Annotated in this window: 50 protein-coding genes (1 of these 50 running past the window's edge); 34 read left to right on the top strand and 16 right to left on the bottom strand. The window is 43.1% G+C overall.

Annotation, left to right across the window (positions count from 1 at the left end):
* Window positions 1-191, bottom strand: the 5' portion of a protein-coding gene (locus tag PQR79_RS11145) for a GrxA family glutaredoxin (protein ID WP_238104192.1). The gene continues 70 nt to the left of window position 1, outside the view; the window shows 191 of its 261 coding nt (coding positions 1-191); the start codon lies at window positions 189-191; its stop codon lies beyond the left edge, outside the window.
* Between the two features lie 79 nt (window positions 192-270).
* Window positions 271-1,998 (bottom strand): DNA repair helicase RadD, encoded by a 1,728-nt coding sequence (gene radD / locus PQR79_RS11140; protein ID WP_238104193.1) that lies wholly within the window; start codon window positions 1,996-1,998, stop codon window positions 271-273.
* A gap of 268 nt (window positions 1,999-2,266) precedes the next feature.
* Between radD and PQR79_RS11135 the strand changes: the two genes are divergently transcribed.
* Window positions 2,267-2,662, top strand: coding sequence for a hypothetical protein (locus tag PQR79_RS11135; protein ID WP_238104194.1), 396 nt, complete (start codon window positions 2,267-2,269; stop codon window positions 2,660-2,662).
* Between the two features lie 360 nt (window positions 2,663-3,022).
* Here PQR79_RS11135 and acs read toward each other — a convergent pair whose 3' ends face one another.
* Window positions 3,023-4,975 (bottom strand): acetate--CoA ligase, encoded by a 1,953-nt coding sequence (gene acs, locus PQR79_RS11130; protein WP_238104195.1) that lies wholly within the window; start codon window positions 4,973-4,975, stop codon window positions 3,023-3,025.
* Window positions 4,976-5,231: 256 nt separating this feature from the next.
* Here acs and PQR79_RS11125 point away from each other — a divergent pair, with 256 nt between their 5' ends.
* Both PQR79_RS11125 and PQR79_RS11120 read left to right on the top strand, forming a co-directional pair.
* Window positions 5,232-8,651, top strand: coding sequence for a hybrid sensor histidine kinase/response regulator (locus tag PQR79_RS11125; protein WP_238104196.1), 3,420 nt, complete (start codon window positions 5,232-5,234; stop codon window positions 8,649-8,651).
* A gap of 28 nt (window positions 8,652-8,679) precedes the next feature.
* On the top strand, window positions 8,680-9,279 hold the full coding sequence (locus PQR79_RS11120) for a glutathione S-transferase family protein (RefSeq protein ID WP_238104428.1): 600 nt from the start codon (window positions 8,680-8,682) through the stop codon (window positions 9,277-9,279).
* Window positions 9,280-9,292: 13 nt separating this feature from the next.
* Here the strand turns inward: PQR79_RS11120 and PQR79_RS11115 are convergent, their stop codons facing one another.
* From PQR79_RS11115 to PQR79_RS11105, 3 genes are all read right to left on the bottom strand, one after another.
* Window positions 9,293-10,417, bottom strand: a complete 1,125-nt coding sequence (locus tag PQR79_RS11115; protein ID WP_274408493.1) for an S-methyl thiohydantoin desulfurase family protein — start codon at window positions 10,415-10,417, stop codon at window positions 9,293-9,295.
* Window positions 10,418-10,482: 65 nt separating this feature from the next.
* On the bottom strand, window positions 10,483-11,799 hold the full coding sequence (locus PQR79_RS11110) for a cytosine permease (RefSeq protein WP_238104198.1): 1,317 nt from the start codon (window positions 11,797-11,799) through the stop codon (window positions 10,483-10,485).
* Window positions 11,800-11,877: 78 nt separating this feature from the next.
* Window positions 11,878-14,037, bottom strand: a complete 2,160-nt coding sequence (locus tag PQR79_RS11105; RefSeq protein WP_238104199.1) for a TonB-dependent receptor — start codon at window positions 14,035-14,037, stop codon at window positions 11,878-11,880.
* 221 nt (window positions 14,038-14,258) lie between these two features.
* On the opposite strand from PQR79_RS11105, the gene PQR79_RS11100 reads away from it, so the two are divergent.
* On the top strand, window positions 14,259-14,798 hold the full coding sequence (locus PQR79_RS11100; protein WP_238104200.1) for an Lrp/AsnC family transcriptional regulator: 540 nt from the start codon (window positions 14,259-14,261) through the stop codon (window positions 14,796-14,798).
* Window positions 14,799-14,863: 65 nt separating this feature from the next.
* Here the strand turns inward: PQR79_RS11100 and PQR79_RS11095 are convergent, their stop codons facing one another.
* Window positions 14,864-15,502: a LysE/ArgO family amino acid transporter gene (locus PQR79_RS11095; RefSeq protein WP_238104202.1), complete on the bottom strand. Its 639-nt coding sequence runs from the start codon at window positions 15,500-15,502 to the stop codon at window positions 14,864-14,866.
* 159 nt (window positions 15,503-15,661) lie between these two features.
* Between PQR79_RS11095 and PQR79_RS11090 the strand changes: the two genes are divergently transcribed.
* Window positions 15,662-16,567, top strand: a complete 906-nt coding sequence (locus PQR79_RS11090; protein WP_238104204.1) for a LysR family transcriptional regulator ArgP — start codon at window positions 15,662-15,664, stop codon at window positions 16,565-16,567.
* On the opposite strand, the gene bioA is transcribed toward PQR79_RS11090, so the two are convergent.
* A complete protein-coding gene (bioA, locus tag PQR79_RS11085) occupies window positions 16,554-17,888 on the bottom strand; it encodes an adenosylmethionine--8-amino-7-oxononanoate transaminase (RefSeq protein WP_238104206.1) in 1,335 nt (444 codons plus the stop codon). The two genes, PQR79_RS11090 and bioA, sit on opposite strands and share 14 nt — an antisense overlap.
* A gap of 114 nt (window positions 17,889-18,002) precedes the next feature.
* Here bioA and bioB point away from each other — a divergent pair, with 114 nt between their 5' ends.
* Genes bioB through bioD form a run of 4 tightly spaced genes read left to right on the top strand, consistent with a single transcriptional unit; the run spans window position 18,003 to window position 21,813 of the window.
* Entirely contained in the window at window positions 18,003-19,055 is a 1,053-nt protein-coding gene (gene bioB, locus PQR79_RS11080) for a biotin synthase BioB (RefSeq protein WP_238104208.1), read from the top strand.
* Window positions 19,056-19,061: 6 nt separating this feature from the next.
* Window positions 19,062-20,243, top strand: coding sequence for an aminotransferase class I/II-fold pyridoxal phosphate-dependent enzyme (locus tag PQR79_RS11075; RefSeq protein ID WP_238104210.1), 1,182 nt, complete (start codon window positions 19,062-19,064; stop codon window positions 20,241-20,243).
* Between the two features lie 30 nt (window positions 20,244-20,273).
* The gene (locus tag PQR79_RS11070) at window positions 20,274-21,032 is read left to right on the top strand and encodes a methyltransferase domain-containing protein (protein WP_238104211.1); all 759 of its coding nucleotides are present in this window, start codon (window positions 20,274-20,276) and stop codon (window positions 21,030-21,032) included.
* A gap of 7 nt (window positions 21,033-21,039) precedes the next feature.
* Window positions 21,040-21,813 (top strand): dethiobiotin synthase, encoded by a 774-nt coding sequence (gene bioD, locus PQR79_RS11065; RefSeq protein WP_238104430.1) that lies wholly within the window; start codon window positions 21,040-21,042, stop codon window positions 21,811-21,813.
* Between the two features lie 297 nt (window positions 21,814-22,110).
* Here bioD and PQR79_RS11060 read toward each other — a convergent pair whose 3' ends face one another.
* The 3 genes from PQR79_RS11060 to PQR79_RS11050 all read right to left on the bottom strand — a co-directional run bounded on the left by PQR79_RS11060 (window position 22,111) and on the right by PQR79_RS11050 (window position 25,070).
* Window positions 22,111-23,136 (bottom strand): GGDEF domain-containing protein, encoded by a 1,026-nt coding sequence (locus PQR79_RS11060; protein WP_238104213.1) that lies wholly within the window; start codon window positions 23,134-23,136, stop codon window positions 22,111-22,113.
* A gap of 136 nt (window positions 23,137-23,272) precedes the next feature.
* Window positions 23,273-24,193 (bottom strand): hypothetical protein, encoded by a 921-nt coding sequence (locus PQR79_RS11055; RefSeq protein ID WP_238104215.1) that lies wholly within the window; start codon window positions 24,191-24,193, stop codon window positions 23,273-23,275.
* A gap of 448 nt (window positions 24,194-24,641) precedes the next feature.
* Complete coding sequence (locus tag PQR79_RS11050) at window positions 24,642-25,070, bottom strand: MaoP family protein (RefSeq protein WP_238104217.1); 429 nt, start codon at window positions 25,068-25,070, stop codon at window positions 24,642-24,644.
* Between the two features lie 108 nt (window positions 25,071-25,178).
* Here PQR79_RS11050 and hdfR point away from each other — a divergent pair, with 108 nt between their 5' ends.
* Window positions 25,179-26,036: an HTH-type transcriptional regulator HdfR gene (gene hdfR, locus PQR79_RS11045; RefSeq protein ID WP_238104219.1), complete on the top strand. Its 858-nt coding sequence runs from the start codon at window positions 25,179-25,181 to the stop codon at window positions 26,034-26,036.
* Window positions 26,037-26,067: 31 nt separating this feature from the next.
* Here hdfR and PQR79_RS11040 read toward each other — a convergent pair whose 3' ends face one another.
* Window positions 26,068-26,448 (bottom strand): diacylglycerol kinase, encoded by a 381-nt coding sequence (locus PQR79_RS11040; protein WP_238104221.1) that lies wholly within the window; start codon window positions 26,446-26,448, stop codon window positions 26,068-26,070.
* Between the two features lie 147 nt (window positions 26,449-26,595).
* Between PQR79_RS11040 and PQR79_RS11035 the strand changes: the two genes are divergently transcribed.
* Entirely contained in the window at window positions 26,596-27,444 is an 849-nt protein-coding gene (locus PQR79_RS11035; protein ID WP_238104432.1) for a DNA ligase, read from the top strand.
* A gap of 54 nt (window positions 27,445-27,498) precedes the next feature.
* On the top strand, window positions 27,499-27,993 hold the full coding sequence (locus PQR79_RS11030) for a low molecular weight protein-tyrosine-phosphatase (protein WP_238104223.1): 495 nt from the start codon (window positions 27,499-27,501) through the stop codon (window positions 27,991-27,993).
* 42 nt (window positions 27,994-28,035) lie between these two features.
* Here PQR79_RS11030 and ylqF read toward each other — a convergent pair whose 3' ends face one another.
* Both ylqF and PQR79_RS11020 read right to left on the bottom strand, forming a co-directional pair.
* The gene (ylqF, locus tag PQR79_RS11025) at window positions 28,036-28,977 is read right to left on the bottom strand and encodes a ribosome biogenesis GTPase YlqF (protein WP_238104225.1); all 942 of its coding nucleotides are present in this window, start codon (window positions 28,975-28,977) and stop codon (window positions 28,036-28,038) included.
* Between the two features lie 119 nt (window positions 28,978-29,096).
* The gene (locus PQR79_RS11020; RefSeq protein ID WP_238104227.1) at window positions 29,097-29,936 is read right to left on the bottom strand and encodes an isopenicillin N synthase family dioxygenase; all 840 of its coding nucleotides are present in this window, start codon (window positions 29,934-29,936) and stop codon (window positions 29,097-29,099) included.
* A gap of 156 nt (window positions 29,937-30,092) precedes the next feature.
* Here PQR79_RS11020 and PQR79_RS11015 point away from each other — a divergent pair, with 156 nt between their 5' ends.
* Entirely contained in the window at window positions 30,093-31,004 is a 912-nt protein-coding gene (locus PQR79_RS11015) for a bifunctional methionine sulfoxide reductase B/A protein (RefSeq protein WP_238104229.1), read from the top strand.
* Window positions 31,005-31,225: 221 nt separating this feature from the next.
* Here the strand turns inward: PQR79_RS11015 and rne are convergent, their stop codons facing one another.
* Window positions 31,226-34,777, bottom strand: a complete 3,552-nt coding sequence (gene rne, locus PQR79_RS11010; protein ID WP_238104231.1) for a ribonuclease E — start codon at window positions 34,775-34,777, stop codon at window positions 31,226-31,228.
* Between the two features lie 625 nt (window positions 34,778-35,402).
* Between rne and rluC the strand changes: the two genes are divergently transcribed.
* On the top strand, window positions 35,403-36,359 hold the full coding sequence (rluC, locus tag PQR79_RS11005; protein ID WP_238104233.1) for a 23S rRNA pseudouridine(955/2504/2580) synthase RluC: 957 nt from the start codon (window positions 35,403-35,405) through the stop codon (window positions 36,357-36,359).
* A 48-nt stretch (window positions 36,360-36,407) separates the two neighbouring features.
* Window positions 36,408-37,061 carry an HAD-IA family hydrolase gene (locus tag PQR79_RS11000; RefSeq protein ID WP_238104235.1) on the top strand — a complete coding sequence of 218 codons (654 nt, stop codon included), beginning with the start codon at window positions 36,408-36,410 and terminating at the stop codon, window positions 37,059-37,061.
* Window positions 37,062-37,101: 40 nt separating this feature from the next.
* Here the strand turns inward: PQR79_RS11000 and PQR79_RS10995 are convergent, their stop codons facing one another.
* Window positions 37,102-37,716: a Maf family protein gene (locus PQR79_RS10995; protein WP_238104237.1), complete on the bottom strand. Its 615-nt coding sequence runs from the start codon at window positions 37,714-37,716 to the stop codon at window positions 37,102-37,104.
* Window positions 37,717-37,965: 249 nt separating this feature from the next.
* Here PQR79_RS10995 and yceD point away from each other — a divergent pair, with 249 nt between their 5' ends.
* The 19 genes from yceD to PQR79_RS10900 form a co-directional block, all read left to right on the top strand.
* Window positions 37,966-38,490, top strand: coding sequence for a 23S rRNA accumulation protein YceD (gene yceD, locus PQR79_RS10990; protein ID WP_238104239.1), 525 nt, complete (start codon window positions 37,966-37,968; stop codon window positions 38,488-38,490).
* Window positions 38,491-38,508: 18 nt separating this feature from the next.
* Window positions 38,509-38,679: a 50S ribosomal protein L32 gene (rpmF, locus tag PQR79_RS10985; protein ID WP_011496728.1), complete on the top strand. Its 171-nt coding sequence runs from the start codon at window positions 38,509-38,511 to the stop codon at window positions 38,677-38,679.
* 15 nt (window positions 38,680-38,694) lie between these two features.
* Window positions 38,695-39,723, top strand: coding sequence for a phosphate acyltransferase PlsX (gene plsX / locus PQR79_RS10980; protein ID WP_238104241.1), 1,029 nt, complete (start codon window positions 38,695-38,697; stop codon window positions 39,721-39,723).
* Between the two features lie 8 nt (window positions 39,724-39,731).
* Window positions 39,732-40,691: a beta-ketoacyl-ACP synthase III gene (locus tag PQR79_RS10975; protein WP_238104243.1), complete on the top strand. Its 960-nt coding sequence runs from the start codon at window positions 39,732-39,734 to the stop codon at window positions 40,689-40,691.
* A gap of 30 nt (window positions 40,692-40,721) precedes the next feature.
* The gene (gene fabD / locus PQR79_RS10970) at window positions 40,722-41,648 is read left to right on the top strand and encodes an ACP S-malonyltransferase (RefSeq protein ID WP_238104245.1); all 927 of its coding nucleotides are present in this window, start codon (window positions 40,722-40,724) and stop codon (window positions 41,646-41,648) included.
* Between the two features lie 10 nt (window positions 41,649-41,658).
* Entirely contained in the window at window positions 41,659-42,405 is a 747-nt protein-coding gene (gene fabG / locus PQR79_RS10965) for a 3-oxoacyl-ACP reductase FabG (RefSeq protein WP_238104247.1), read from the top strand.
* Window positions 42,406-42,568: 163 nt separating this feature from the next.
* Window positions 42,569-42,802: an acyl carrier protein gene (gene acpP, locus PQR79_RS10960; protein ID WP_011496723.1), complete on the top strand. Its 234-nt coding sequence runs from the start codon at window positions 42,569-42,571 to the stop codon at window positions 42,800-42,802.
* Window positions 42,803-42,964: 162 nt separating this feature from the next.
* Window positions 42,965-44,206, top strand: a complete 1,242-nt coding sequence (fabF, locus tag PQR79_RS10955) for a beta-ketoacyl-ACP synthase II (protein WP_238104249.1) — start codon at window positions 42,965-42,967, stop codon at window positions 44,204-44,206.
* Between the two features lie 111 nt (window positions 44,207-44,317).
* A complete protein-coding gene (locus tag PQR79_RS10950; RefSeq protein WP_188920384.1) occupies window positions 44,318-44,806 on the top strand; it encodes an acyl-CoA thioesterase in 489 nt (162 codons plus the stop codon).
* 14 nt (window positions 44,807-44,820) lie between these two features.
* Window positions 44,821-45,696, top strand: a complete 876-nt coding sequence (locus PQR79_RS10945; RefSeq protein WP_238104251.1) for an NAD(P)-dependent oxidoreductase — start codon at window positions 44,821-44,823, stop codon at window positions 45,694-45,696.
* Between the two features lie 422 nt (window positions 45,697-46,118).
* A complete protein-coding gene (cctA, locus tag PQR79_RS10940) occupies window positions 46,119-46,451 on the top strand; it encodes a tetraheme c-type cytochrome CctA (protein WP_238104253.1) in 333 nt (110 codons plus the stop codon).
* A gap of 288 nt (window positions 46,452-46,739) precedes the next feature.
* The gene (locus PQR79_RS10935) at window positions 46,740-49,517 is read left to right on the top strand and encodes a nitrate reductase (RefSeq protein ID WP_238104255.1); all 2,778 of its coding nucleotides are present in this window, start codon (window positions 46,740-46,742) and stop codon (window positions 49,515-49,517) included.
* Window positions 49,517-50,374, top strand: a complete 858-nt coding sequence (cobA, locus tag PQR79_RS10930) for a uroporphyrinogen-III C-methyltransferase (protein WP_238104257.1) — start codon at window positions 49,517-49,519, stop codon at window positions 50,372-50,374. The genes PQR79_RS10935 and cobA overlap by 1 nt, the downstream gene beginning before the upstream one ends.
* Window positions 50,367-51,530, top strand: coding sequence for a glycosyl transferase (locus tag PQR79_RS10925; RefSeq protein ID WP_238104259.1), 1,164 nt, complete (start codon window positions 50,367-50,369; stop codon window positions 51,528-51,530). Before cobA ends, PQR79_RS10925 begins: the two co-directional genes overlap by 8 nt.
* Window positions 51,518-52,219 carry an ANTAR domain-containing response regulator gene (locus tag PQR79_RS10920; protein WP_238104261.1) on the top strand — a complete coding sequence of 234 codons (702 nt, stop codon included), beginning with the start codon at window positions 51,518-51,520 and terminating at the stop codon, window positions 52,217-52,219. The genes PQR79_RS10925 and PQR79_RS10920 overlap by 13 nt, the downstream gene beginning before the upstream one ends.
* A 219-nt stretch (window positions 52,220-52,438) precedes the next feature.
* A complete protein-coding gene (nirB, locus tag PQR79_RS10915) occupies window positions 52,439-55,039 on the top strand; it encodes a nitrite reductase large subunit NirB (RefSeq protein WP_238104433.1) in 2,601 nt (866 codons plus the stop codon).
* Window positions 55,036-55,362 carry a nitrite reductase small subunit NirD gene (nirD, locus tag PQR79_RS10910; RefSeq protein WP_238104263.1) on the top strand — a complete coding sequence of 109 codons (327 nt, stop codon included), beginning with the start codon at window positions 55,036-55,038 and terminating at the stop codon, window positions 55,360-55,362. Before nirB ends, nirD begins: the two co-directional genes overlap by 4 nt.
* 11 nt (window positions 55,363-55,373) lie before the next feature.
* Window positions 55,374-56,840 (top strand): NarK family nitrate/nitrite MFS transporter, encoded by a 1,467-nt coding sequence (locus PQR79_RS10905; RefSeq protein WP_238104265.1) that lies wholly within the window; start codon window positions 55,374-55,376, stop codon window positions 56,838-56,840.
* A 25-nt stretch (window positions 56,841-56,865) separates the two neighbouring features.
* On the top strand, window positions 56,866-57,671 hold an 806-nt coding region (locus PQR79_RS10900), incomplete at its 3' end, for a PP2C family protein-serine/threonine phosphatase (RefSeq protein ID WP_274408490.1).

Below are 57,671 nucleotides of genomic sequence, written 5' to 3'. Positions count from 1 at the left end.
ATAAAGATTTGTGGCACTGTTTCTACGGTTTTACCCACACTCTTAGATAGATCAGCTTTAGTAATCCCTTCTGCGTGAATATCTACATACTTATATTTAAAATCTTCACTTTGAGCTGCTAATTTTTCAGACAGTTCAACAGCGCGAACGCAATATGGGCAAGCTGGGCGGCCAAAAATAACTACAAACATGGTGACTCCTGTTTAATGATATGGGCAATTTATACCATATGCGCTTTTTTTTTCATAATGCATCGCGATTAATTTTGTTTTAACTCATATCGATTTTATATTTGCCTTGATAATCAAAAAATGAATCAATTAAATCCCAGCGGTGTTTGTTTTTCTTGAGCAGTAATAAATCGGGCTTTCTAAAGCGGGCTTTATCGACTAATACATCATTGGCTTGATTATATTGTGGATGTAATAAGCCTGGGGTGCGGGTGTGATTTAATACAAACACAGCATAAAATGCTCGGCGTTGAGCGGGCGTGGAAAATTGAAATATTTGTTTGAAGTCGTTACCTTCAATGTCAATGTATTGAATGACGAGCTTTTCATCTTGGCAAAGCAATAACATCTCTTGGCATTTAAATAAATGGTGATGTTGGGCGTTTAATACTTGTTTAAGGCGTTTGTCAGGGTCGATCAATGTTGACTGACAGGTTTGGCAAATACGCGCTGCTATGTCATTTTCAGCACCGCAGTCAGGGCATGACTTTGAACGAAATCGAAAATCACATTGTTCAGTGTCATCAATCAATCCTTGGCAACGTCGGCCAAAGTGTTCGATGATGTCGCCATCAGCATCCACTAGCCCCCAAAAGGTATTGGCGAATTGGCAAACAGGGCAGTGGACTTGTACTGGAACCGATTTACTATTGGGTTTGGCTTGACCCACTTCGGGGTAAAATAAATCATAGCCGTTTGCCGCGTAATCAATCACTAAGCAGTCTGCTTTTTTGTCAGCAAGCCTGAGTCCTCTGCCAATCATTTGTTGAAACAAACTCACTGACGCTGTTGGGCGTAATATGGCAATTAAATCGACATGCGGTGCGTCAAACCCTGTCGTTAATACAGCTACATTAACGATGAATTTGAGCTTTTGAGACTTAAAACATTCGATGATGTTATCACGCTCGGAATGTGGTGTCTTCGCGGTGATCAATGCCGCATCATCTTCCATTAATGCCATTATCTCTTCTGCATGTCGCACTGTTGCGGCAAAAATAAGCACACCTTGGCGATGCAAAGCAAGTTGTTTTACTTGCTTAATAATGGCTGTCGTTGCGCGGCCTTGATGGTTCAGTAGGTTATCAACTTCTGTAGGTGAATATTCATTGGCGTCAATGGGAGCAAGGCTGCTGAAGTCGTATTGCACACTGAGTCCATCAAAGATTGTCGGTTGGGTCAAGTAACCTTGTTTAATTAATGGCCTCATAGGCAACTCAAAAATACATTTTTCAAATACTGGATTATCAGTATTACCCACTTTTCCATGATAATGATGGCGATATATCCAACCTAAACCAAGACGATAAGGCGTTGCCGTGAGCCCAAGTAGCTTGATATTAGGATTTTTAGTACGCAGGTGAGTCAGTAGTTGTTGATATTGGCTCGTCGACTCAGTGCTGACGCGATGACATTCATCAATGATAACAAGTGAAAATGTTTGATTAAATTGGTTGAGTGCCCGAGAAGCCGATTGAACACTGGCGACAACGGTTTTACCATTCGCTTTTTTTTGCTTAAGCCCAGCAGAATAAATATTGGCTTCTTCGGTCAACAATCCGACTTTTTCGGCATTTTGTGCCACTAACTCTTTTACATGGGTGAGTATTAAGACATTACCATTGGCGATTTTGGCAAGCTCTGCTATCACAATGCTTTTGCCTGCGCCTGTAGGAAGCACTAGCACTGCTGACTGCTGACTGAGTTTAAAATGCATTACAGCGGCGTCTACGGCTTGTTGTTGATAGTCGCGAAGGTTAATGTGCATACAATTGGCCGTTGGAGTTTAATGTATTCAATAGGGTTCTGAATTAGGTTACCCGGTTATATTCAGCCACAGTTATTGATAGGGGAGTTATCATTATCTCATGTTATTTAAAACAGTATCATTTATGGCTAATTACACGCTAGGCACTGTTTTTTGTTTTGAGTTAGTGTAAATTTAATTTCAAGAGTTGTGGGTTGAAAGATGTTTTTACTAGGGCGGGTTAGCCATTAAAAATATAATAAAAAACGTAATCTTAGGAGTATCCACCATGAAATATTTATCATTACTGGCCTTGTGTATTGTCAGTCATTTTGCCATGGCAGAACAAGGATTGGTAGTCGGGTTTTCAATAGAAGAATATGTCACTGACTCACAGGACACGACCTCATCAACGTCGAATATCCTTATGGGGTTAAATGAAACTGTCTCCATTGAGGTTGAGGGGGATTATGTGGTGACGATGACCTCAAAGCAGCTGCAGGCTGAAAATATTCAACTCACAGTGAGTTTGAGTGATTTGTCTAACGGCGCACCTAATGTCGTCGATAGAAACAGAACGTTAAATTTAACTGTTGGCCAGGCAACCCGTTATCAATTAACCCAAGCAGATCATGTTTATTTGGTGAGTATTAACACCGTTTATGGTGAGTTGCCTGCTCACTAGGCTAATGATGAGGGATACTAATACCATTGTGCGTAAATAAGTGAGAATTCAGCGAGATTTTAAAGGGCTTAAACAAGGCGCATGACTGAACTAACAGGTTCTCTTTAGACGTCGAGCAACGCAGTGTAAGCCCTTTTTAAACTCGCCTTAAAGGAATGCACCAGCTGATTTTGCTTTGCGTTATCGTTATTTGAAAGGACTGCATGGCGATGCTTTAATCAAAAACGCTGTACACATTCTGAGTGGTCACTTATTAATACGGATGAGTATCAGTCAAACAAAAAAAGCCCCTCAGTGAGGGGCAAAAGAGAAATTGGTCAGGATTTCTCGTGGGTGGATAGAATACTAGCTTGAGTCATGTTATTCCGTTTTGTTTAAACGGGTTTCGATTAAGGTATCAATAACCGCTGGATCTGCCAGCGTTGAAGAATCACCTAAGTTGGTGACTTCATTGGCAGCAATTTTACGCAAGAAGCGACGCATGATTTTGCCAGAACGCGTTTTCGGGAGTCCGCTAGCCCATTGGATAAGATCTGGCGTCGCTAGCGCCCCGATTTCTTTACGTACCCATTGACGTAGTTCTAGGCGTAACTCTTCCGTTGGTTCTGTTCCTCGCGTTAAGGTCACATAAGCATAAATGCCTTGTCCTTTAATATCGTGAGGGTAACCAACCACTGCCGCTTCAGCGACTAGATCATGCGACACTAACGCACTTTCGACTTCTGCTGTGCCTAAACGGTGGCCTGATACGTTAATCACATCGTCGACTCGACCTGTAATCCAGTAATAACCATCTTCATCACGACGGGCACCGTCACCGGTAAAGTACATGCCACGGAACGTTTTAAAGTAGGTCAGGGCAAACCTGTCATGGTCGCCATAAACGGTACGCATTTGGCCAGGCCATGAGTCAAGTATAACCAGGTTACCTTCTGTGGCGCCTTCAACGATATTGCCCATGTTGTCGACTAATGCAGGCTGTACGCCAAAAAATGGACGGGTAGCGGAGCCTGGTTTAGTGTCTGTTGCGCCCGGTAATGGGCTAATGAGAATACCGCCGGTTTCAGTTTGCCACCAAGTATCCACAATTGGGCAGTTTTCATGGCCGATAACTTCATGGTACCAACGCCAAGCTTCTGGATTAATGGGTTCGCCTACGGAACCCATAATGCGCAGTGAATCGCCTTTATAGTTGCTGAATTTCTCTTTACCTTCAGCCATTAAAGCCCGGATTAATGTCGGAGCAGTATAAAGGATATTAACATTATGGCGGTCAATCATTTCGCCAAGACGAGCTGGTGTTGGGTGGTTGGGTACACCTTCATGAATTAATACCGTAGCAGCGTTGGCAAATGGACCATACACCATGTAGGAGTGGCCGGTAATCCAACCGACGTCGGCAGTACACCAGTAAACCTCATCAGCTTTATAGTCAAATACATATTCGTGTGTCATCGAGGCGTAAACCATGTATCCACCAGTGGTATGCAACACACCTTTAGGGTTACCCGTTGAGCCTGAGGTATACAGTAAAAATAATGGATCTTCAGCATTCATTTCAACGGGTTGGCAATACTCAGAAGCGACTTCCATCAACGAATGCCACCACACATCGCGACCTTCAACCCAATCAATATCGCCACCAGTACGTTTTAATACAATGACTTTTTCGACTGAGGTGACATCAGGGTTGGCAATAGCTTCATCAACACTGCGCTTTAAGGGAATTGTACGTCCACCGCGTACGCCTTCATCAGAGGTGATGATGACTTTAGATTTACCGTCTATGACTCTTGCTGCAATCGAGTCTGGTGAAAAACCACCAAATACCACAGAGTGAACAGCACCAATTCGGGCGCAGGCAAGCATCGCTACTGCAGCTTCTGGCACCATAGGCATGTATATTGTGACGATATCGCCTTTACCAACACCTTGGCCGCGTAATGCATTGGCAAACTTACAGACGTCAGCGTGTAATTCTGCATAGGTGATTTTACGCTGTTCATTCGCATCATCACCTTCCCAAATGATGGCCAGTTTATCGCCGTGTTGCTCTAGATGACGGTCTAAACAGTTTGCCGAGGCATTTAATGTGCCGTCATAAAACCAGTTAATTGATAAATTGTGGTCATCAAAAGAGGTTTGTTTAATTTTGGTGTAAGGTTTAATCCAGTCGATACGTTTGCCGTGTTCTCTCCAAAAACCTTCTGGATTAACGATGGACTCTTGGTACATTTTCTTATATTGATCGTTATTAACCAGTGCGTTGTCTGCAATGTCACTAGGAACTTTGTAAAGAGACTGCGAGCTCATAGGGGCTTCCCTTTCTTAAAAATGGCGTGGCTAAAGTATCATCTGCAACCGACTATCAAAACTATTAGACCTTGGTCTAGTTTTAAAATATCCTTAATATTTAGTCTGTTGCACGTGCTAAGATGACTAAAAAGTACAGCTGATAAGAAGCAAAATCTCAAATTTAGCTGGGGTCGATTGTTTTATGTTCAACCTGTTTTGTTGGAATATGAATAAAATTGACTGTAAATAACAATAAAATGATAGCGGACGTCTGATGAATTTAACTCTTATTGTAGCCGTAATTGCGGTGTGCTATGTGTCATTGTTGTTTATTTTGGCATGGGGTGCTGAGCGCTGGTTCAGTAAAATAAGCCAAAAACTGCAAGTGTGGATTTACGGCTTAAGTTTGGCTGTTTATTGCTCATCGTGGAGTTTTTTGGGCACGGTAGGGCAATCCGCTACTGATTTATGGTCTTTTTTACCTATTTTTGTTGGCCCCATTTTAGTGTTTACCCTTGGTTTTGGTATGTTGCGTAAAATGGTTGTGGTGTCTAAAGCACAAAATATCACCTCGGTGGCTGATTTTATTGCAGCCCGTTATGGTAAATCACAGTTATTAGCCGCAATTGTTACCCTTATCGCCCTCTTTGGCATCATGCCGTATATCGCTTTGCAATTAAAAGCGATGGTGTTTAGCCTCAATTTATTTCAGCCTGACGACAATCCTTTAAGTCCTGTGGCAGTGCCGCTGTTAATCACTATGTTACTTGCTGTATTTGCGATTTTGTTTGGCACTCGAAAATTAGATGCGACAGAGCATAACCCAGGAATGATGGTTGCGATTGCATTTGAATCTTTAGTTAAATTAGCCGCATTTATTGTTGTAGGCGTTGTGATTAGTTTTGGCTTTTTTGACGGATTTGGCGATATTTGGCAGCAAGCCTCAGCGAAAGGGGTAATAGAAAATAGCCACTTGCGTCTAGAATCATTTTTACCTGAATTATTTGTCGGTATGGCGGCATTTTTATGTATGCCAAGGCAGTTTCACGTCATGGTAGTTGAATGTGGTGGCGAGCATATTTTAAAAAAATCACGCTGGATTTTCCCCATTTATTTAGCTTTATTTGGCATGTTTGTTGCTCCTCTAGCGTTGGCGGGCAAAGTATTATTAGGTGACTCAGTTGCGGCTGACACCTACGTAATCAACCTACCTTTGGCATTAGACCAACCCTTTTTAGCCGTTATTGCATTACTAGGGACTCTATCCGCCGCAACAGGCATGGTGATTGTAGCGGTCGTCACAATCAGCGTGATGGTGAGTAATGAGTGGTTAGTGCCTTTTTTATTGCGCACCGGACAAATCAAAGAAAAGAATTTTAGCCAGTTTTCGCAACTGTTACTCAATGTGCGTCGTTTAGCTATTGTGGTGATTTTGGGCTTTGGTTATTTAAGCTATTTAACCTTAGCTGACAGTGATTCGTTATCACATCTTGGTATGCTGTCATTTGGTGCCTTTTCGCAATTGGCGCCAGCATTGGTAGGTGGACTGTATTGGAAACACGGTAATCGTACCGGGGTTTATCTTGGTCTCGCTGTGGGCTTTAGCTTATGGTGTTTTATATTGCTCCAAGGGGCTGGTGCAAGGTTAATTGGCGGTGAGTTTGACTTACTGAATTCGATTACGCCGAATGTCAGTGATACGTTAGTCGCGTTATTGGCTAATATTATTTGCTACGTGTTGGGATCGATTTGGTTTAGAGCCGGGGTTGCTGAGCGTATTCAAGCCAGTAACTTCGTTAAACCTTGGTCGTTAAAAAAAGATGCTAATAAGCGTCAGGGGCCGATATCGCAACAAGATTTACTGATACTTGCCAGCCGGTTTGTTAGTCCGACCCGTGCCTATGAAAGTTTTAGCCGCTTCTCTCCCGAGGCCGTTAAAAGTGACAGTTGGTATAAGGCTGCACCAGATGAATTAATCGCCCACACTGAGCATATGTTGTCTGGTGTTCTTGGGGCTTCAAGTGCGTCATTGGTGATGGACTCTGTTCTGCAAGGACGAGATTTAGCGCTTGATGAAGTATTTAGCTTGGTCGATGAAGCATCATCCAAAATCATTTTAAGCCAGGACATGTTGCGCGGCGCAATTGAACATGCCTATGAAGGGATGAGTGTGGTGGATAAAGACCTGAATTTAGTCGCTTGGAATTATCGTTATGCCGATTTATATCAATATCCAGATGGTTTTTTACAGCAAGGTATGCCAATTGCTGACGTAATCCGCTTCAATGCCTCACGTGGATTTTGTGGTAAAGGTGATGTTGAGCAAAAAGTGGCCATTAGGGTGCAGCATATGCGTAATGGTACCCCTCACACTTCAGAGCGTGAACGTAAAGACGGTAAAGTGATTAAAATTCAGGGTAACCCTATGCCCGATGGCGGTTTTGTGATGACGTTTACCGATATTACTCAGTATCGCTTACAAGAAAAAGCCTTACTTGAAGCCAATGAAACCCTAGAAAGCCGAGTGCAAGAACGTACTTATGAACTGGCGATGCTCAACAGCGAGTTACTTGAAGCCAAATCGCAAGAGGAACTGGCCAATGCATCTAAAACTCGATTTCTGGCTGCCGTTGGCCATGATTTAATGCAACCGCTCAATGCAGCCAGGCTGTTTACCGCATCGCTGGCGCAATATCCTCATTTGGATTTAGAGGCGCGTACCACGTTAACCCACGTAAATAGCTCATTAAAAATTGCCGGTGAACTGCTGACCGATTTATTAGATATTTCTAAGCTTGATTCAGGCATGGTCGATGTCAATCGCCGCGACTTTTCCATTTCTGAGGTGATTAATGGATTGGCCATTGAGTTTGAAGCAATGGCAGGAGATAACCAAATATCATTTGCGATGGTGCCGTGTTCTGCAACGGTAAATTCTGATCCCTCTTTGTTGAGGCGCATTTTACAAAACTTTTTAACCAATGCCTATCGATATGCACGCGGAGGTAGGGTGCTATTGGGATGTCGTCATCGTGGTGAGTTTATTGAGATACAAGTGCTCGATACTGGTTGCGGAATTGATGAGCATGAAACCCAAGAGATCTTTAAAGAATTTAAACGCTTAAATCATCCCAGCAGTCGCAATGTAAGTGGTTTAGGACTTGGGTTGGCAATTGCTGACCGAATAAGTAAAGTGCTTGATCATCCTATTCAAGTTCAATCTGTGTTAGGACAAGGTTCTATGTTTTCTATCATGGTGCCGTTAGGGCAAACGGTAAGCCAAGTCGTGACTAAACCCATCCCTTCGCTTATGCAACCTCTTGCTGGCGTTAAGGTGTTATGTATTGACAATGAAGAAGCTATTTTAGCGGGTCTGGACTCACTTTTAAGCCGTTGGCAATGTGAGGTTATTTGTGCAACAGACATCGCTGATGCGCGAATCAAGTTAGGCCTTAAAGGCGTTGCGCCAGACATTATTTTGGCTGACTATCATTTAGATGATGATAAAAATGGCGTTGATGCCATGGATGATATTCGCTCACGCTATGGTGCTCACGTGCCCGGGATTTTGATTACCGCTAACACCAATAAAGACCTTGTCGATGACATTGAACGACGCGGGTATCACTATATGGCGAAAATGGTTAAGCCAGCGGCGTTGCGCGCCCTGATTTCGAGTTTAGTTAAAAAATAATGGCTGACATTGGGGCTGAAATAACATGATAAAAGCATATGGCGACAGTGTGTCGGGCAACTGCTATAAAGTGCAATTGGTGCTTAATCTCCTGAAGATTGAGCATCAATGGATAGAAATGAGCATTATCGATGGTGATACACAGACCGCGGCTTATTTAGCCAAAAATTCGACAGGAAAAATACCGCTAATAGAACTTGATGACGGCCGAATGTTATCTGAATCAAATGCTATTATGGGCTATCTTGCGGCTAATTCTGCACTTATTCCTAACGATGAATTTTATAAAGCAAAAATGTATCAATGGCTGTTCTTTGAACAATACAGTCATGAGCCTTATATTGCCGTGGCCCGTTATATTCAACTGTATTTAGGTTTACCAGATGAACGTTTAGCCGAGTACCAATCTTTACATGCTAAAGGTTATAAGGCGCTGAGCGTCATGGAATCTGAACTTACAAAGCAGCCATTCTTATGCGGTGAGCAGTTTAGCTTAGCGGATATTGCGCTTTATGCTTATACCCATGTGGCGCATCAAGGTGGTTTTGATTTAGTTGACTACCCACAGATAAGAGCTTGGTTAACCCGCATTACGCAAATACCAGGCTTTATTGCAATGCGGGTTTAATGCTTTAGGCGGTTTATTTGCCAAGTTTGGCAAAGTGTTTTGCTACAGCGGGTTCATACGGTGTTGATAATCCAACATAAGCTGGGCCAAATGCTTGTAAGCCGCGTTCGGTAACAAACTCTTTTGGCGCCGGTAAAATCACAATAGCGACATTTAGGCCTATATGATGGTTGGGTGTTGTGATTGCCACTTGGTTGTCCATATCAATACAGCAAATCAAGTCTGGGATGGTGACATCAACTTCACCATTACGGCGTGCTAAAAGATGCTCATTTTTGATTTCTAATTGATATTGCTCGTGCTGGTACTCACCACTTCCAACAATGGTCACAGTACCAATGGTAAAGCCTTTTTCTGTACTAAAATGTGATTGTGAAACCTGACCTCTAAACGCAACATAACCCTCGCCGTGGCTTGCTATGGCCTTGGCAATGTCTTCGCCTTGCTCTTTTGCCAGACGGTAAGCTTTACCAATGGCCAGAGACTTAGAAATAGTGCCTTTAATCACCGCATCTTTTACTTGTTCAATTGGCATCGCATGATCGATAGCGGCAATATCATTACGACTGATCACCGATAAAGCACGTACCACCGTCTCGGCGCGTAAATCATCAATAATATTTTCACAAATAAAACATTCGCCAAACTCATTTGCCGCCACAATTGGTGCCGCTGGGATATCATTAAAGTAATACGTTGAGTGGGTGATTTCAGGTACGGCGCGGCCAGCAACATCGGCATCAATAATATAGCCATCGGCCATTGCGGCAACATAAAAAGAAATCGCTGTATTTGAGCCGCCGAGTTCACAGCAAATGGTGCCGTAAAACTTCTCCCCAGTGTATTGTTCAAGGCGTTTAAACGCGGTCATCATTGAAGACATATCGCTTTTAGGCAATCTTGCGTAAACCGCTTCTTCGGTTTCAGATAGTGCCGACAATGCCCCAAGCATATAAGGTGTGCAGATTTTTCTCCCCGCAGGGACTTCGTCTACATCAACGAGGGTAAAGGTTTTACCTGCGGCGAGTGCTGCATCGATATAAGCAATACCTTCATCCATCTCTCCACCGCCACCGGTGCCCAAAATAACACATCCATGTAAAATATCTGTTAGGTCTAAACGCGTTAATGACTTCATACGACTCTCTGGTATATATCTTAAAATCAAAGGTTTAATTTATTTATTTATTATTACTGTTGGGTTTATAAACAGTGTGTTGAATTGTGTGGCTTATTGTTTGCCATGATCTTTTTGATGACAAAATAGAGTGGGGCTGTGATGAGCATGGCATCACACACTTCAATGCCTGTTAGTGTGAGCCAGCCGTTATTGACCATCATGGCAAAAATAATCCCGCCGACCCAAGCCACTAATGCTTGAAAATTAAATGTTGTTGTTTGATTTAACTGCTCTATTTGATAGATCTTTTGCTGCTGAATAAAGAAAAAGTCGACAATGTAAATTGCGGCAACAGGGCTAAAAAGAATCGACAAACTAAAAATGAACCCAGTAAAGTTATCGAGCAAATTGAGTGATGCAACAACGGCACCCAATATTCCGCCTGCAAGGATGATTTTCCATTCTGACCAATGAGGTGTTATGGCATTAAACCCTAATGCGGCGCTATAAAGGTTGACCACGTTGGTTACGGCGCTTGATGCAATTAATAATACAAAGGCAAACATCCCTAAGCCGAGGGTTAGCATCACCACAAGAATGTCAGAGTTCACTACCGCTAAACCGGCGATTGCTGCAGCGATATAGACAAAATTACTGATAAACATAAAAGGTAAAAAAGAGGCGATGACCGTGTCTTTTGGCTTAGCGGCAAAGCGGCTAAAATCTGGCATTAATACCACACTCACAATAAAACTGCCGACAATGGCTGACACCGCTTCACCAAAGGTAAAATCTATCCCTGTTAGGCTACCGGTAGAGGGCGTGTCATTCACCACATACCCCAAGCTTTGATAAAGCATGTAGGCCACCAGTAAAAACAAAATGGGCACAAAAAGGCTTGAGACGCGCTCAATCAATTTAAAGCCCCATAAGGTGGTTAAGGTGATCACTATGCTGGCAGCAATATCGAATGTCCAAATAGGTGGAGCATAATCAAAAAGCTGCATTGAAAACTGAGCCGCCACCTCGCTAAACAAATTAATGTTAACGCCGTACCAACCAAGTAATGACAATACAAAGGCTAAACTCACAATATTGGCACCTTGCAAACCAAAAACAAATTTCATTGTCATACACGAGCTTAAGCGGTTTTTCATACCCACATAGCCAGTAATCGTGCCTAATACCGACAAAATAAACCCGCCGATTAAAAATGCATATATGCTTTGCTCTAACCCTAAGGCTGATCCGATCTCTAAACCTGTAATGAGTCCAGGTACAGCAAAGGCTAAGCCACCATTGACCATGCCGATACGCCAACCGTTATGGGTTTTATCTTCAGGAACAGGTGTGGTTGCGTAGTCTTCAAGTAAGTCATCGATTGTGTGGGTTTCAGGCATGTTTATTCCTAGTAAAAGCGCCGTTGCTGGTGTTTGATTGCGCCAATAACGGCGCCATCAAACACCAAGTTAGATTGCTTAGAAGTTGTAAATCGCTTCTACACCAAAGCTACGAGGCTTGTTGGGTTGGCGTGCAAGATCGGTCACTCCGTCAGCCACAATAAACAAATCTTCTATGCTTCGTTCATCAGTTAGATTGTCAACATAAGCTTGAATTGTCCATTGCTCAGATTTAACCCCAATACCTAGATTTAATGTGGTTGAAGACGATGAGCGAATGTCCGCAATGTCGATTGAAAATGATTGCGGTCCAATAACTTGCACGTCAGCACGTGACAATAACGCCCATTCGCCATTGAGTTGATAGTGGTGATTCATCGACAATGCATAGTTGTAATCGGCGACATAAAATTGCGTGTAGCCAACCAGTTCTGGCTGACGGTCAAACGCTTTGATTTCAGAGTCGACAATGCCGGCACTAAAACGCAGATCTAAGCCATCGGTTAACGCAAGGTCTGCTTCAAGTTCTATACCTTTAGTCTCAACTTTGTCGATTGACAGATTTTCTAACGTATAGGTATCAACATTAAATTGAGTGATTTGTGCATTGGATTGATCTATCCAAAAAAGTGCACCATTTAGGGTTAAGCGGTTATCAAATAAAGTTGATTTAAAGCCGGTCTCATAACTGTCTGACACTTCTTGGTCGAATGAACGGCTAATGCCTTCTGCGGGTTCATTAAAGCCACCACTTCTAAATCCTTTTGAATATCCTGCATATAACAGTAAGTCTTCGGTTGCTTGATAGGCGAGCGTCGCTTTAGGCTGCCATTGGCTAAATGTTTTTTTAGCAAAGGTGTCTTCACGGGCAGCAGGATCATAGGATTCTCGTGTGTCTTCGTCGTAGCGTAATGCGGTGGTTAATTCGAGTTTGTCAGTAATATCGTAGTTAGTTTGTCCAGACAGTGCCCACGCTTTACTGCTGTTTTTATCTGCAATGGTGAAAAACAGGCTGTCGTCATTAAAATCTGAGCGTGACTGCGCGGTATCACCGGCAAAGTCATCAAAGAAATTAATGGTGTTGTCGCGTTGTTTATCTTGATAAAAAGCAGAAACTGCCCATCTTAATGCTTGATCGCCACGAGAGGTAAAGCGTGACTCTATAGTGAATGATTCAATGTCATAAAGCCCTTCGGTAGCAAATGGAGCTCTAAAAAAGCCGTCTTCATCAATAAATGTGGCGTCAGCTGAGTAATCACCATCATAAAAATGTTCGTTTTCAGAATCACTGTACGCAGTGATGAAATCAAATGTACCTAAGTCGTACTCTTGGGTTAATTTAGCACTTAACTCGTAAACATCACGTTGGTCATTGTTATATATGTTTTGTGACGTGGGTAAATCATAGTCTTCTTTGCTGTCTTCTGACACGTTCTGATAATAGGCAAAGCCTACATCAGAGGTGGTATAACGTCCTTTGAGGTTTAAGCTTGTTTCTTCAAATAAATCAAATTGAAGCTGTGCAAACGCTGAGTCTTCTGACAGATAGTCAGCTTCATCATTTAAAAAAACGTTATCAATTAATCCGTCGCTATTTTTGGTATAGCCGCCAACCCGGAAAAACGCGCTATCTTGTTCATTTAACGAACCCGATACCACACCACTCATATTATAGGTGTTGCCATTGCCATAGGAGCCTTTGACTGAGCCTTCAATATCTTCAGTCGGTTTTTTGGTGGTGACAATCACCGCACCACCAATTGCCCCTTTACCGTAGAGTGCTCCTTGAGCTCCCCGCATCACTTCAATACGTTCTATGTCGACCAAATCTTGGTTGATAAATTCTAAATCTGGGGCGGTAACGCCATCGACGACAAAGGCGAGCGGGGCATCACCCACTTGAGGGGTAATTAATCCTCGGATAGTGATGCGAGCCAGTCCTGGGCGAAAGTTATCTAATTGGCTCAGGTTAGGCGTCATATCTGCGACATCTCGAAAATTCGTAATGCGCTGGCTTTCAATCATGTCTGCACTAAACGCAGTAACAGAATCAGGTACATTTTGTAAGGTTTCGACACGACCACGGGCTGTAATCGAGATCCTCTCTACGCCACTCGTATCCATTGCTTCTACTTGAGATGGGTTGTCCTCAGCTAATAATGGGGAGCTTAATGCCATTGAAATAGCAGCAGCAACAAAAGATTTTTTTGTAAATAGCGTCTGGGTATATGGGGTCATGGCGTTCCCTTTAGAAGTTATATTAGTCGTATGTAACCGTAATCAAATTGTTAAATAAATCACTTGTAGCCATTTTGCGGCTTTGCTTGCAAAATAATATTTTGTAGTTAGGGTTAAATTCGAAAAATTTGTAGCGCTTTTGCTGTAAAAAATCTTGTTTTTGCAAATTAATTGACAATGACTCAGTATAGAAAGCTGCATAAATACGGTGAGTTGAGCCAATGAAGAAGAAATTGAAGATTGACAGTTACAATAAAAAAATATTATCCACATTGCACTTAGAGGGCTCGGTCACCAATATTGAATTAGCTGAAAAAGTGAACTTATCGCCTAGTGCCTGCTTCCAACGGGTCAAAGCATTAAAAGAAGCGGGGTACTTTCGTAATTTACATGCTGATATTAATTTAGACCAATTGTGTGAGCATGTACTGGCTTATATTGAATTTACCCTAGAAGATAACAGTGCCCCTGCTCGGCGCCGTTTTGTTAATCGGATTAATGACATTCCTGAGATAATGGACTGCATGCAGTTAAGTGGTGATGTTGATTATATTTCGCTCAGTTGTTTTCCTAATATTAAGGCCTTAAATGAAATTTGTTCTGATTTAAGCGATCAACCGGATTTAAGAATCAAACGTATTAATACACGGATTGTACTCGAACGTACAAAATGGTTTTTAGGTTATCCATTAGCCAAATTAAAATGGTTAGACGATGACGATTTTTCAGGGGAGATGGTGTCAGAGCGAGTCGGGATGTGATTATTATATCTTTTTGAAGCGGCTAACTAAGCTCAATACAGTGCGCTTATTTAGCCGTGAGCGACTTAATGGGGTAGGGGAACACCATGATAAAGTAAGGTGTTAAATACTGAATAAGCAATGAATAGCATAATAGCGCCGACTAAAGCATCGACCACACGTTGTATTTGAGGTTTACCTAACCAGGGCGCCAACTTGGCGGCACCAAAAGCAAGGCTGTAAAACCATAATACTGATGCCAATACTGTGCCTATGGCAAATGCCCATCGTTCATTGCCCTCAAACATGCCACCCACACTGCCTAAAATCATCACGGTATCGAGGTAAACGTGAGGATTAAGCAAGGTTACCGCCAATGTAGTGCCAATAATGTGTTTACGGCTATTGGCTGCAGCTTCATGGGTTGTAACTTGATATTGATTTCTCCATACGTTACGCAAAGAAATTACTGCATAAACAATCAGAAAACTGATCCCACCCCAACCGATAATTAACATCAACCATTCACTACTGGCGATGAGCTTACCGCCGCCAAAAATCCCTAAGCCAATCAAAATGACATCACAAAACATGCAAATGGTTGCCGCTAAAATGTGATGATTACGCTTAATCCCTTGGCTGAGTAAATAGGAGTTCTGCGCGCCAATAGGAATTATCATCCCTGCGCCGAGAATTAAACCTTGCAGTAATGCTGAGGTAACCATGAGTGTCCTTATGATGAGTTTGCTTGTTAATAAGCCGCTAAAGTACTCATTGTTTGCGTATAAGTTAAATTAATAATTTTACTTATACATAAGAAAAATTAATGAAGGTGGCGAATCGTTCCGCTAAGATGACAGCATTAAACCAAAAGGTGATTGTGCATGAGTAAACTCGACTACAAATTACTGCAAGCATTGAGTTGTGTGATTAAAGAGCAAAGCTTTGAACGAGCTGCCAATGTATTGTGTTTGTCGCAATCTGCAGTGTCACAAAGGATTAAGCAATTAGAACAGCAGCTCGCTCAATCTGTTGTGATAAGAAGTCATCCAATCCGCGCTACGGCGTTAGGTCAGCAACTGTTACGACATTATTACCAAGTCGTGCAGCTAGAGGCAGAATTACTGCCAAGTGTGATGCCTAATGCGCCAGTAACCCCGTTAACATTACATATTGCCACCAATGCGGATTCTCTAGCGACCTGGCTTATTCCGGCGATTGCCCCTTTAATTAAAGAGCATCTATTAGAAGTCAATTTATTGATTGAAGATGAGGAACGCACCCTTGAACGGCTCAAAGATGGTCAATCATTTGGGGCGATAGCGGTACAAGATGTGGCGATAAAAGGGTGCCAGTTAACGCGATTAGGCAAGATTAATTATATTGTTGTTGCAACGCCAGAGTTTGTTGAACGCTATTTTTGTGATGGGATAAATGCGCAAACGTTAATGCGAGCGCCAGGGATAGCCTTTGATCATAAAGACAATATGCATACCCGTTTTATTGAGCAACACTTTGGTTTAGAAGAAGGCCAATACCCACTGCATGCAGTGCGATCATCTGAAGCCTTCATTAATATGGCTAAGCACGGCGCAGCTTATTGTTTAGCGCCACAGTTACAAGTGAGCAATGAGCTAGCCAGTGGAGAATTAGTGCAGATCCTGCCTGATAAAGTCATTGAAGAGACACTGTATTGGCACCATTGGATTTTACTCAAGGGAGTTTATAAAGAAGTCTCTGATGCGATCATATCCCATGCCCAGCAAGTATTGGCTGTTAACCATGGCTAATAAATTGCTGTTTGTTGCCACTATCTTCAATGCTGCCTGCAACGCTAATCATGGCTGAGGTGAGTCGTGTTAGTTGGGCAGCGTTAATCGTGTATGGCGGCATAATATAAATGTATTTATTAAACGGCCTTACCCAAACCCCAAGCTCGACAAATGCTTGTTGTAATTGTGCGGCATTGACGTTGTTGACCATTTCTATCACACCAACAGCGCCCAATACACGTACATCTTGAACTTGCGTTAAATCAATGGCCCTTGCGAGTTCTTGTTTAAGTTGAACTTCAATGGCGCTCACTTGTTGCTGCCAGTCTCCTTGAAGCAATAAGTCTAAGCTAGCGGTTGCTGCGGCACAGGCCAAAGGGTTACCCATAAAAGTAGGGCCATGCATAAACACGCCTGCGGGCGAATCACTAATACCATTGGCCACTTCGTCACTGCATAGGGTGGCCGCGAGGCTAATATACCCACCGGTTAATGCTTTGCCGACACATAAAATATCGGCCTCAATATTGGCATGCTCATAAGCGAAGAGGGTGCCAGTACGACCAAATCCAGTAGCAATTTCATCTAATATCAATAGCACATTGTATTGGTCGCAAAGTAGGCGCAGTTTGACTAAATAAGCTGGAGAGTAAAAACGCATGGCACCAGCACCTTGCATGATGGGTTCAATAATCACCGCGGCAATATCTTGGTGATGTTGGCTAAATGCATTTTCTAAAGCAGTGATATCGGTCTGATTGAGCGGTTCATTAAACTTCGATGTGGGGGCGGGGATAAACACTTGTTTAGTGACATTATTGCCAAACATGGTGTGCATGCCGCCGTCTGGGTCACACACGCTCATGGCGGCAAAAGTATCGCCGTGATAACCACTTTTTACCGTCATAATCCGCTGTTTCTGTGGCTTATTGCGCCCTTGCCAATATTGCAGCGCCATCTTTAGGGCCACTTCAACGGCAATAGAGCCTGAGTCGGCTAAAAATACTTTGGTTAAATTGGCGCTGGTCATTTGCACTAGGCGTTTTGAAACCTCAATGGCTGGCTGGTGGGTAATACCACCAAACATCACATGGCTCAGTTGGGTTAACTGCTTTTGCATGGCCGCTAAAATGGTCGGATGACTGTAACCATGCACACATGACCACCATGAACTTGTGCCATCAATTAACACTTCTCCACTGTCTAACGTCAGTTCACACCCCTGGGCAGAAACCACACCATACACAGGCAGAGCCTGGGTCATAGAGGTATAAGGATGCCAAATATGCCGTGCATCAAATGCATAATCGATAGTGGTATTTGTGTTTGAAAGTGCCATAATTATATGTGCTCGCTTTTTAACCGCTTGTAAAGGGCGAAGTGTTCGCTGCGTTGACAGTTTACGGGCTCAGGGTATCCTAGCCAACAGAAAATCAAAATAAAGGAAAGATCCATGTCGTTAGCTGAAATTCGTCACGATTGGCAAAAAGCAGAAATCGAAGCGTTGTTTGCATTGCCGATGAATGATTTATTGTTTAAAGCTCACAGTATTCATCGTGAAACGTTTGATCCTAACGAAGTACAGATCAGTCGTCTTTTATCGATTAAAACCGGCGCATGCCCAGAAGATTGTAAATATTGTCCGCAAAGCGCGCGTTATGACACCGGGCTTGAGAAAGAACGTCTACTTGAAATTGAAAAAGTATTAACAGAGGCTAAAAGTGCTAAAGCCGCTGGTGCATCACGGTTTTGCATGGGTGCCGCTTGGCGTAACCCACGCGATAAAGACATGCCGTATTTAACCCAAATGGTCAAAGATGTGCGTGCTTTAGGCATGGAAACCTGTATGACATTAGGGATGTTGTCATCTGAGCAAGCTGAGCAACTCGCTGATGCTGGCTTGGACTATTACAACCACAACCTAGATACCTCGCCTGAATACTATGGCGATGTCATTACCACCCGTACCTATCAAAGCCGATTAGATACTCTCACAAACGTTCGTGCTTCTGGCATGAAAGTTTGTTCTGGTGGGATTGTCGGTATGGGCGAACAAGCCACTGACCGCGCAGGTTTACTGCAACAGTTAGCCAATTTAGAGCATCACCCAGATTCAGTGCCTATCAACATGTTAGTGAAAGTGGCAGGCACACCGTTTGAAAAGTTAGATGATCTCGACCCACTTGAATTTGTGCGCACCATTGCGGTTGCGCGTATTTTGATGCCTAAGTCGCGGGTGCGTTTATCCGCTGGGCGTGAAAACATGAGCGATGAATTACAATCTATGTGTTTCTTTGCCGGTGCTAATTCGATTTTCTACGGCTGTAAGCTACTGACGACGCCAAACCCTGAAGAAAATGATGACATGAGCCTGTTCCGTCGTTTGGGCTTACATCCAGAGCAAGGACCTCAAGCTAATATTGAGTCCGACAGTGCATTACTTGCCAAAGCGAGCGCTAAGCAAGATAAGTCGACCAAGCAGTTTTACGATGCTGCGGCACTGTAATTAGTCATGGCAACATCAGAGCCGTCAGTAACGGATAACCATCCTCTCGCTCAGCGGATAAAGGCTACCCTTGAGCAATTACACACGACGGGTCTTTTGCGTCAAAGGCGGGTTAACGGGCTTGGATCGCAAAGCAAGGTTATTGATTTTAGCCACAATGATTACTTAGGGTTATCTCGAGAACCGGCGTTAGCTCAAGCCCTTTACCAAGGGGCACAACAATACGGTGTAGGCAGTAGGGCGTCACCGTTAGTCAGTGGTTACAGTGTTGCACATCAACAGCTTGAACAACGTTTATGTGAGCTAACGGGTCACCGGGCGTGCATGCTGTTTAGCTCAGGTTTTAGCGCCAATAGTGCCTTGATGAAAACCCTATTTAATGCGAATGACACAGTGATTGCAGACAAATTAGTGCATGCATCTGTGATTGATGGTTTGAAAGACAGCCAATGCAAAATTAGCCGTTTTTTACATAATGATCTTACCAGTGCAGCGCGTATTATTGAGCGCCATCCTGGCTGTGCTGTGGTCACTGAAAGTGTGTTTAGTATGGACGGTGATACCGCACCCATCACTGAGCTGGCGCGTTTATGTCGCGAGCATCAATGTTGGTTAATTGTTGATGATGCCCACGGCTTTGGTGTGCTACCAAATGGCTTGGTTAATGCAGATAAGGTCGATATTCAAGTTGTCACCTTTGGCAAAGCATTAGGTTGCCAAGGCGCGGCGATTTTAGCTTCCCAAGACGTGATTGATTTTCTAGTGGCGACAACGCGGGAATACATATACTCAACGGCGTTATCTCCTGCTAATGCTCATTTGGCGTTAGCGGCGATTAATTGGCAGCATTCGCATCCGCAATTGTTAACCCAGCTGCTGGCCAATATCGCGTTGTTTAGGCAGGTCGCAACACAACATCAATTAACGCTAACCGAATCGAAAACGGCGATTCAACCCATCATGATTGGTGATAATCAACGTGCAATGGCCGTTGCTAAGCAGTTAACTCAACGAGGGTTTTTAGTGGGTGCAATACGCTCACCTACAGTGCCTAAAGGGCAAGCTCGCTTACGGATCACCCTCAATGCTCAGCATCAGGCTGACGATATTCGCGCTCTGGTTGCTACGGTTGCATCATTGATAAATGATTCGGGCACAAACACATCAGCAGCTTTACAGACATTGTAATGACATCAATTTGGATCAATGAGAAACCTCATGACGTTAGATAATCCACTGGCCAATAAGTTTTCATGTGCTGCAAGCCATTACAAACAGCATGATGTATTGCAACGTTTAAGTGCTCATCAGTTATTACAACACGCAAATTTATACGGCACCTTATTAGACGTAGGGGCTGGGCCAGGCACCGATTTTGGTGCATTTAACGCTGTTAATCAGGTTGTGGCTGTCGACATTGCTCAGGGTATGCTTACTGAGTTAACGCAACAATTTACAGATTATTTGCCATTGTGCACTGATGCCCAAGCTTTAGGGTTACAGACTGCATCAGTTGACAGTATTTATTCTAATTTAGCATTACAGTGGTGCCCCAAATTGCCTCAAGCATTTTGCGAATTTCAGCGCGTGTTACGCCCTAATGGCGAGTGTCACGTGAGTATTGTGGCAGATGGCAGTCTAGCGGAACTGAAAACACTAGGTTTTCATGTCAATCAATTTCATTCTGTTTCGGCGTTAAAACAAGCATTTATGTCATCTCAATTCCAGGGTGATACATGGGAAAGTATTGATATCAAACTTGAAAGCATTCAAGTGTATTTTGATGATTTACGTAGCTTGCTGTATTCCATTAAAGGGGTTGGGGCGTCATTTGCTCAGCATCAGCATAACTCAAACCGGCCGTTGCTAAAAAAGCAGCAATGGCAACAACGAGTTGAATTAGCCAACACGCTGCGCACAGAAAAAGGCATTCCCTTAACGTATCAAATCGCGTTTATCCGCGCTAAACGGGGCTAACACTATGTTGTATTTTGTCACTGGAACCGACACAGATAGCGGTAAAACCTTAATATCCTCGGCATTATTGGCGAAAGCACAAGGGCAAAAATGCGGTTTTAAACCTATTGCCTCAGGTTGTGAGATGAATGAAAGTGGGTTGCGCAACAGTGATGCATTGATGTTAATGGCGCAATCGAACATGGGCTTAGCTTATCAAGAAGTCAACCCTATCAGTTTTGAGCCGGCAATTGCGCCTCATATTGCAGCCTCGCAGGTCCATACCGCGTTAAGCGCACAAGGGGTGCTTGATGCAATGTTCCATCCGGCAATGGTCAGTGCCGATTTTGCTTTAATTGAAGGTGCTGGTGGTTGGCGTTTACCGTTAGGCAATGGCGAGTATTTATCTGATACGGTTAAGTTATTGCAAGCGAAGCTTCAGCAGTATACCTCTTCTAAAAGCCTGGGCTGTGATGCAATGAAAGGGGCTAATTACAATGGGACAATTGACGTTATTCTTGTTGTTGGGATGAAACTGGGGTGCTTAAATCATGCGTTGTTAACGCAAGAAGCGCTACTAGCCGATGGTTTGAGTATTGCTGGTTGGGTGGCCAATCAGGTTGATGCCGACATGGCCTTTATTGAAGACAATTTGCAAAGTTTACAACAGATGATGCAAGCGCCTTTTTTAGGCTATGTGCCACATCTTGCCAATCCAAGTGCTGAAAATGCGGCAGCTTATGTGCAATTACCAGAGTTATACCATTGCGCGTTAGTAAGTGATCTTTCAGCGAGAGTTTAAAAGGGCTTAAACAAGGCGAATGACTGAATGAATAGTGATTCTCTTTCGAAGTCATGCAACGCAGTGTAAGCCCTTTTAAAACTCGCCTAAAAGGAATGCCCCAGCCGCTTTTGCTTTACGTTCTCGCTATTTGAAAGGGAACAACCATGACTACATAGCGACGCCTTAATCAAAAACCGCTGGACGCATTCTGAGTGGTCACTTATTAATGCGCAATGGTATTATCATCATTAACCAATAAAAAACTCAACCGGCTGAAGGCTTAGGTTGAGTTTTATGGTTTATTGATTAGAAAAATTAACCGGAGATAGGCATCACTCGGTTACGTCCGAGGCGCTTTGCCTCGTACAATAGCTTGTCTGTGGCTTCAATTAGTTGCCCCACATTTTGTTTAGGTTTCCACTCTGCTACACCAAATGATGCAGTAATAGAATCAATGACTTTATCACTGCGGCGATCTTTAACACTGAGTTTTTCCAGTGCTCTGCGGATCCCTTCAGCTAGCTGTCTTGCCACTCTTAATTGGCTGCTCGGCACGATAATGGCAAATTCTTCACCACCATACCTGTACAATTTAATTCCATCACGACAGGCTTCTTGAATACGTTTTGCAACGGTTTTTAACACTAAGTCACCTAGCTGGTGGCCAAAAGAGTCGTTGAAGTTTTTAAAGTGATCAATATCAATTAAAATCAGGCAAGTGCCCGTTGGCGATGTCGTTATTTGGGCGTCGATGTCATCGTTAAATGCCCGGCGATTGAGCACGTTGGTTAATGCGTCAAATAGCATGTCTTTTTCTGATTCTGCTAAACGAGTTTTCAGGGTATCTATTTCAGACTGGGCCTTTTGTAATTGCTCGGTAAAACTGACTGTACTTGAGCGAATACTTGAGGATTCTTTAACGATGCTCCGCACTACGCCAATGACTTGTTCTAGCGAGAACCCTTCGGTTTCTAGAACGCTAAGTTTCTTAAAGTCTTTTTCAATTTGGGTTTGAAATGTCTCTGTGTCTAAATTGGTATCTCTTAATGATTGAGACAGTTCACAAACCATGGCATCTAAGTTTTTACGCATTTCGCGTATATCAAGCTCTACTGGATCGGCCACATGCTTTCGATAGAGTAGTTCACTGGTCACGGGTGAACAGGTTTGATTTTGCTTAACTACAGTATCAAGCTCTTGATTAAGAATAGGATTTTGTTCACCAACATAAGCATACCAAAGTGCATAATTTGTAGGCGTGGTTGGAATTTTATATTTTAACATTAACGGAACCGCTTTTTTAAGATTGGCAGCTGCGGTTTGTAATAACGTATTAGACATTAAGTGCCTCATGAGCAGGGCTATGAACAGTTATTAAAGTGATGGAGGGTATAATAAAATTTATAGTAGGACATTATCATTTAACGGATCACAAAAAAAGCATCCTAAGATGCTATTGTGCTGTCAAAGTAAGAGATTAGAATGCGTAAGAGACCGCAAACATTGGGCCTGTAAAACTATAGTCAATATTGTAATCAAAGGTTCTTAATTCGCCACCGTTCAGTTTACGTTTTTTTTCAATGGTAATGTCAACGTCATAATAATTATACGCAAATTTTAGCGACCAATTTTCACAAAATTTAGCTTGTACGCCCAAACGTACGTCAAGTAACGAACCGTCTACATCATCATACTCAATGGCAAAATATTGAGTATGGGCATAAATCTCCCACCCAGAATAAAACTCATAGGCAGCATACATCCCAATATTGGGTAGTGGGGCGGTAAAGTTTTCGTCAACGACTTCTGGGGTGTCAACAACATTACTGCATAAACTGGTTAAGTCGGTGCCAGGAATACATGTCCCAATCGTACCTTTAAACGAGGTTTCGATGAACATGGTATGTAACCCTACAGAAAATCCTACAGAATAGTTAGTACCTTGCCAGACATCATATCCATAGCCAATGCGTAAAATATCGATGTTCAATTCGGTATTTAGTTTGGCTCCCACCTCAATCAGGTAGTCTTTGCCGTCGATATCTTCAAGAATAAAGTCTTGGCTGATGGAATTGTTATCAGCTTGGCGATCTAACGATTTCCAATCAATGTATAGATTATGGCGCTGATTAAAAGCGTATTTAAATTCAAAATACGGTAAGTATTGCTCTTCTGCGAGTAAAAACTCATCTTCAAAATCAATGGGGAAGGTGCCGCCGTTTTTAGGATTGGTGACAATAATGTTTGAATCTGAATTGGCATAAAATACACCTATATCGAAGGTGTATGTATCGGTTTCTACTGAAGCATGGTTATTGTGCTTATTATGGTTACTGGCTGCATAAGCCGTCGGAACTAACAAAGCTAACATAACAAAATAAAAAAAGGGTCTAATCATTGAAACTCCGCATTTAATTTTTTTAGTGTCAAAAGATATGCGTCTTCATATGATGCTGTTACTGTATTTGAGACTGAATGTATTTATTTACAACGATAACCAAGGTGTGGGCCATCAAAAGGTGTTGTCATAAACTTCAAGCAAAATAAACACGGTAATCTGTTCAGCCAACATATTAGCACCTTGCAACTAAATGTGAAGTAATTGTGTCTAGTTATTGCGTCAAATCATACTTTGCCTCAATAGTTTGACCTTAAGGACGTAAAAGTCATTTTTTGTGAGTAAAGCTAGAAATAGTGAGGGTGCTAGATGATTGACAAGTTTTATGTGATCGTCGGTTTTATGGCAAAAACAAAAAAGTAGAGCAAAAATGGCTCTACTTTTTTATGCGATTTGTTGTGTTTATGTTACAAGTTGTAAGCGGTTGTTTTAGTCAATGAAACTCGATTTATTCAGATTCATCTGTGTCGGTTGAATCGTCTTCAACATCGTCAAATTCAATTTCAACCTTTGGGCTTGCCGGAGTATGGATAGTCCCTACTACTGCGTAAAAGGGTTTACCTTTGGCTAGGCGGCAGTATTTAGCCCATAATAATTCCATTGGCGTTGATGGCGCCATTTTTCCTTGTAATACTTGTACAAATTGGTCTTCATCAACGTTACAAGGTAACTGTGTACCGTCAGATAAATTTTTCATTGCTTGACCATGTTGTTCAAGCAAGTCGGCTTCCTTACTGGTAAAATCACCACAGCGCTTAAACCCTTTAGGGAAATTAGCGTCATCATAGAAGCGTTTAGTAGAGCGGAAACTGTCACTTGATCCATTAGCGTGAGCTTCAATACCTTGTTTCGCATTGACAAATGATTGCTGAGACATGGCTAATACCTTCTAGATTATGAGATATAAAGATTTTCAACTGGAGTATTGGCTAGTATTATCAATTTTTAAATCAAAATATTTTGTCCTTCATGGTGAAGAATTTTTATGGATACAGATTTATTAAAAACTTTTTTAGAAGTCTCCCGTACGCGCCACTTTGGCAAAGCGGCGGAAAATCTCTATCTTACCCGCAGTGCCGTTAGCTTTCGAATAAAGCAACTAGAGGGCATTCTGGGTGTCGATCTATTTGAAAGACTACGTAACAATATTCAACCCACTCCTGCAGGCGAAAGGATGCTCGGTCATGCTGAGGCGGTATTGAATGCGTGGGAAAGGGCAAAACAAGATATTATTTTAAATCAGCAACACCGTTCTCAATTAACCATCTCTGCAGGTCACAACATTTGGGATGCGTATCTACAACGTTATCTACAGCCGCTGCATTTGGGTTTAGAGGGGGTGGCGTTAAGGACTGAAGTGTTATCAGAGTCTGTTATGACCAGACAATTGATTGAACGCAGTTTAGATATTGCAATTACGTTTGACCCGCCAAAATTGGACGAAATTGAGTTAGTTAAATTGGCGCAAATAAGATTATTTTTAGTCAGTAAGCAAAAAGGGCTGACACTAGAACAAGTATCAAACCAAGCTTACATCAAAGTCGATTGGGGTACGGCGTTTAACATCACCCATGCCCAAGCATTTACCATGTTGCCAGCCCCAATATTGCATACAAGTTCAGCAAGAATGGCGTTGGATTTTTTGCACAATAATGGGGGGGCTGCTTTTTTACCCGAAGTGTTGGTAGAGTCTTATATTGCTGATAACACATTACATTATGTTGAAAATGCCGCGCCTATCACTCGCAATGTTTATGGTGCATATTGGGCTGAGAATGAGAGGCTTGCCAATGTAGAACAAGCTATTGCCATCTTATCTGCAGGGAATACAAAGGCTGTATAGTTAAATAGTGGGTGCGCTGATGAAACCACGATTAAATTACATTCATTACTCGCGGCCACAGCACCGTTCCCCAGGTCATTGCACACATCACAAGGCTAACAAATACTGCTGCTGAAGCTATGTCTTTAGCTTGCCCGCTTAATGGGTGTCTTTCTGCGCCTACACGGTCAACAACAGCCTCAATGGCGGAGTTGATCAGTTCAACGATTAATACAATCATCAATGTCATTATCATTAATAATCGTTCTGTCGTGCTGACATCCATCAGTAATGCAATAGGCAGCATTAACAAGGCTAAAACCGCTTCTTGCCTAAATGCTGCTTCGTTTTTCCAGGCGGCTTTTAAGCCTTTCATTGAGAATCCCGTGGCGCGGAATACGCGTTTAAGACCATGATTATTTGCTGGTTTCATGAACGTTATTTTCCTGTCTTAATATCAAATAGATTGTAACATTCACCTTATCGGCTTGCAGTGATTTTAAGCTGAAATGCACAACCACTGTCGCTGTACTAGGCTTAACTTTGCCATGAGGCACAAGTTAATTGCCAAGGATTGTTTATGTTACGTATACCCTGTATTGTATTTTTCATCTTTTTCACGCTCTACAGTTTCCCTTGTGTCAGTGAGCGCCTGCCGGTCCCCGAAATACAGCTCGCCAGTCAGTATTCAGATGAATTGATAGTCGCGGATTATTTAGTCAGTGAAAAACTCGATGGTGTGAGAGGTTACTGGGACGGTCAACAAATGCTGACCCGCAGCGGCCGTAAAATCGATTTGCCTATATGGTTTACTCAACACTTTCCGCATTATGCCCTAGACGGTGAATTGTGGATGGGCCATGGTTTATTTGAACAAGTTTCGGCACTCGTTCGCACCGAGCATACTGAAGATGAGCAGTGGAAGAGAGTGAAATACATGCTGTTTGATTTACCTTCTCATCCCGGTACGTTTGAAGTTCGTTATCAGGCCATGAAACAACTTGTTGCACAGGCTAACGTAAAACAGCTGCAGGTAATTACACAGCAAACTATTTCCAGTACCGAAGCACTGTTTGCTGAGCGAGATAAGGTGGTCTCTGCCGGTGGTGAGGGGTTAATGTTGCATTATCGGCAAGCCTTATATACGGTAGGACGAAGCCCATTTATTGTTAAATTAAAACCTAAATATGATGCTGAAGCAGTGGTTATTGGCCATAGTGCCGGTAAAGGAAAGTATTTTGGTATGCTTGGGGCGTTAATGGTTAAAAATCAGCAAGGGGTCATTTTTAAAATTGGCAGCGGCTTAACGGATAAACAAAGACAGAACCCGCCAGCCATAGGCGCGATTATCACCTATCAATATTTGGGTTTTACCCAGAAAGGCACGCCACGATTTGCCACATTTTTACGTGAGCGTCCGCCACAATAATGACAGACTGAGTTTAATTCAAATATCAATAATAATTATTAATAGGTAGACGACATGATTGATGATGCATATTTAGCTAAGGTTTCTTCGGTATTATTTGTGTGCATGGGCAATATCTGCCGTTCACCTACTGCTGAGGCAGTGTTCAAGCAACAAGTGAAGTTACATGATTTGTCGTTGACTGTCGATTCAGCAGGCACGATTGCTTACCATAAAGGCAACCCGCCGGACTGTCGCAGTGTTACTGCAGGTACTAAGCGGGGTTTAGATTTTTCAGGGATGAAAGCAAGGCAAGTAAGAGATGATGATTTTGAACGATTTGATCTTATATTGGCCGCAGATAACGATAATATGAACGATTTATTTGAGCGCTGCCCAGTCCAATACCGTCACAAAATACACTTAATCCTCGATTTTATTACAACGGGTGTGACAGAAGTGCCAGACCCATATTATGGAGGAGAACATGGGTTTGAGCAGGTGATTGATTTGCTTGAAACCAGTCTCGCTGCATTAGCAACTCAACTGGTTTCAGCCAGAGGCGGTTAATCATTTATTTTAGCTCGGCCAAACGATTAACCTTAAGTGAGGTTAGTCGTTATGTCGTTTACCAGAGCGTTTGAGTTTTTCCTGGGCGATTTTTTGTTGTTTAAGCGCTTCTTTTTCAGCAAGGAGTCGTGCGACTTCGATTTTTTCAGCTTCAGCCATTTCAGGTGTTTCTAGGCTTAGTAAGCCAATTCGTCCTGAACGATAATCGTGTAACAACAACTCTGATACTTTGTGGTAATCAATACGCCCGCCAGGACGAAGTGCACCGCGTGAGCCCGCAATAGCTTCAAGTAAACCGATGTCTGTATCGGGCAATGAACTTAGTTTATAACGTTCAAGTATGGCTTCTGGGTACGCTTTTAAAAAATATTCAGCGGCAAACATCGCCACATCTTCATATTCCATCGCGGTGTCTTTAATTGCACCAGTAACAGCTAGGCGATAACTGCTCGCTTCGTTGTCGACTTTTGGCCACAAAATACCTGGGGTGTCTGAAAGCACAATCCCGTTACGTAAATTAATGCGTTGTTGGTTTTTGGTGACCGCAGGTTCGTTACCGGTTTTGGCGATTGTGCGACCCGCAAGGGTATTGATGATGGTTGATTTACCCACGTTTGGGATCCCCATAATCATGGTGCGAATGTCTTTTTCTATGACATCACGGTGCGGTACCAGTTTACGGCAAATATCGGGAATGTTTTTGACCATGCCGGGCTGTAAAGTGGTAATTGCAGAGGCCTTTACGCCTTGTTCACGTTCAAGATACTCAATCCAACGCTCTGTAATTGCGGGATCGGCTAAATCTGATTTATTCAGTAATTTAATACAAGGTTTGTCGCCACGTAGTTGTGACACCATCGGGTTTTCACTGCTGTAGGGAATGCGCGCATCGAGCACTTCAATCACTAGATCGACCTGAGGCATTGCCTCTTCAATCTCTTTGCGTGCTTTATGCATGTGTCCTGGATACCACTGAATTGCCATGATGTTGCCTTATAACCGAATGCTAAAACGAATAAATATAAAAGCGCTATTGTACCTTGTTAGCTTACTAAAAGCATAAAAAAAGCGCCCTAAGGCGCTTAGTCACCGTGATAATTGGCTTAAATAACCCCTAACTCGCGTAATCTTTCCATTAGGTAGCTGTCGGCGGTATAACGCTCTGACAGTACGACATCAGGATTTGGGTGTAAAAATAATGGTAATGAAATTCTAGATTTTGTTTTATCCGTTCCTTCTGGATTGATCACACGATGTGATGTCGATGGGAAATAGCCCCCTGATGCTTCTTGAAGCATGTCACCGATGTTAATAATGATGCTGCCAAAATCGCTAGGCACATCAATCCATTCACCGTTTTTTGTTTTCACTTGTAAGCCAGGTTCATTGGCAGCGGGTAATAAAGTAATAAGGTTAATGTCTTCATGTGCTGCAGCACGAATGGCACCCATTTCTTCATCCCCCTTCATTGGCGGATAATGCAAAATACGTAGTAAGGTTTTTTGACTGTCGGCGATCATATCAGGTAGCGGAATTGAATACTTAGTAGCAACCTCAGGTGGTGTGTATTGTTCAATCCAGCTCAAAAGCTCTGAAGCTAATGTATTAGCGTGCTCATAGTACGCTAAGATATTGGCGCGTAGCGAGTCAGGAATTCGGCCCCAAGGATACACATGATAATATTCTTTAATATCTTTTACGGTATTGCCTTTGGCCGTTTCTGATACCGAGGCAGGAAAAAATCCATCATGGGTTTCTGCTTTGAACAAGAAGTCGTGTTTTTGTTCAGATTGAAAGAAGGCGTACCATTCTTGGTAAATATCTTCGACAAGTTGTTTCTGGATAGGGTGATTGGATAATACCCCAAACCCTGTTTCACGCAGTGACTCGACAAAACGTTCAGCACTATCTGGTGCTAAGTAATCAATTGTATTTAGTTTCATTATATATTTCTTATTAGTGTGTTGACCCGCGCTAATGGTAACCTTAGTCACACTTTGTCGCAATTGTTTGCGCGTGTGCAAATGATACAGGATGAACTTGTGTCACCTGTCACGCGTATTGTCTATTAATGAGGCAAAAATGAATGAGAGTGAGTAATGAATAACTTAACTGAATTTGAAAAATACGTGATTGAGCAAAAAGGCACCGAACGACCATTTAGTGGCGAGTATGTCGACCACGATGCTCAAGGAGTATATTGCTGTAAAAAGTGCCTAGCTCCCTTATATAAAAGTGAACATAAGTTTAATGCACATTGCGGTTGGCCTGCATTTGACGATGAAATTGCAGGAGCCGTAAAACGGACTCCTGATGCTGATGGGCGCAGGGTTGAAATCACCTGTCATCAATGCGGCGGCCACTTAGGTCATGTGTTTGAAGGCGAAATGTTAACAGACAAAAATATCCGTCACTGTGTTAATTCTGTGTCTATGGTGTTTAAACCCGTGGATGAGCTAAACCAAGTTGCTAGTCAGACCCGCACCCAGAAAGCCACTTTTGGGGCTGGATGTTTTTGGTGTGTAGAAGCTATTTTTGCTCAACTAAACGGCGTGTTGAGTGTTCAGTCTGGGTATTGTGGTGGTGATGCCAGTGATGCTAATTACGATGCAGTATGCTCTGGTAAAACTGCTCATGCCGAAGTCGTACACATCACATTTGACCCGAATATCATCAATTACGAGACATTATTAACGGTACTGTTTGAAAGCCACGATCCGACCACGTTAAACCAGCAAGGTAATGACAAAGGTCCACAATATCGTTCAGTGATTTTTACTCACAATAGTCAGCAAGTCGATGCAGCAAATACGTTTATTGAATACTTAACCGCCCAGCGCATTTGGCCTAATCCCATCGTGACGCAAATAACTGCCTTTGACGCTTTTTATGCCGCAGAAAGTTATCATGATGAATATTTCGCTAAACATGGTGAGCAGCCATATTGTCAGTTAGTGGTTAAACCCAAATTTGACAAAGTAATGGCAAAGTTTGCCGATAAACGCAAGTAACCTAATCTCGGGGCAATAAACTGACTTTAAAACAGTGCTTTGTCCTGCTAATTGCGTTGAGTCGACTTACACTATTGATGCATCAATTCACCCTGTTAGCAAACAAATGACAAGCCTAAAAGTGATAATGGTCAGCATGTGATATTTTGCGAAAATAACCAATAAAAAAGCCATGCTAAGCATGGCTTTAAAGTTAACAAGTGTAATCACGCCTTACGATATTACTTACCTGGGCGAGCCATACCTGATGATGCACTATTAGACATCACTGATTTGGGCGCGCTGGTTTCAGCTTGTGCTTCATAAGCTCTACCTTGTGGTACAGCTTGCTGTTCACGAACTTCTACCGTTGGTTTAGTCATATCTGATGACACCATTGAACCAAAACGACTGGTTTTGGCTGGCGCTTTTGGCGCAGTTTCAACGGGTGTTGTCGTTTCAACTTTAGCTTCAACCGCCGTTTCAACTTTCACTTGGCGTGCTATTGGCGCTGGCTTTGCCATTGGCGCAGAAGCATTTGATGCTGACTTATCACGAGTCAAAGTAGCAGTCTTCTCAGCAGCTTTAGGTGCTTCAACCGTGGTTTCTACAACTGGCTCTGCAGCTTTAGGTGCATCAACCGGGGTTTCTACAACTGGCTCAGCAGCTTTAGGTGCTTCAACCGGGGTTTCTACAACTGGCTCAGCAGCTTTAGGTGCTTCAACCGGGGTTTCAATAACTGGCTCAGCAGCCTTAGGTGCTTCAACCGGGGTTTCTACAACTGGCTCAGCAGGCTTAGGTGCTTCAACCGGGGTTTCTACAACTGGCTCAGCAGCTTTAGGTGCTTCAACTGGGGTTTCTACAACTGGCTCAGCAGTCTTAGGTGCTTCAACTGTGGTTTCTACAACTGGCTCAGCAGTCTTAGGTGCTTCAACTGTGGTATCTACAACTGGCTCTGCAGCTTTAGGTGCTTCAACTACTGGAGAGTCAGTTTGTGTTGATTCAGCTTTTGTTTTTGACATGTCTTCAGCATTAACGGCAGGCGCGTTGTCTTTAGACTGTTCAGCATTTAACTGTTTCTCTAACTCATCGACAGAGGTAAATACTGCTTGTTGAGTCGTGTCGCTGTCATCTCGGCGACGACGTTGACCTGCAGCTCGAAGGTGACGCGGGCTACGACGACTGCGACGTTGACCTTCACGACCTTCGCCTTTAGCGTCATCAGAAGCTTCACTTTCTCGGCTTTCTGCTGTTTCGTCATTGACGATGTCTTGTGCAGTAACCACGGTGTTATCTACTTCAGTGGATTCTGTCACCAAATCGTTTGGCGTAGATGTTGTTTGCTCAACGTTATCTGATTTGGTTTGTGTTTCCACTTTGACTTCAGCAGTGTCTGAAACAGTAGCATCCTCAGTGACGCTTTTGACTGCTTTTTCAGCTGAGTCTGTCGTTTCAGTGGCCGTAGTTGATTGAGGCTGCTTGTCAGTTTGCTCACTTCTGTCTTTACGTGGCTGGCGACGACCGCGTGCAGGTCTAGTATCTACTTTTTCTTCAGTGGCTTTGGGTTCAGTTGTTTTGATTTCAGGCACATCAACTACTGCTGGTTTGTCCGTTGCAGTGTTATTGGTTGCATCTGCGTCAGCAACTTTAGCTGCTACAGCTTCGCTTTGTTCGTTTTCAATACGTACTTTACGACGCATGTTACGGCGCTGGCGACGCTCACGAGCCGCTTCTTGTTTAGGAGACTTCTCAGAGCTTGCTTTGGCCTCTGTCGCTTTTGGCTCATTAGTCTGTTGTAATGCTTTGTCTGTTCTTTCATTACGTGACTTGTTTTTAGCGTTGTCGTCTTGAGCATTGTTTTTGCTGTTACGATCGTTACGCTTATTACGAGTACGAGGCTCGTTAACGTCTTTCGCTTTATCGCTGTCATTACGCTGACGACGGTTGTCGTTGCGGTTTGAATTGCGATTGCTGTTTTCGTTACGGTTGTCATTACGACGAGGGCGACGATTATTCGTTTGCGATGAATCTTTGGCTGGTGCAGCAGGTTTAGTGTCTTTCGTTTCGCTGTCGCTAGTTGAAAATAATGCACTAATTGCCGACACGATACGGGCAAAGAATCCAGGTTGAGACGGCGCCGTGGCAACAGGTGCTTTAGCAGCAGGGGCCTGAGTTGGGGTTGTTTCAACAGGTGTTGCTTTTTGTGGTGCTGCAAAGCCTTTTAATGCAGGCTCTGGTGAGGCTGCACGTTCAAGCTTACGAGGCTCATATAACTTTGACGATGGTTTTTCAACACGCTTGTAGCTTGACTCGCTGACTTCATCATCGCTTTTACGACGAACAACACGATATTCAGGCGTTTGCATGTGAGCATCAGGAATGATGTAGACTTCAACGTCATGACGCTCTTCGGTAATGCGTATAGCTTTACGTTTTTCGTTTAATAAGAATGCAGCCACATCAACCGGCACAATGGCTTCGATTTGAGTGGTGTTTTCTTTAATCGATTCTTCTTCAATTAGACGTAAAATTGATAATGCTAAAGATTCGGTACTACGAATAGTGCCTTGGCCATGACAACGTGGGCATAAATGCGCTGCAGACTCTTCTAATGAAGGGCGCAAACGTTGACGAGACATTTCCATTAAGCCAAAACGAGAAATACGGCCTAATTGCACACGTGCACGGTCATGATGTACAGCATCACGCATGCGGTTTTCAACTTCACGTTGATGACGAACTGGCGTCATGTCAATAAAGTCGATAACCACTAATCCACCTAAATCGCGTAAACGTAATTGACGTGCAATTTCATCGGCAGCTTCTAGGTTAGTATTTAATGCTGTCTCTTCAATGTCGCCGCCTTTAGTGGCGCGCGCCGAGTTAATATCAATAGAGGTTAAAGCTTCAGTTGGGTCGATAACAATTGAGCCACCAGAAGGTAAGCGCACTTCACGTTGGAATGCCGATTCGATTTGTGATTCGATTTGGAAGTGGGTAAATAGCGGTACTTCAGATTCGTATTGTTTTACGCGTTCAACAAAATCTGGACGAACGAGGCCTATGTGTTGCTTAGCATCTTCGTAAATACGTGGGTGGTCGATAAGAATCTCACCAACATCACGGCGTAAGTAATCACGGATAGCGCGAACAATCACGTTGCTTTCTTGATGTATTAAGAAAGGGGCTGCTTTGCTTTGAGCGGCTTCTTGAATAGCGTCCCAGTGATGTTGTAGAACTTTTAAGTCCCACTTTAACTCTGCAGACTCTTTACCCACACCAGCAGTACGTACAATTAATCCCATGCCATTTGGCACTTGAAGCTCTGACATGGCCTCTTTTAATTCTGTACGCTCATCACCTTCGATACGGCGAGAAATACCGCCAGCACGGGGGTTGTTAGGCATTAATACGAGGTAAGAACCGGCTAGGCTAATAAAGGTAGTTAGTGCAGCACCTTTGTTGCCACGCTCTTCTTTATCGATTTGCACGATGACTTCTTGACCTTCCTGCACCACTTCTTTGATGTTAGGGCGACCTTGGAATGAATAACCTTTAGGGAAGTATTCTCGTGCGATTTCTTTGAGAGGTAAAAAACCATGGCGATCAGCGCCGTAATCAACAAAGGCCGCTTCGAGTGAGGGTTCTACGCGAGTGATTTTACCTTTATAGATGTTTGATTTTTTTTGTTCATGACCAGGACTTTCAATGTCTAGATCATACAGTTGTTGCCCATCTACTAGGGCAACACGCAACTCTTCTGATTGAGTTGCATTAATTAACATACGTTTCATGATGACGTGATTCTTCTAAATGAGGTCATCAAACAACACGATCTTTCTGCATTACGGGCCTGAATTAATCGGTATAACCTCACGGCTAGATTCAGGCAATTAGGTGCTCATCTCTGTAAAACGCAGTCGCTGCGTGTCGCATCCTATTTATGGCTTATTTTCTAATATTTACAAAAACAAGGAATTCGTTGACTTACAACCAACCCCATAAATTATGATATTTAATCCGTTAATGCCCAAGTCGAATCGGTTTGTTTGATAACAAGCTAAAATATTGTTCGAATTTGGGGCGATTACTGCAGTTAAATTGAAATCTTTACTGAAAACTTACGGTTTAATTGTCGAAACGTTTTTTGTCGTTTTTTATTTAAATACAATTTGCAAATCAATGGTTTGCTACCGATAAAGCTCATTTTCTTAATTGCAGTTTATTCGCTTTTGGTGAAAGTTGTGAACACTTTATCCACTGTTTACTCTCATCCTGAGCGCAAATATAGCAACAAACGTTATTTTCATCAATCAAAAGCCCGTATTCTTTGTTGTATTTATTTCAAGTCTGTTATGACAATAGCCAATCATTTGCAAGATAAGGTACACTATTGCGGTTACTACTATATGGCGCATCATGAATACTGAAACTACCCCCCAAGTTGAATACGTGACTATCGACGAAGATCATTTTGAACAACGAATCGATAATTTTTTGCTGACAAAATTAAAAGGTGTACCTAAAAGTATGATCTACCGGATCGTACGTAAGGGAGAAGTGCGGGTTAATAAAAAACGCATAAAGCCAGAATACAAATTACAAATCGGTGACATTGTTCGTGTGCCACCGGTACGTATTGCTGAAAAAGACTATCGCACAGCGCCATCGGCAAATTTATCGCGAGTATCACAACTCGAAGATCGGATTATCCATGAAGACAATCATCTTATCGTGCTGAATAAACCTGCTGGTATTGCTGTGCATGGCGGTAGTGGTGTGGATTATGGTGTGATTGAAGGATTACGGTCTTTGCGTCCTCAGCAAAAGTTTTTAGAGTTAGTACATCGCCTCGACAAAGATACCTCGGGTGTGTTGTTGGTTGCAAAGAAGCGCAGCGCACTAAAACATTTACATGAGCAATTGCGCAGCAAAACCATGCAAAAAGATTACTTAGCGCTAGTGCGTGGTGATTGGCAAGCCAGCGACAAAGTCGTTAAAGCCCCCTTGCTTAAAATTACTCTAAAGTCGGGTGAGCGAATGGTTCGTGTTAATAAAGAAGGTAAAGAGTCTGAAACCCGTTACAAAATCATGCAACGTTATCAAGGTTGTACTTTAGTAAAAGCAAGCCCTGTAACAGGACGTACCCATCAAATTCGTGTGCATTGCCAATATGCAGGCCATGCCATTGCCTGCGATGACAAATATAGCGAACAACAATTTGACGACAGTATGCGGGCGCTAGGGTTAGACCGTCTGTTTTTACACGCGGCTGAGCTTAAATTTACCCATCCTGAAAACAATGAAATCATGCAAGTTAACGCACCATTAGATGAAGTATTGCTTAATACATTAGATAAGCTGAAAAGAGCTTAGGTTATTCGTAATAGCAAACACGTTAACGTTAAATTACCGTGGAAGGGCATGAGAGTGAACACAAACGATAAAGCATTTGAGCTAGTCATTTTTGATTGGGATGGCACCTTAATGGACACTGTGGGCAAAATTGTTTCTTGTATGCAAAGTGTCGCACAGGAACTTTGTTTGCCTGTGCCGACAGAACATCAGGTTCGCGATGTCATCGGGTTGTCATTACCCAATATCATGCCGATTTTGTTTCGCGAGCATCAAAACCCACAACAGATTATTGATTGTTATCGCCGTCATCATTTAGCGAGCGATTATCCAACGCCGTTATTTGAGGGCGTGGAGTTATTAATTAAACAACTTCATGAGGCTGGTTATTTATTAGCTATCGCCACAGGCAAGGCCCGTGAAGGGTTAGATAAAGTACTTGAGCTCACCGGACTCGGTCAATATTTTCATGCTTCTCGTTGTGCCAGTGATGCGCAAAGTAAACCGCATCCAGAAATGCTACATGCTTTGTTAAACCATTTTGATGTGAGTGCAGATAAAGCAATAATGATCGGTGATTCTATCCATGATATAACCATGGCAAATAATGCTCAGATGGCCAGTATTGGGGTGAGTTATGGCGCCCATGATGAATCGCGCTTACTCGGTTTAAAGCCTTTAGCTGTTGTCGCTCAACCCGGTGCAATTCGTCATTACTTGTAAAAGGTCTAGAGCCTTCGTGATATAGCTTGAAGGCTCTTATTTACCCTTGAAATTGTGTTATTTCTAACACATCCATTCCATGCTGTTGCAGCAAATCAATCAGCTTAATTAGCGGTAATCCAATCAATGTATTGGGGTCATCACCTTCTAAACGGCTAAACAAGGCAATGCCTAATCCTTCGCTTTTAAAGCTGCCAGCGCAATATAGCGGTTGTTCTTTGTCGATATAACTGCGGATCTGCGCTTGCGACAACGTTTTAAAATGAACAGTAAAGGGTTCAATACACGACAACATTTGTTGATTTTCGCTGTTGTATACCGCAAGACCAGTATAAAAAGTAATGGCTTGACCTGATGCTGCACTGAGCTGTGCAATCGCATTCTCTACGGTGTGAGGTTTACCTACTATTGCTCCATTGATCATCGCCACCTGATCTGAGCCGATAATCAGCCGGCTTGTTTTAGTGTTAGCGGTTAATTTAGCCCCAGCCAATGCTTTTTGCTCTGCTAAACGTACTACCAATTGTTGAGCACTTTCATTGTTGAGTGGCGATTCATCTATATCAGGATTGACGCAGTCAAAAGGGCACATTAATTTTTGCATTAATTGCTGTCGAAAAGGCGATGTCGAAGCGAGTATAAGATTGTATTTCATCAAGTTTATTTATTTTCACTGTTTGTCATAAGCGATTATCCATCAGTTTACTGTAATCAGTGACCCAAATGGAGTATTTTTCACCGAGTAATGCTTGTGTGATGGGGTTTGGTTCGGTAAAATTTGCCAACTTTCAAATTCAATGCCGGATAAAAGAGTACCTAATTATTCAATGTTAGGTGAAGTTGCCGTATTTTTACGGAAATTTTCTTTGACTCCAGCGTTTTCAAACTATAATATGCGCGCCTTATGCAAACAGTAAAGATACCGGTTTCAATTGATCCTATACGCGCTGCCTCAAGCGGCCTTCGATATGAAGGCATCGTGCCAGGTAAGCAACTAAAGCGATTAAGCGAGTTATGTGCCGGCGACTGTTCCGACGTAGTTGTGTCGTTGGAATGTGGCGTCGATTTACAGGGGATAGTCTACCTTCGCGGGAAGGCTGTGACGGAGCTCACTCTGCTATGTCAACGTTGCATGACACAATTTACTACTGAGGTTACGGTCGACTTTTGTTTTAGTCCTTGTCGGACTGAGGCAGAAATCGATGAGCTCCCGGATGCGTATGACCCAATTGAGTGTAATGAGATTGGCGAAGTACGTCTGCATCAATTGATTGAAGATGAATTGATAGTCGCTATGCCTATCATCCCTATGCATGAAGATACTGAGTGCAACCAGGGATCGAAAGATGTAGTTGTAGGCGAGATCGAACCCGCTCAAGAGGAGCGTCCAAATCCGTTTGCAGTGTTAGAAAAACTGAAGAGCAAGTAATCGTAGGAGACAGGTCAAATGGCTGTACAACAGAATAAAAAATCACGTTCAAAGCGCGGCATGCGTCGTTCACATGATGCATTGAGCACTGCTCAATTATCAGTTGACGCGACTAGCGGTGAATTACATCTACGTCACAACGTGACTGCTGATGGTTTCTACCGCGGTAAAAAGGTTATCAACAAGTAATTTGTTGCTGATCTGATGATAAATCTGACGCTTGCGTTAGATGCGATGGGGGGCGATCACGGTCCTCACGTGACAGTGCCTGCAGCAATGCAGGCATTGAAATTTCATAGCACGCTCAAAATTATTTTGGTTGGTAATGAAACCGAAATACAAAAATATTTACCTCAAACTCCCTCTACCTATCTTGATCGCATTGAAATAATCCACACTACCGAAGTTGTCACCATGTGTGATAGGCCCGTTCATGCTTTGCGTTCGCGCAAAAATAGCTCAATGAGACTTGCGCTTGAATTAGTACGTGACGGAAAAGCGGCCGCTTGTGTTAGTGCAGGGAACACTGGAGCGTTGATGGCAATGGCTAAGGTGTTATTAAAAACCTTACCTGGCATTGATAGACCTGCTTTAGTGTCTTGTTTACCCGCAATGACCGGTAAACCAGTTTATTTACTCGATTTAGGCGCCAATGTGTCTTGCGATTCAGAAGCCTTATTTCAATTTGCCATTATGGGTTCAGTTTTGTGTGAAGCTGTCCATAAAAAATCCCGCCCTAAAGTGGCATTATTAAATGTGGGCATTGAAGAGGTTAAAGGTAACGATCAAGTTCAACAAGCAGGCCAGTTGCTACAGCATACTGATCAAATTAATTATATTGGTTTTGTTGAAGGCGATGAAATATATACCGGTAACGTGGATGTGATTGTCTGTGATGGGTTTGTGGGCAACATTACCTTAAAAACCTCCGAAGGCATTGCCAAGTTATTAGTGCATCAATTAAAGCGCGGTTTAAAAGACGGCTTTTTTGTTCGTTTACTCTCCAAACTCATCGCTCCACACATACAAGCTGTTCTCAGTAAGATGAACCCCGACCACTATAATGGTGCAAGTCTGATAGGATTGCGCGGAATAGTAGTAAAGAGTCATGGTAACGCGGATGAAGCTGCATTTTTACAAGCATTAAATTTAGCAGCAACAGAAGCAAAACGTCGTCTTCCTGAAATGATTAAAGATCGTTTGGAGTCGATTCTTTTAGACATCAATAGCTGATCTCAAATATGCACACAAAAATTCTCGGAACAGGCAGCTATCTGCCTGTGCAAGTACGTAGCAATCAAGATCTCGAAAAAATGGTTGAAACCAGTGACCAATGGATTGTTGATAGAACCGGTATTTCTGAGCGGCGCATTGCTGCAACAGATGAGTCGGTGTCAACAATGGGCTATCAGGCTGCATTAAAAGCGCTTGAAATGGCCGGCATTGATGCCAGCGAGCTCGATATGATTGTTTGCGGCACAACCAGTGCAACTAATGCATTCCCTGCAGCTGCCTGCGAAATTCAAGCTTTACTCGGCGTTAAGAATATTCCTGCTTTTGATATTGCAGCTGCTTGTTCAGGCTTTGTATATGCGTTGTCAATTGCTGATCAGTTTGTTAAAACCGGTGCAGCAAAAAAAGTATTGGTCATCGGTGCAGATGTGCTGTCTCGCATGTGCGACCCTGCCGATCGAACAACCGTTATTTTATTTGGTGATGGTGCAGGCGCAGCCGTGATTGGTGCAAGTGATAGCCCTGGTATTATTGCAACCCATATTTATGCCGACGGCAGCCAAGGCGACTTATTAAAGTGCGCTTTTCCTCCTCGCTCAGGTGAAAGTTCTGAAGCGGTCAGTTTTATGACCATGAAAGGCAATGACGTATTCAAAGTCGCGGTGACACAATTATCGAATGTGGTCACTGAAACCTTACGCCTTAATAATGTCGATAAATCTGAAATTGATTGGTTAGTGCCGCATCAAGCCAACTTCCGCATTATTAATGCTACCGCTAAAAAACTCAGTATGAGTTTAGATAAAGTGGTGCTTACCCTTGCTAAACACGGTAATACTTCAGCTGCTTCTGTGCCTATTGCGCTTGATGAAGCCGTGCGGGATGGTCGTATTCAACGCGGACACCTATTATTACTCGAAGCCTTTGGTGGCGGTTTTGCTTGGGGCAGTGCGTTAATTCGTTTTTAATTATTCATTTATTTAAACAGGTAAGCGTTTATGGAAAATGTTGCTTTTGTATTTCCAGGTCAAGGTTCTCAGGCCGTAGGAATGTTAGCTGAACTGGCACAATCTCATGAGATTATTGGGCAAACTTTTGCCGAGGCGAGTGAGGCTTTAGGCTACGATTTATGGGATCTGGTGGCAAATGGGCCTGCCGAAACCTTAAACGAAACAGATAAAACTCAACCTGCGTTATTAACGGCAAGTGTGGCTATTTGGCGTGCTTATCAAGCATCCAACAAGCCGATGCCTTCATTACTTGCGGGTCACAGCCTCGGTGAATACTCAGCATTAGTGTGTGCTGGTGTGATTGAGTTTGCTGATGCGGTAAAACTAGTCGAACTACGCGGTAAATTAATGCAACAAGCTGTGCCTGCTGGCTCAGGCGCGATGTTTGCTATTATTGGTCTTGCTGATGATGCCATTGCTGTTGCATGTGAAGAAGCCGCTGAAGGTGCTGTTGTGAGCCCTGTTAATTACAACAGTCCTGGGCAGGTTGTGATTGCAGGCGAGAAAGCGGCTGTTGAACGTGCCGCCGCGGCATGTAAAGCGGCTGGCGCCAAAATGGCTGTCGCATTGCCTGTGAGCGTGCCGTCTCATTGTGCCTTAATGAAGCCTGCAGCCGATGAATTAGCGAAAGCGCTAACTGAAGTGACATTTTCTCCGCCTACAATTAACGTGATCAATAATGTAGATGTGGCAATGCAGACAGAGGGTGAGGCAATTAAAGACGCATTAGTGCGTCAATTATATTGTCCTGTACGCTGGAGTGAAACGGTTGAGTTTATGGCGACACAAGGTGTTACAAATTTAGTTGAGTGTGGCCCAGGTAAAGTGTTAACGGGTTTAACAAAAAGAATTAATAAATCAATATCCGCTCAAGCAGTCAATGATGTTGCTTCATTTGCAGCATTAACCGAATAAAGGAGTTTTTATGAGCTTTAGCATCAGTTTAGACGGCAAGGTAGCGCTTGTTACCGGTGCCAGTCGTGGCATTGGTCGTGCAATTGCTGAATCGCTGCAACAAGCTGGCGCAGTTGTCATTGGTACCGCTACCAGTGAAAAAGGCGCAGCAGCAATTCAGCAATACCTAGGTGACAAAGGCTTTGGGATGGTGTTAAATGTCACTGATACTCAATCGGTTGCCGATTTATATAGCCAGATCAAAGAAAAAGCTGGTGATGTTGATATTCTCGTCAACAACGCAGGTATTACCCGCGACAATTTATTGATGCGAATGAAAGACGATGAATGGCAAGACATTATCGACACAAACTTGACGTCGTTATTTAAATTGTCTAAACCAGTAATGCGATCTATGATGAAAAAACGTTTCGGACGTATTATCAGCATCGGTTCAGTAGTGGGTACAATGGGTAACGCTGGCCAAGTAAATTACTCGGCAGCAAAAGCTGGATTGATAGGATTTACAAAATCTCTTGCAAGAGAGGTTGCATCTCGTCAAATAACAGTGAATGCTATTGCGCCTGGATTTATTCAGACAGATATGACAGATGAGCTGACACCGGAGCAGCAACAAGCTATTATGTCGCAAGTTCCGATGGAACGTTTAGGGCAAGCACAAGAAATTGCCAATGCAGTATTGTTTTTGGCCTCAGATTCAGCCGCTTACATCACAGGCGAGACATTGCATGTGAATGGTGGTATGTACATGGTTTAAGGGCGATAGGTAGGAAACTACCTTCATTTGAGTCAGGGTTAGTGATAATTCAATGTTAATTTTTGTGGTTAGACCACAAAATCTATGCTTGCATTGTTATCTAATTCGAATAAACTACTCGCAATCTTACGCAAGTGCGTAATTTGAATAGGAAAGAAAACTAATGAGCAACATCGAAGAACGTGTAAAGAAAATCATCATCGAACAACTTGGCGTTAAAGAAGAAGACGTTAAATCAGCTGCTTCTTTTGTAGACGATTTAGGCGCTGATTCTCTAGACACGGTTGAATTGGTCATGGCTCTAGAAGAAGAGTTTGATACCGAGATCCCTGACGAAGAAGCTGAAAAGATCACTACTGTTCAAGCAGCGATCGATTACGTTTCTAAGAATCAGTAATCAAGAATTCACATTAACAGGCGGCATTTATGCCGCCTGTTTTTGTTTAAAGCATTTGTAAACGCTCGTTCCATTTAATTGCACTAGAACATCCCCCCTTATATTTCTTTAGCGTTATCGCAATAATGGCATCGTGGCAGATTTTATTTAAAGGTGAATATCATGTCTAAACGTCGTGTCGTCATCACAGGTCTAGGGCTTGTGACTCCAGTAGGGAATGATGTCGAGTCTTCTTGGAATGCCTTATTGGCCGGTCAGAGTGGTATTGCGCCAATCACTAAGTTTGATGCAAGTGAATTTGGCACTCGTTTTAGTGGTTCGGTGAAAGACTTTGACGTCGAACAATATTTATCAAAAAAAGATGCCCGTAAAATGGATTTGTTTATCCAATACGGTATGGCTGCTGGCATTCAAGCCGTTAAAGACTCAGGTCTTGATATGAGCCAAGAAACCCCATCGCGTGTAGGTACTGCAATTGGTGCAGGCATGGGCGGCATGTGGTTAATTGAGCAAGGCCATTCAGCGTTACTTAATGGTGGGCCACGTAAGGTGTCGCCATTTTTTGTACCAAGCACCATTATTAACATGATTGCCGGACATTTATCGATTATGTATGGCATGACTGGCCCTAACTTTGCTGTGACAACCGCTTGTACTACTGGTGTGCATAATATCGGTTTTGCTGCCCGCACCATTGCTTACGGTGATGCAGATGTGATGGTTGCTGGCGGTGCAGAAGATGTGACTAGCCCATTAGGCGTAGCAGGTTTTAGCGCCGCGAAAGCATTGTCGACACGTAACGATGACCCAACTGCTGCAAGTCGCCCTTGGGACAAAGACCGTGATGGCTTTGTGATTGGTGATGGCGCAGGCGTGATTGTGATGGAAGAGTACGAACATGCTAAAGCCCGTGGTGCTAAAATCTACGGTGAATTAGTTGGCTTTGGCATGAGTGGCGATGCATTTCACATGACATCACCTCCAAGTGATGGTGCAGGTGCTGCCGCTGCAATGGTTAACGCGATTAACGACGCACAAATTCAAAAAGAGCAAGTGGGTTATATCAATGCCCATGGCACTTCAACTAATGCAGGCGACAAAGCAGAAGCTGCTGCGGTTAAAGCCGTATTTGGTCCGCACGCGTATGATTTGTTAGTCAGTTCAACTAAGTCAATGACCGGACACTTGTTGGGTGCAGCTGGTGCAATTGAAGCCATTATTACTTTACTTGCACTGCGCGACCAACATGTACCGCCAACCATCAACTTAGATAACCCAGATGAAGGTTGCGACTTAGATTTTGTTGCCCACACTTCACGTCGTCATCAGTTTGATTATGCCTTATGTAATTCATTTGGTTTTGGTGGTACAAACGGTTCGTTATTGTTTAAGAAAGTGGATTAATTGACGTCAATTAAAAAAGCGCCTAGTGCGCTTTTTTTGTAACAGTACTCAGTGTATCGTTGATACGATTTAGATGACTTCCGATACACCATCGAATGAATTGGAGGCTTTATGGCCGGTAAAGATAGACAGCTTACATTGCGTTTTTTGGCCGAACCTGCAGATGTTAATTTTGGCGGTAAGGTGCACGGTGGTGCAGTAATGAAATGGATCGATTTAGCAGCCTATGCCGCAGCAGCTGGTTGGAGTGGTAAGTATTGTATTACTGTTTATGCTGGCGGTATTCGTTTTGTTAAACCCATTCATGTCGGTAATATTGTTGAAGTAACGGGTAAAGTGATTTATACCGGCACAACATCCATGCATATCGGCATTGATGTAAAAGCGGGCGACCCTAAAGACTCAGAACGTCATTTAACCACTCATTGTATTGTGATCATGGTTGCTGTCGATGATGATGGTAAACCTACGTCAGTGCCAGAATGGATCCCGGCTAATGCCGATGATATTCGTTTACGCGATAGTGCATTACGCTTGATGGATATGCGCAAGCGTATTGGTGCAGAAATGGAAGCTCACGTTAAACCTTCAGTTGAATAAATAAGGAAAACATCATGGCCAAGGTTGCATTTATTGGTTTAGGCGTTATGGGATACCCGATGGCGGGGCATTTAGTTAACAGTGGTCATGAGGTCACCGTTTACAACCGTACAGCTGCAAAAGCCGCCAAGTGGGTTGAGCAATACGGTGGTCAATCAGCTTCAACACCCAAAGATGCCGCGAAAGGCCAAGATATTGTGTTTACCTGTGTTGGTAATGATGATGATCTTCGTCAGGTGGTGTTGGGTGAGCAAGGTGTAGTGCATGGTATGCATGCTGGTGCTATTTTAGTTGACCATACCACGGCTTCAGCTGATGTAGCTCGTGAGATTGCCGCGCAAATTAAGCCGCTTAATATTGCTTTTTTAGACGCGCCGGTGTCTGGTGGTCAAGCTGGGGCTGAAAATGGTGTGTTAACGGTGATGATGGGTGGGGAGCCTGCCGACTTTGATGCCGTTAAACCTGTCATTACAGCATATAGTCGCTGTGCTGAGCTCTTAGGGCCTGTGGGTTCAGGGCAATTGACTAAAATGGTTAATCAAATTTGTATTGCTGGTGTCGTTCAAGGTTTAGCTGAAGGGCTTCATTTTGCTAAAAGTGCTGGTTTAGATGGTCTTAAAGTGATTGAGGTTATCAGTAAAGGTGCTGCGCAAAGCTGGCAGATGGAAAATCGTTATCAAACCATGTGGCAAGGTCAATATGATTTTGGTTTTGCGATTGATTGGATGCGTAAAGATTTAGGCATTGCATTAGATGAGGCTCGCCGAAATGGTAGTCATTTGCCCGTTGCAGCTCTAGTTGATCAGTTTTACTCGGAAGTGCAAGCGATGAAAGGTAACCGCTGGGACACATCGAGCCTACTCGCACGCCTTGAAAAGACACGCGCTTAATATCAACTTTAATTACAGCTATTGCTTTAGCCCCAGTATATTGGGGCTTTTTATTGTTCAAATTTTGCTGCGGGACAAATGTATTAAATCGATATGTTTGACGCATCGCAGTGGTGTTTGATCGAGTGTTAACGACACAACACATCTAATTGGATTGTGGCTAACTTGAATTTATTGAATAAAAACCATCGAGTTACATGATGTAGCGCACATATTCTAATGGATAACACTGCTATTATTACTTAATCTAAATTAATTTTGCTTAAAGTTAATTGGTTAACTACTTTTATATGGTCTATTGATTGGATTGTTTTTACCTGAAAGAGTTGGGCTGTTTTTTTAAGTAAAGTATCGTGCTGCTGTGTTTGTTCCGCATCGGTTAAAAAGAATGCGAATATACACACATAATGGAGGAATATAAGATGAGCAATAAGCTACTAAGTGCGTTGTTTGCCGCAGGTTTTGCTGTGATGATGTCTTCAGCGTCATTCGCTGCTGATGAAACTCTTGCAGAGTTTCATGTTGAAATGGGCGGTTGCGAAAACTGTCACGCGAATGAAGAGCCATCAGCTGATGGTGCATATGAATTTGAACAATGCCAGAGTTGTCATGGTTCTCTTGCCGAAATGGATGGTACTCACCAAGCGCATGATGGCATGTTAATGTGTGCTGATTGTCACGCACCTCACGAAGCTAAAGTAGGTGAAAAACCAACTTGTGATACATGTCACGATGATGGTCGTACAGCAGAATAAGCCGTTAGAATAAATAAAAATACCGACATTCGTGTCGGTATTTTTGTTTTTAGCTCCCCTTTACATCCCTCTTTACAATACTGGTATACCTCTTTTTAGGTATATAAAGTCTATTGTTTTCAAGAAGATACGCACTCTAACTGTGCTGCGTTGCACTTTTGTTGCGCAAAAGCAGAGGTAACCTGAGTTTTCTATTTTCTATTTTCACGTTAAATCAGTAAGTTAATTTTTTGGCACAACTTTCGCAGTACTAACATCATTAAAGGCTAAATGTGAAAGGGTCAAAAGATGTCAACTATCCAATCAAGTTGTGCTTATTGTGGTGTCGGATGCGGGGTTAGTGTGTCCTCTACTCAAGCTGATTGGGAAAATGTTGAACGCACAAATTTAATGCTTACCGGTGACATGAAGCACCCAGCCAACCATGGGCATTTATGTGCCAAAGGTGAGCGACTGCTTGATAGCTTAGCTCAACCGAATGTGCTTAGGTATCCAATGCTGCGCTCCGCAAAGCCGATAAATTGGGATGACGCTAGCAGTTTAATTGCCGATAAGTTTGCCAAAACCATTGCAGAATTTGGCCCAGATTCAGTCGCGCTGTATCTCTCTGGTCAGTTACTTACCGAAGATTATTATGTCGCCAACAAATTTGCTAAAGGCTATTTAAAGACCGCTAATGTTGACACTAATTCACGCCTTTGTATGTCATCTGCGGTAAGCGCTATGCAAGCCTGTTTTGGTGAAGATGTCGTGCCAGGGTGTTATGAGGATATTGATCACGCTGACGTTATTGTACTGATTGGTGCAAATACAGCCTGGACCCACCCAGTATTGTTTCAACGCATTTTAGCGGCTAAAAAGGCTAATCATAGCCAGTTAGTGGTCATCGACCCTATTGCAACAGCCACAGCAAAACAAGCTGATTTACATTTAGCCATTAAACCGGGGGCTGATTTAGCCTTGTTTCATGGTTTGCTCGGCTTTTTAGCCGACAGTAACAGTGTTAATCATGATTATATAACGGCTCACACTCAGGGCTATGACGACATTATTGAAAGCGCTCAGCAATTAAGTTGCAATCTTGCGAGCCTTGCTAAACAACTGGGTGTGTCTTTAGCCGCATTAACCCAATTTTACCAACTGTTTATTCATGACAATAAAGTGCTTAGCGCCTCATGTCAGGGAGTGAATCAGTCGGTTATTGGGACTGAGACTACCCAGGCGATTATTCATTGTCATCTTGCTCTTGGCCATATTGGCCAAGTGGGGAGCGGTTTTTTCTCATTAACAGGGCAGCCCAATGCTATGGGCGGTCGTGAGGTCGGCGGCTTAGCAACGCAATTGGCATGTCATATGGGATTTTCTGCGCCAGAACAACAATTGTTAGCTAACTTCTGGCATGTTGATGGCGTAGCAAACAAAAAAGGGTTAGCCGCTGTTGATATGTTTGATGCGCTTGCTGAAGGTAAAATAAAAGCAATTTGGATCATGGGGACTAATCCTGTGGTGTCGTTGCCAAACAGTAAAAAAGTTGCCCAAGCTTTGGCTGATTGCCCCTTTGTGGTGGTGTCCGAAATCACCCCAGATTCAGATACCGCAAAACTTGCTGATGTATTATTGCCTGCACAAGGTTGGTCGGAAAAGTGTGGCACGGTAACCAATAGTGAACGAACAATAAGCCGCCAACGTGGTTTTATGATGCCCAAAGGTCAAAGTAAACCTGATTGGTGGGCCATAAGCCAGGTTGCACAAAAAATGGGTTTTAAGGGGTTTGAATATAAAAGTAATGCTAGCGTGTTTAAAGAATTTGCCAGTTTATCTGCTCAAGTTAAGCAAACTTTTGCCAGTAAAGTATTCGACATCAGTGGATTAGCGAACATAACTCAGCAAGAATATGACAATCTAGCCCCGACTCAATGGCCCATCGCTTCAGCTGAGCATATTGGACAAACCGGTTTACGTTTATTTAGCCAAGGTGTATTTGCAACGCCAAGCGCTAAAGCGCAATTTATTGTACCTAAGAGCCTTAATGCAGGAGCAACAGCTGACACCGCAGAAACTATCGTATTACTCAATAGCGGCCGCAGTCGAGATCAATGGCATACCATGACGCGCACAGGTCATATTGCCAGCTTACGCGCGAGTATCCCTGAGCCGATAATCCAGCTACACCCAAACAAACTTGCCTCGTTGTCACTAACTGACGGTGATTTGGTCCGTATTGATGCTCTTGATGATATGCAGGTCGATAGCAAAGCGCAGAATAAGGCAACGGCTAGAGTGGTAGCCGATGAAGATATGCCTGCGAATATCGCTTTTATGTCAATGCATTGGTCAGCTCAGTTTTCATTGGGTAAAGGAGTCAATCAAGCCATTGACAACCGTGTCGACCTTTTATCACAGCAACCTGGTTTTAAGTGCCAACCGGTGATATTAACGCGCGTCGCACCGGCATTGCAGGGCGTGGTATTTGGCTTGCATGATCCCACCGCCGATGGTCTATGCTGGCAAGTTGCGCAAACCTTATCGAGTGGTGTTTGTCATCATGTAGGGTTCAGTGACACTGAAAATAGCTTTTCATATCAGGCAACGCCCCACTCATTGTCATGGTCATTTACCTACAATAATCAATGTTTTTATGTTCAATGTAACATGGTTAAAAACAGTGTTACTGCGCTTAAAATTCTGTCTTCAAGCCAAATCGCATTGGCTTTAGAGCCGCTAAATGCATTTATTGGTAAACAACTAGACCCTGCATTTATAAAGCAGTTACATCAACAAATTCAAGCGGGTAATAGTCCATTGGTCTGTGCTTGTACTGGGGTGACTCAAGCACAAATCGCAGATGAGATTAACGCGCAATTTGATCAACAAATGTTTAATGACGGTTTGCAACAATTGAGCTTTGCTAACGCTTTAGACATTACGCAGTCCACACTTGGCTGTGGTCGTCAATGTGGCAGTTGCAATAGTGAAGTAAAGCAATGTGCACAATTGCACTGGCAACAAGCTTTATCGTATACCGAGCATCAATACCCTAATGTAACAGAAGAGGATGTCGCCTAATGAATACTGTTGATAGATTAATCCAAAGTGTTGAGCCTATTGGCGGCGATTCTGTTACTGCGTTAGAGGCTGGGGAAGTTGCCATTGTTGGCGCAGGGTGTGGTCAGCTCGATTTAATGACCATTAAAGCTGCTCGTATTGTGGCTCAGGCTGACGCTCTTGTGTTTGACAGTCTTGTCAGTAGTGACATTTTGACCTTAGTCAGTACCCACTGTCAGCGCCATTTTGTTGGTAAACGTTGCGGCCAACCGAGCATTAAACAAGAAGACATTAATGCGTTATTACTTAAGCTTGCTAAACAAGGCCGTAAAGTGGTGCGTTTAAAAGGTGGTGACCCACATATTTTTGGCCGTGGTTCTGAAGAGGCGCTGTATTTAGCCGAGCACAATGTACGATCGCAATTTATTGCTGGTGTAACAGCGGCACTTGGGAGCGCATCGAGCACTGGGATCCCGCTGACATTTCGTGGCATGGCACGCAGCGTCACTTTAATTACTGGCACAAAAATGAGGGATGACAACAACGCAGCTATTGCGACTCAATGGCATGCATTGTTAGCCGCGCAATCGACGTTAGTGTTTTATATGGGTAAAGAACAGGCTAATCGCATCGCAACGGGATTGCTCGAAGCAAATTGTCAGGGCTTGCTGCCGGTGGCATTCGTGACTAATGGCGGCCGCACGAATCAAATCGTCACGTATGCAACGGTATCGACAATGGCTCAAGCTGCGATGTCGATATACGATGCGGGGCCAACATTGATTATTATTGGTGAGGTTGTCAGCGTCGGACAACAATTAGCCACATTATTGGCTAATATTGATGACTCAACTCAGTATGAGGCCATATATGCCTAACATTGGTGAGTTATCGTTAACCTCAGTTGCCGAATTTGACTTTAGATTATTGATCAAAGCCTTAGGCAAAGGCGAAAAAGGTTCGCGCAGTTTAAGCTTTGCTGAAGCAAGCTTGCTGATACAAGGCTTTGCGCAAGCAAAAGTAACACCAGTGCAAATGGCCAGTGCGATGATGTTAATGCGGGTGCGTGGCGAAACCGTAGCAGAAGTTGCAGGCGTGGTCGCTGGGTTACGTCACTGCATAGACACAGGTTGGAGCCAATTAAGCGTTGAAATAGACTGGCCAGTCTATGCCGGTAAACGTGAGCAGTTACCTTGGTTATTACTGGTGGCAAAATTACTGGCTAATAATGGTGTGCGAGTATTACTGCACGGAGATAGCCAAGCGTTACCGCATCGCCGTCATGTTGAGTCATGCATTGATTCACTTGATATTGTTCGTTGTAAAGATCCATTAACCGCTAAATCTGAGTTAGACCGTTCAGGCATAGTGTATGTCAGAGCGGGTGATTTAACGCCAGTGCTCGATGCCTGTCGTCAATTACATCAAGAGCTTGGATTACGCAGTTTAATTCAAACCGCTATGCGTTGTATTAACCCTGCCAATGCGCCACTGAGTTTACGCAGTTACTTTCACCCAGGCATCGATAAAATTCATCAAGGTGTGAGCCAAATACTATTTGAGCAACACAGTTATCAACCAGGTGTTGTGGCCGTTTTTAAAGGCTTGCAAGGCGAAACAGAGCTGAATCCACGCGTAGAAACCTCAATCAGTATCGTTAATGGGCTGCAGAGTCATATCGCGATGACAACAGTCGATATCCCCACATTATTAACGGCTTTTTCTGGTGCAAAGGTCGGGCAAGCAGAGTTATCGGAGCAAGCTCTTGCACTGCTGTGGCGCGAAGTGACGCCTTTTGACAGTAACGCGATAAAGGCATTGATGTCATGTTCGATGATTGAACAAGCGCTAAGCAGCGTACAGGCGACTTTGATGGCTATTTTGTTTTTATTACATTACAAATCAGAAGATTACGGATCTAATTTGACTGTGGAACAATTAGAAAAATTGAGCTTACAACATTGGTCTGCGCGATTGCTCGTCACGGACAAGGCTGATTTAATGGTTAATAAGGAGTGGTTATGCGCAGTTTAATTTTTTGCGATACTGGCTTTTCGGCAGTGCCGGTTGTTGATTGCGACATAGCGCAATATCAAGCTTGTTTAAGTGCATTTGGCCCTGTCACAGTATTAACTTCAGCAACCAAAATAGAGCAGCGCTTGCAACAACAAGATTTTGATACTTTATTGGTGCTAACTGATTCTTTACAAAATCATATTCTGGGACTGATCCAACGTATTTTGGCCAACAAGCCCTTAGTGATTATTGTTAACGCTAAAACATGGCAACAAACTGAACTGACTCATTTACTGGACTGTGGCCGCATCACATTTATACCTGAAATGTTAACGGTTAATCGGTTAACCAGTGTGGTGAGTTTAGCGCAAGCCCGTTTCAGTGCGGCAAACAAAACGATAGCTGAGTTCAAAAAGTTAGATGAAGAAATTCGTGGTATAAAATTACTCAGCCAAGCAAAGTTAATTGTAATGCAACAAGGTTTTGATGAAACAAAAGCACATCAAATTATTCAACAACAAGCAATGCAAAAAGGTGTCACATTGGCACAAATGTCTGCGCAAATTATTGCTGTTGTGAGTCGTAGTACAGCATCAACAACCCAAGCAAAACAAGATAATCCAGCAGTGAGTAAAAGTGGTGCGCCTCATTATAGTGCGGCCGCAACTAATGCGGACATGTCGGACATACAACGTAAAGGTTGTTGAGTTATTTTTGCATATAAATCAGGTTGTTATGTTTTGTCTGTTGTTGGCATGGAGCCTGCAGCAGCTTATTAAGATATTGATTAAGGATGAAGGTTAACAACCTCATATTCTTAAGCAGTGTAATTTTACATTCGGATTGTAACTGGCAAAGGCGCCAACTCTTTAAGTAGAGTTGGCGCCTTTTGTTTTTTTACAGGATAAGGCGTGAAGGAGTTAGATATGGCAGTCTCAAAACCCAAGTTAATGGTTGTTGGTAATGGCATGGTAGGTCATCACTTTATTGAGCAGGTGTGCAGTTTAGGGCTTAATAAAATATTTGATGTACATGTGTTTGGTGAAGAGCCTCGTCCTGCATATGACCGGGTGCAGTTATCTAAATATTTTGAGACTGGCAGTGCCGATCCGTTAATGCTAACCAGCGCGAAAGATTATCAAGATTGGGGGATTACTCTGCATTTAAATACGATGATCACCGCGATTGATACGGCAACTAAAACTATCACGAATGCAGAAGGGCAACACTACGTATACGAGCAATTAGTGTTGGCAACGGGGTCATTTCCTTTTGTACCACCGATTAACGGCAACGATCGTGACCAATGTTTAGTTTATCGTACTATTGAAGATTTACAAGCCATTCAAGCCGCAGCAGCAAACAGTAAGGTTGGTGTCGTTGTGGGCGGTGGTTTGTTGGGGCTTGAGGCCGCCAATGCGATGAAACAACTGGGTGTTAAAACGCACGTTGTTGAGTTTGCTCCACAATTGATGCCCGTTCAGCTAAATGATAAAGCGGGTGAATTATTGTGCAGTAAAATCGAACAGCTGGGGGTGAGTGTTCATACTTCTAAAGCGACGACCGCCATTATTGATGGCGAATCCGCACTGCACCGCATGACCTTTAATGATGAGTCTTTTCTTGAAACTGACATGATTGTTTTTTCTGCTGGTATTCGCCCACAAGATCAGCTTGCAAGAGTCTCAAATATCAACATTGGAGAACGGGGAGGGATTGAAATTGATAATTGGTGTTTAACCTCTGCACCCGATGTGTATGCCATTGGTGAATGTGCGTTATGGCAACAAAAAATCTTTGGTTTAGTGGCGCCGGGTTATCAAATGGCTCGAGTTGCGGCGTCTCACATTGCATCAAGCGTGACTGATACCAAAGCCCAAACATTTACTGGTGCAGATATGAGCACCAAATTAAAGCTACTGGGTGTTGATGTGGCCGCAATTGGCGCAAGTCGGGGTTTTGATAACGCCCAATTTGTTGAATTGTCAGATAATCAGACTGGCATTTACAAAAAACTTTGGCTAGATGAAAGTGGCACGTTACTAAAAGGGGCTGTGTTGATTGGCGACAACAGCGATTACAGTCGCCTACTTGATTTGTATTTATCTCAGGATGAAATTACAGGCTCGGCAGTTGAATTATTGCTTGCCGGTGCTGAAAACGAAGCCGATTTAAAAGACACTTCTATTGTGTGTTCTTGTCACCAAGTGACTAAAGGCGACATTGTTGATGCGGTTAAAGCGGGTAGCCATAAAATGGCTGAGATTAAGTCCTGTACTCGTGCGGCTTCAGGTTGTGGTGGTTGTGCCCCTGTAGTGCAAAAAATTATTGATCAGACTTTGCAAGCAGAAGGCGTCGATTTTAATGCAGGTATTTGTGCGCATTTTGACCATGACAGACAAGCTTTGTACCACCTATGCCAAGTGGAAGGCATTAGTGACTTTACAACCTTAATTACTCAGCATGGTAAACCGTCTGCAAATGGTCTTCATTATGGTTGTGATATCTGCAAACCAGCAGCGGCCTCCATTTTTGCTAGCTTAAAAAACCAATATGTACTTAATCAAGACAGTGGTCATGTGCAATTGCAAGACACCAATGACGCGTACTTAGGCAATATTCAAAAAGACGGTACTTACTCGATTGTGCCTCGTGTCGCAGGCGGCGAAATTACGCCTGCTAAATTGATTGCTATGGGCCAAATCGCCCAAGAATATGACCTTTATACCAAGATTACTGGTGGGCAACGTATTGATATGTTTGGCGCTACGTTGTCGCAGCTACCTGAGATTTGGCAAAAACTCATCGATGCTGGTTTTGAGACAGGTCATGCTTATGGCAAATCTTTACGCACGGTTAAGTCTTGTGTGGGCAGTACCTGGTGCCGATATGGGGTACAAGACTCTGTGGGTTTTGCCATCGATTTAGAAAACCGCTACAAAGGGTTACGCAGTCCGCATAAATTAAAATTTGCTGTTTCTGGCTGTACCCGTGAGTGTGCCGAAGCGCAAAGTAAAGACATCGGCATCATCGCAACGGATAAAGGCTGGAACTTATATGTTGCCGGTAATGGCGGCATGCGACCTCGTCATGGCGACTTATTTGCCACCGACCTATCGACAGAAGAGTTATATCAATACATCGATCGCATTTTAATGTTTTACGTTAAAACGGCAGATAAGCTACAGCGGACTTCAACCTGGATGGAGTCGTTAGACGGTGGTTTAGCATACTTAAAATCTGTCGTAATTGATGATGCACTTGGCATTAATGCTGCTCTAGAGCAGCAAATGAACCACATTGTGGCCACCTATCAATGTGAGTGGAAAACCAGCCTTGAACAACCCGCATTTCTAGCAAGGTTTAATGAATTTGTGAATCCAAATGAGGCACCAATGTCTGATGCCAGCGTATATCAGCGTGTGCGTGAACAACGCTTCCCGAACATTAAAGATGCAGGGGCGGGAACGATTGCGATTAAAGATATCACTGAGCAACAAACAACTGCAGATGAGGTAGTAGCATGAGTTGGATAAATGTATGTGAAGAAACAAACTTACCGATAGGCACTGGTGTTGCAGCCTGGGTTGCCGGAAAGGCCGTCGCTATTTTTAACTTAGGTAAAGATGGTTTGTATGCTATCGATAATGTCGACCCCGCGACAGGTGTGAGCTTATTGGCTCGCGGATTAATTTGTGAAATGGACGGTGATCTCTGTGTCGCTTCGCCTTTGTATAAACAACATTATCGATTAACAACGGGCGTGTGTATTGAAGATTCATCATTAATAGCCAGTCCATTTGATATTAAAACTGAACAAGGCCAAGTCCTTGTATTAGCTAAGGTATAAGGAATATCACTATGAGTGCTGAAAAATTTAAGCTGTTTTCTTTTAGCGGCAAAATGAAAGTTATGCATTTAAGCTGGATGGCTTTTTTTATCACCTTCGTTGTGTGGTTTAACGCCGCCCCGTTAGTGAGTGTGATTGCCGACAGTTTAGGCCTGACCACAGCACAAATTAAAACCTTATTGATTCTCAACGTGGCGCTAACCATTCCTGCTCGGATTATTATCGGCATGGTGACTGATAAATATGGTCCACGTATTACGTATTCTGCGCTGCTGGCGATTTGTTCAATACCGTGCTTTATGTTTGCGGTTGCTGACAGCTTTGAACAGCTCGCATTCGCGCGTTTTTTGATTGGCTTTATTGGTGCTGGTTTTGTGATTGGTATACGTATGGTCAGTGAATGGTTTCCTGCCAAAGAACTAGGCACGGCAGAGGGCATTTATGGTGGTTGGGGTAACTTTGGTTCAGCTGCTGCCGCTTTTTCGTTACCGGCAATCGCATTAGCTTTTGGTGGTGCTGATGGTTGGCGTTATGCCATTGGTTTAACTGGTTTAATGAGTTTACTGTTTGCGTTTGTGTATTATTTTAATGTTACCGATACACCAAAAGGTTCAACCTACTTTAAGCCTAAAAAAGCTGGCGGGTTAGAGGTGACTAGCAAAAGTGATTTAGTGTTATTGATTGTGATGAAAGTGCCCATGTACGCTACCCTAGCGCTACTGGGATGGAAGCTGTCGCCAGCGGGTGTCAGCATGTTTACCCAAGATGTCACAAACTTGATTTATGCGGGTTTAGTTTTTGTGTTTTTAATCGATTTTTATCAAACATATCAAGTTAATAAGCATCTCTTTTCTGTCGAAGTGCCAGCGTTTGAGCGCTACGAGTTTAAACAAGTGGCGGTACTAAATGTATTGTATTTCACCACATTTGGTTCAGAGTTGGCGGTAGTGTCTATGTTGCCATTATTTTTCGCCGAAACCTTTGCATTAGGTATGGCGCAAGCAGGTATGGTGGCGTCAAGTTATGCCTTTATGAACCTGATGTCTCGCCCAGGCGGCGGTTGGTTAAGTGATAAGTTTGGTCGTAAAACCACACTATTGATTTTAACTGCTGGCTTAGCCATTGGGTATTTATCGGTAGCCCAAATAGACTCAAGTTGGTCACTCCCCCTTGCAGTGATTGTGGTGATGGCCTGTTCTTTCTTTGTTCAAGGTGGCGAGGGCGCGGTATTTGCGGCAGTCCCCTTGATTAAGCGACGTTTAACGGGCCAAATAGCGGGTATGACAGGTGCTTACGGTAATGTCGGTGCAGTCTTCTTTTTAACAGTATATTCTATGGTGTCGACGCAAACGTTCTTTTATGTCATTGCCGTGAGCGCCGTATTTGGTTTTATTACCTTATTCTTTATGAATGAGCCTAAAGGTCATATCGCTGAAGTAAATGAAGACGGTGAAGTTACCTTAATCAGCGTGAGTTAGTGACTCACAAAACCGTAGGAACCTTATGCCTGCCCCAATAGATACACAAGCAAGCCTAGTAGAACAAGATAGCTTGCCCTTCGCCTCTCGATTAGATGTGTTGGTGGGGCAAGCATCTGAAAAAGGTCGTAAATCGCAAAATGAAGATGCAATAGGGATCCGTATACCCAATGGCGTGTCTCTAATGACCAAAGGGATTGTGAGTGTTATCAGCGACGGTGTGAGCACCGCAGAGGGAGGCGCACAAGCTTCAGCTATTAGCGTGAGTAATTTTTTAGCGGATTATTACTCCACCCCTGATACCTGGAGCGTACAAACCTCAAGCGCCAAAGTATTAACCGCATTAAACCGTTGGCTTTATGGCTTAGGGCAAGATTATCGAGATGCACGGCGAGGCTTTGTGTGTACCTTTAGTGCATTAGTCTTTAAGTCATGCACTGTGCATATGCTGCATGTAGGTGACTCACGTATTTATCGTTTTCGATGCGGAGAGATAAGCCAATTAACCCAAGACCATAGCACCAAAGTAAACGCATCACATCAATATCTCACCCGTGCATTAGGGATGGACGTTAAACTTGATGTTGATTACAAAGCATTGGGTGTAGAGCAAGATGATCTGTATTTATTAACGACAGATGGCATACACGATCAATTTACCGAATTTGAATTACAACAAAAATTAGCCGTTTTTTGTCAACAACATCCTCAATTATCAGACAATCTATGCGAGCAGTTTTGTCAGTTATTGATAAAAAAAGCCTATGACTTAGGCAGTAAAGATAACCTCAGTGCGCAACTCCTATGTGTCAGCCAATTACCTATGCAGGC

Source organism: Shewanella metallivivens (genome assembly GCF_028750675.1).
In the GTDB taxonomy this organism is placed as follows: Bacteria; Pseudomonadota; Gammaproteobacteria; order Enterobacterales; family Shewanellaceae; genus Shewanella; species Shewanella metallivivens.
This window is presented reverse-complemented; position numbering and strand designations above follow the sequence as displayed.

Excerpts from the sequence above, each read along its gene's own strand:
- radD (WP_238104193.1), bottom strand. The coding sequence starts at position 1,998 with ATGCACATTAACCTTCGCGACTATCAACAACAAGCCGTAGACGCCGCT.
- ylqF (WP_238104225.1), bottom strand. The coding sequence starts at position 28,977 with ATGGCAATTCAGTGGTATCCAGGACACATGCATAAAGCACGCAAAGAG.
- PQR79_RS11015 (WP_238104229.1), top strand. The coding sequence starts at position 30,093 with ATGAATAACTTAACTGAATTTGAAAAATACGTGATTGAGCAAAAAGGC.
- PQR79_RS10925 (WP_238104259.1), top strand. The coding sequence starts at position 50,367 with ATGCCTAACATTGGTGAGTTATCGTTAACCTCAGTTGCCGAATTTGAC.
- PQR79_RS11110 (WP_238104198.1), bottom strand. The coding sequence starts at position 11,799 with ATGCCTGAAACCCACACAATCGATGACTTACTTGAAGACTACGCAACC.
- yceD (WP_238104239.1), top strand. The coding sequence starts at position 37,966 with ATGCAAACAGTAAAGATACCGGTTTCAATTGATCCTATACGCGCTGCC.
- fabD (WP_238104245.1), top strand. The coding sequence starts at position 40,722 with ATGGAAAATGTTGCTTTTGTATTTCCAGGTCAAGGTTCTCAGGCCGTA.
- PQR79_RS10950 (WP_188920384.1), top strand. The coding sequence starts at position 44,318 with ATGGCCGGTAAAGATAGACAGCTTACATTGCGTTTTTTGGCCGAACCT.
- PQR79_RS11075 (WP_238104210.1), top strand. The coding sequence starts at position 19,062 with ATGGCAACATCAGAGCCGTCAGTAACGGATAACCATCCTCTCGCTCAG.
- PQR79_RS11105 (WP_238104199.1), bottom strand. The coding sequence starts at position 14,037 with ATGACCCCATATACCCAGACGCTATTTACAAAAAAATCTTTTGTTGCT.
- hdfR (WP_238104219.1), top strand. The coding sequence starts at position 25,179 with ATGGATACAGATTTATTAAAAACTTTTTTAGAAGTCTCCCGTACGCGC.
- plsX (WP_238104241.1), top strand. The coding sequence starts at position 38,695 with ATGATAAATCTGACGCTTGCGTTAGATGCGATGGGGGGCGATCACGGT.
- PQR79_RS11040 (WP_238104221.1), bottom strand. The coding sequence starts at position 26,448 with ATGAAACCAGCAAATAATCATGGTCTTAAACGCGTATTCCGCGCCACG.
- PQR79_RS11100 (WP_238104200.1), top strand. The coding sequence starts at position 14,259 with ATGAAGAAGAAATTGAAGATTGACAGTTACAATAAAAAAATATTATCC.
- rluC (WP_238104233.1), top strand. The coding sequence starts at position 35,403 with ATGAATACTGAAACTACCCCCCAAGTTGAATACGTGACTATCGACGAA.
- PQR79_RS11050 (WP_238104217.1), bottom strand. The coding sequence starts at position 25,070 with ATGTCTCAGCAATCATTTGTCAATGCGAAACAAGGTATTGAAGCTCAC.
- acpP (WP_011496723.1), top strand. The coding sequence starts at position 42,569 with ATGAGCAACATCGAAGAACGTGTAAAGAAAATCATCATCGAACAACTT.
- bioB (WP_238104208.1), top strand. The coding sequence starts at position 18,003 with ATGTCGTTAGCTGAAATTCGTCACGATTGGCAAAAAGCAGAAATCGAA.
- PQR79_RS10920 (WP_238104261.1), top strand. The coding sequence starts at position 51,518 with ATGCGCAGTTTAATTTTTTGCGATACTGGCTTTTCGGCAGTGCCGGTT.
- PQR79_RS11125 (WP_238104196.1), top strand. The coding sequence starts at position 5,232 with ATGAATTTAACTCTTATTGTAGCCGTAATTGCGGTGTGCTATGTGTCA.
- PQR79_RS11055 (WP_238104215.1), bottom strand. The coding sequence starts at position 24,193 with ATGATTAGACCCTTTTTTTATTTTGTTATGTTAGCTTTGTTAGTTCCG.
- cobA (WP_238104257.1), top strand. The coding sequence starts at position 49,517 with ATGAATACTGTTGATAGATTAATCCAAAGTGTTGAGCCTATTGGCGGC.
- nirB (WP_238104433.1), top strand. The coding sequence starts at position 52,439 with ATGGCAGTCTCAAAACCCAAGTTAATGGTTGTTGGTAATGGCATGGTA.
- PQR79_RS10995 (WP_238104237.1), bottom strand. The coding sequence starts at position 37,716 with ATGAAATACAATCTTATACTCGCTTCGACATCGCCTTTTCGACAGCAA.
- acs (WP_238104195.1), bottom strand. The coding sequence starts at position 4,975 with ATGAGCTCGCAGTCTCTTTACAAAGTTCCTAGTGACATTGCAGACAAC.
- PQR79_RS11115 (WP_274408493.1), bottom strand. The coding sequence starts at position 10,417 with ATGAAGTCATTAACGCGTTTAGACCTAACAGATATTTTACATGGATGT.
- nirD (WP_238104263.1), top strand. The coding sequence starts at position 55,036 with ATGAGTTGGATAAATGTATGTGAAGAAACAAACTTACCGATAGGCACT.
- rpmF (WP_011496728.1), top strand. The coding sequence starts at position 38,509 with ATGGCTGTACAACAGAATAAAAAATCACGTTCAAAGCGCGGCATGCGT.
- PQR79_RS11135 (WP_238104194.1), top strand. The coding sequence starts at position 2,267 with ATGAAATATTTATCATTACTGGCCTTGTGTATTGTCAGTCATTTTGCC.
- PQR79_RS10935 (WP_238104255.1), top strand. The coding sequence starts at position 46,740 with ATGTCAACTATCCAATCAAGTTGTGCTTATTGTGGTGTCGGATGCGGG.
- rne (WP_238104231.1), bottom strand. The coding sequence starts at position 34,777 with ATGAAACGTATGTTAATTAATGCAACTCAATCAGAAGAGTTGCGTGTT.
- PQR79_RS11000 (WP_238104235.1), top strand. The coding sequence starts at position 36,408 with ATGAGAGTGAACACAAACGATAAAGCATTTGAGCTAGTCATTTTTGAT.
- PQR79_RS11095 (WP_238104202.1), bottom strand. The coding sequence starts at position 15,502 with ATGGTTACCTCAGCATTACTGCAAGGTTTAATTCTCGGCGCAGGGATG.
- PQR79_RS11035 (WP_238104432.1), top strand. The coding sequence starts at position 26,596 with ATGTTACGTATACCCTGTATTGTATTTTTCATCTTTTTCACGCTCTAC.
- PQR79_RS11060 (WP_238104213.1), bottom strand. The coding sequence starts at position 23,136 with ATGTCTAATACGTTATTACAAACCGCAGCTGCCAATCTTAAAAAAGCG.
- cctA (WP_238104253.1), top strand. The coding sequence starts at position 46,119 with ATGAGCAATAAGCTACTAAGTGCGTTGTTTGCCGCAGGTTTTGCTGTG.
- PQR79_RS10975 (WP_238104243.1), top strand. The coding sequence starts at position 39,732 with ATGCACACAAAAATTCTCGGAACAGGCAGCTATCTGCCTGTGCAAGTA.
- fabF (WP_238104249.1), top strand. The coding sequence starts at position 42,965 with ATGTCTAAACGTCGTGTCGTCATCACAGGTCTAGGGCTTGTGACTCCA.
- PQR79_RS10905 (WP_238104265.1), top strand. The coding sequence starts at position 55,374 with ATGAGTGCTGAAAAATTTAAGCTGTTTTCTTTTAGCGGCAAAATGAAA.
- PQR79_RS11030 (WP_238104223.1), top strand. The coding sequence starts at position 27,499 with ATGATTGATGATGCATATTTAGCTAAGGTTTCTTCGGTATTATTTGTG.
- PQR79_RS10945 (WP_238104251.1), top strand. The coding sequence starts at position 44,821 with ATGGCCAAGGTTGCATTTATTGGTTTAGGCGTTATGGGATACCCGATG.
- fabG (WP_238104247.1), top strand. The coding sequence starts at position 41,659 with ATGAGCTTTAGCATCAGTTTAGACGGCAAGGTAGCGCTTGTTACCGGT.
- PQR79_RS11020 (WP_238104227.1), bottom strand. The coding sequence starts at position 29,936 with ATGAAACTAAATACAATTGATTACTTAGCACCAGATAGTGCTGAACGT.
- PQR79_RS11070 (WP_238104211.1), top strand. The coding sequence starts at position 20,274 with ATGACGTTAGATAATCCACTGGCCAATAAGTTTTCATGTGCTGCAAGC.
- bioA (WP_238104206.1), bottom strand. The coding sequence starts at position 17,888 with ATGGCACTTTCAAACACAAATACCACTATCGATTATGCATTTGATGCA.
- PQR79_RS11090 (WP_238104204.1), top strand. The coding sequence starts at position 15,662 with ATGAGTAAACTCGACTACAAATTACTGCAAGCATTGAGTTGTGTGATT.